This is a genomic window from Vibrio sp. 10N.286.52.C3 (genome assembly GCF_041468865.1).
Lineage (GTDB): Bacteria > Pseudomonadota > Gammaproteobacteria > Enterobacterales > Vibrionaceae > Vibrio > Vibrio crassostreae_C.
On sequence record NZ_JBFRJM010000050.1, the window covers coordinates 1 to 45120 of the forward strand.

Genomic DNA, 45120 nt, shown 5'->3' on the forward strand with positions numbered 1-45120 from the left:
GTTTCTTAAACTTAATCGCCCACCAAACAGTGTCTTTACACGGAACATAGCCGTCTCTGAAAGTGACCGTTTATGGTAACCGTACTTCTTTTTCCAATGTTTATTTGAGCCGTATAATTTCTGGCAAGCTACCGCCAGATTACGGGGGTGACCTCGTAACCAAAAAGCAGCACCTTCTCTCGGTGGAATAAGTGGAACAGCTTGTTTAATACGTATTGCTTCGTAGCATTGTCTTGTATCGTAAGCTCCATCACCAGATATCTCATTGATTCTACGACGAGTTTGATTCAGTAAATTAGGAAGAGCTTCACCGTCAGTGACATTCGATAAACTTAACTCAGCCGCAATGATTTCATGAGTGCCAGTGTCTACGGCTAAATGGAGCTTACGCCAAACTCGACGCTTCCCGTCAGTACCATGTTTTTTTACTTTCCATTCACCTTCACCGTAGACCTTTAGCCCTGTTGCATCAATGGCTAAATGCTGTATTGCGCCTCGGGTCTTTGTCTTGAATGACACATTAACCGTTTTGGCTCGTTTACTGATGCATGAATAATGAGGACATGACAACGGGAGTTGAGCGAGTTTGAAAACAGAATCGATGAATCCTTGTAACGCTCTCAACGGCATCGCGAATACTCGTTTAACCATGAGGGCGGTCGTAATGGCTAAGTCACTAAACAATCGAGGTCGACCTCGTTTACCTTGCTTGAGTTGCTTCCACTGTTGAATCGCTTCCTCATCAATCCAGAATGTCAGTGAACCACGATTGATTAGGGCTTGGTTATATTGTTTCCAGTTAGTTGTTCTGTAGCGAGGCTTTGGCATTGCTCTAAGTATGTGAGTGAACTTAGATGATCTGATCGTAGCTTTAAGCATTAGTTCCCTGATTTAGGAAACAAAGCCGAGCAAGATCCACACATAACAGGCAATAAAAAACCGAGCACTTAGGCTCGGTTTTTTCATTGGTAAGCTAAATTACTTAACGTAATCGAGATTACTCAGTGTCTTGCTCGCTATCACTTTCAGAGTCAGAAGCATCTGATGCTTGCTCTTCACTTGATTCAGAAACGACCGTTCCTTCTGCATTAACTGTTTCTGCGTTTACTGCTTCAGCGTTTGCTACTTCAGCTTCGCCTTCAACAACCTCAGCTTCTTCTACTTCGTCGATACGTTGTAGACCTACAACGTTCTCGTCGTCAGAAGTACGAATCAGTGTTACACCTTGAGTGTTACGACCAACTTGGCTCACTTCCGCAACGCGAGTACGTACTAGCGTACCTGCGTCGGTGATCATCATCATTTCGTCGCCTTCTTCAACTTGAACAGCGCCAACAACTGGGCCATTACGTTCAGAGACTTTGATAGAAACCACACCTTGCGTTGCACGGCCTTTCGTTGGGTATTCAGCTAGTTCAGTACGCTTACCGTAACCGTTTTGAGTCACAGTTAGGATATCGCCTTCGTTAGAAGGAACAATCAACGATACTACTTGATCGTCTTCTGGAAGCTTCATACCACGAACACCAGAGGCAGTACGGCCCATTGCACGTACTTTGTCCTCGTTAAAGCGAACAACTTTGCCCGATTTAGAGAACAGCATGATGTCGCTATCACCGTTAGTGATGTCAACGCCAATCAGTGAATCGTCGTCACGTAGGTTAACTGCGATTAGGCCGTTAGCACGTACGTTAGCGAATTGATCCAGTGATGTCTTCTTAACTGTACCGTCACCCGTTGCCATGAAGATGAATTTCTCGTTAGAGAACTCAGAAACTGGCAGGATAGCCGTAATACGTTCACCTTCTTCTAGAGGAAGAATGTTCACGATAGGCTTACCACGAGCAGTACGACTTGCTAATGGCAGTTGGTAAACTTTCAGACGGTATGTCTTACCACGAGTAGAGAAACATAGGATGTTATCGTGAGTATTAGCAACAAGCAGACGCTCAATGTAATCCTCATCTTTCATCTTAGTTGCACTCTTACCTTTACCACCACGACGTTGAGATTCGTAGTCGCTTAGGATTTGGTACTTAACGTAACCTGCGTTAGAAAGCGTTACTACAACGTCTTCTTGAGCAATCAGCTCTTCCATGTCGATGTCATGAACTGCCGCTGTGATTTCTGTACGACGCTCGTCGCCATAGATTTCACGTACCGCTTCAAGTTCTCCACGGATAACTTCCATCAAACGCTCAGTGCTTGCAAGAATGTGCATTAGCTCAGCGATTTCTTCTAGAAGTGCTTTGTACTCGTCTAGAATCTTCTCGTGCTCAAGGCCTGTTAGGCGGTGAAGACGAAGTTCTAGAATTGCTTGTGCTTGTGTTTCCGTTAGGAAGTATTGACCATCGCGGATGCCGTATTGGTCTTCTAACCAATCAGGACGAGCTGCGTCAGTACCTGCACGCTCAAGCATTGAAGCAACGTTACCAAGATCCCAACCACGAGACACTAAACCAACTTTAGCTTCTGCTGGTGTTGGCGCGCTCTTGATCAGTTCAATGATTTCATCAATGTTAGCAAGTGCTAGAGACAATGCTTCAAGGATGTGTGCACGGTCGCGTGCTTTCTTCAATTCGAAAATAGTACGACGAGTCACAACTTCGCGACGGTGGTCTACGAAGCACTTAAGCATGTCTTTGATGTTGAACAACTGTGGTTGACCGTTATTCAACGCAACCATGTTGATACCGAAAGTCGTTTGCAGTTGAGTTTGAGCGTATAGGTTGTTAAGAACCACTTCGCCTACTGCATCACGCTTACATTCAATAACAATACGCATACCATCTTTATCAGACTCGTCACGCAGTGCACTGATGCCTTCTACTTTCTTATCTTTAACCAGTTCAGCAATCTTCTCGATCAAACGAGCTTTGTTTACTTGGTAAGGGATCTCAGTAACGATAATGGTTTCTTTACCATTCTTCTCTACTTCGATATCCGCTTTTGAACGCATGTAAACCTTACCGCGGCCAGTCTTGTAAGCATCTACGATGCCTTTACGACCACTGATAAGTGCTGCTGTTGGGAAGTCAGGACCAGGGATATAGTCCATTAGCTCATCAATAGTGATATCTTCATTATTGATAAATGCTAAACAGCCATCAACAACTTCACCAAGGTTATGTGGTGGGATGTTGGTAGCCATACCTACTGCGATACCAGAAGCACCGTTTACCAATAGGTTAGGAATTTTTGTAGGAAGTACTGCTGGAATTTGTTCTGTACCATCGTAGTTCGGTACGTAATCCACAGTTTCCTTATCAAGGTCAGCCAGGAGCTCGTGAGCAATTTTCGCCATACGAACTTCGGTATAACGCATTGCAGCCGCGGAGTCGCCATCGATAGAACCAAAGTTACCTTGGCCATCAACTAGCATGTAACGCAGTGAGAACGGTTGCGCCATACGAACAATAGTATCGTATACAGCACTATCACCATGTGGGTGGTATTTACCGATTACATCACCTACTACACGAGCAGACTTTTTATATGGTTTGTTCCAATCATTACCTAGTACATTCATCGCGAATAAAACGCGGCGGTGTACAGGTTTTAGGCCATCACGCACATCTGGAAGGGCACGACCAACGATGACGGACATCGCGTAGTCTAGGTATGAACCTCTAAGCTCATCTTCAATATTTACGGGCGTGATCTCTTTCGCTAGATCGCTCATAGAGCCATTTTCCCTCTATAGTCAGATCGTATTTTTGAATACGTATAAGACCGAAAAATATAACACAAATTTACCTACGGAGGCATCACTTTCCCTCTCCTTTTACCATCTTGTGACCCTTGTAGCCAATCAATTGATGAGAAATTGCACCTCCGCATCATATCTTGCTGAAACATGGTCACTTTACATCCAATAAACTAGCAAAATTGTAGATCTTCTGGTCAGAGCGAAAAGGCAAGTTATAATGCCTGCAATTTCATGGATGCATTATTTAACTTGGAAATGCCGATTATGACTAAATCACAGAACGTAGACCCAGCAGAAATCAAAAAATTCGAAGACATGGCGTCGCGCTGGTGGGATCTGGAAGGCGAGTTTAAGCCTCTACATCAAATCAACCCACTGCGCCTAAATTACGTGCTAGAAAAGACCGAAGGTTTATTTGGTAAGAAAGTCCTCGATGTTGGCTGCGGTGGCGGCATTTTGGCTGAAAGCATGGCTGTTGAGGGCGCAGTAGTCACTGGCCTAGATATGGGTAAAGAACCGCTAGAAGTGGCACGTCTTCACGCATTGGAAACTGGCACCAAGCTCGATTACATCCAGAGCACCATCGAAGACCATGCAGAACAGAATCCACAAACTTACGATGTGGTGACATGTATGGAAATGCTAGAGCACGTTCCTGATCCACAATCTGTGATTAGTGCATGTTCAAAATTAGTGAAACCGGGTGGTCACGTGTTCTTCTCTACCTTGAACCGTAACTTCAAATCTTACCTGTTCGCTATTGTTGGTGCAGAAAAGCTACTTAAGATTGTTCCTGAGGGCACTCATGAACACGAGAAGTTCATTCGCCCTGCTGAACTTATCAAGATGGTCGATAACACTCCGCTGCAAGAACTAGGGATTACAGGGCTGCACTACAATCCTCTTACGGACACTTATCGTTTAGGCACAAATGTAGACGTAAACTACATCGTCCACACGCAAAACTTTGGCTAAAAAATATCGGTAGCCCTACCGTAAAACCTTTTGTAAAAAAGACGAATGAAAAGAGTTGCAATTACCATAACTTTGCGACTTTTTTCAGTCTAAATTTCGTGCGCTAGCTTCCATTTTGACCACCTCGATTTAAATTTAATCGCCTAAAATCAATCGCCCATTTTGGCCAAAGATCAAGGGATTTTTTTTTATGGGCGTGCAAAAATAAAGCATCATTAAAAGCCGACTTTTATACAATCAAGTCACATATAACCTCATCAGTTAGTGGTCACTTACAGTTTTTTTTCAATCCACCACTTATCCACAAGCAACCCCATTTCTTTACCTTGAAAAATATCAGTTGTAGCACTATCTTGTAACCCAACAAACAAATGACCCCTATATGTTGTGTTTGAACTACAATGTATGGGTAGACCAAGATCACAAAGCCGAAACGTAATTTACAAAAATTACACAGAAATACACAAAAACACGGCCTTGTTCAGTTTTGTTAGGGAAATTAAGCAGAATGAACCAACAACTTACTGTTACCAAGCGTAACGGGCGCAAAGAAACGATCGATCTAGAGAAGATCCATCGCGTGATTACATGGGCAGCTGAAGGCTTGCACAATGTTTCTGTATCACAAGTAGAATTGAAAGCTCACATTCAGTTTTACGATGGCATCACCACTACTGACATTCATGAAACTATCATCAAGTCAGCAGCGGATTTAATCTCTGAAGAGACTCCTGATTACCAATATCTAGCAGCACGTCTGTCTGTATTCCACCTACGTAAAAAAGCGTACGGCGAATACGAGCCGCCTGCACTGTATGACCACGTTGCAAAACTGGTTGATATGGGTAAATACGATAGCCACCTTATGGAAGATTACACGAAAGCTGAATTCGAAGAGCTTGACGAGTACATCGACCACAAACGTGACTTAGACTTCTCTTACGCAGCGGTTAAGCAGCTCGAAGGTAAATACTTCGTGCAAAACCGTGTAACGAAAGAAATCTACGAGAGTGCTCAGTTCCTTTACATTTTAGTTGCTGCGTGTCTATTCGCTAAATACCCGAAATCGACTCGTCTTGACTACATCAAACGTTTTTACGACGCATCGTCTACGTTTAAGATTTCTCTACCTACACCGATCATGTCTGGTGTACGTACGCCTACTCGTCAATTCAGTTCTTGTGTACTGATCGAGTGTGGTGACAGCCTTGATTCAATCAACGCGACAGCAAGCTCAATTGTTCGTTACGTATCTCAACGTGCTGGTATTGGTATCAACGCAGGTCGTATCCGTGCGCTTGGTTCTGAAATCCGTAATGGTGAAGCGTTCCACACAGGCTGTATCCCTTTCTACAAATACTTCCAAACAGCAGTAAAATGTTGTTCTCAAGGTGGTGTTCGTGGCGGTGCAGCAACGGTATTCTACCCACTATGGCACGGTGAAGTTCAGTCTCTATTAGTACTGAAAAACAACCGCGGCGTTGAAGAGAACCGAGTTCGTCACATGGATTACGGCGTACAGCTGAACAAGCTTATGTACTCTCGCCTAGTTCAGGGTGGCAACATCAGCCTGTTCTCACCTTCAGACGTACCTGGCCTTTACGATGCGTTCTTCGAAAACCAAGACCGTTTTGAAGAGCTATACGTTAAGTACGAAAACGATCCTTCAGTGAAGCGTGAAACGGTTAAAGCCGTTGAGCTTTTCTCTCTGCTAATGCAAGAGCGTGCTTCTACTGGTCGTATCTACATTCAGAACGTTGACCACTGTAATACACACAGCCCGTTTGATTCTGAAGTAGCACCTGTTCGTCAATCGAACCTATGTCTAGAAATCGCGCTTCCTACTAAGCCACTTTCTAACGTAGAAGATGACGAAGGCGAAATTGCACTATGTACGCTTTCAGCATTCAACCTTGGCGCAATCAATGAACTGGACGACCTAGCAGAGCTTTCTGAGCTGGTTGTTCGTGCTCTAGATGCACTGCTTGATTACCAAGACTACCCGCTTCCAGCTGCATACAAGTCGACAATGAACCGTCGTACTTTAGGTGTAGGTGTAATCAACTACGCATACTACCTAGCGAAGAATGGTGTTAAGTACTCTGATGGCAGCGCGAATGGCCTGACTCACCGTACTTTTGAAGCAATTCAATACCACTTGCTAAAAGCATCTGTTGAACTAGCGAAAGAGCAAGGCCGTTGCCCATCTTTCCACGAGACCAACTACGCGAAAGGCCTACTGCCAATCGATACTTACAAAAAAGATATCGACTTAGTATGTGAAGAGCCACTGCACTACGATTGGGATTCTCTACGTGAAGAGATCATGGAGCACGGTCTGCGTAACTCTACGCTAACAGCGCTTATGCCTTCTGAGACATCGTCTCAAATCTCGAACGCGACTAACGGTATCGAGCCACCACGTGGTTACGTATCAGTGAAAGCATCGAAAGACGGCATCCTTAAGCAAGTGGTTCCAGATTTCCTAAATCTTAAAGAGAACTACGAGCTACTTTGGAACATTGGTTCTAACGACGGTTACCTACACCTAGTGGGTATCATGCAAAAATTCGTTGACCAAGCTATCTCTGCAAACACTAACTATGACCCAAGTGTTTACGACAGCGGTAAAGTACCAATGAAGAAGCTGCTTCAAGACCTACTAACAGCGTACAAGTACGGTGTTAAGACGCTTTACTACCATAACACTCGTGATGGTGCTAAAGACGACCAAGGCGATGCAGTTCAAGTGCCGGAAGAAGATTGTGAAGGCGGCGGTTGTAAGATCTAAACCGCAATAAACATTAAGACCCCAGAGAAGAGTTATCTTCTCGGGGTTTAAAGCATTAACAGGGTCCGTTTTATTACGGGTCTTTAAAGGATTTGAGGCATTTATGGCTTACAGTACTTTTTCTCAGCAAAAAAATGACCAACTAAAAGAACCAATGTTCTTGGGTCAGTCGGTAAACGTTGCACGTTACGACCAACAAAAATTCGAAATCTTCGAAAAGCTTATCGAGAAGCAGCTTTCTTTCTTCTGGCGTCCAGAAGAAGTAGACGTGTCTAGCGACCGTATCGACTACAACAAGCTTCCTGAGCATGAAAAGCACATCTTCATCTCTAACTTGAAGTACCAAACGCTTCTAGATTCAATCCAAGGCCGCAGCCCTAACGTTGCCCTACTTCCATTGGTATCTCTACCAGAAGTTGAAACTTGGATTGAAACTTGGTCTTTCTCTGAAACGATTCACTCTCGTTCTTACACGCACATCATCCGTAACATCGTGAATGATCCAGGCGTAGTATTCGACGACATCGTTGAAAATGAAGAGATTCTGAAGCGTGCTAAAGACATCGCTTTCTACTACGACGACCTAATCAAGCTAACGGCTGACTACCACCGCTACGGTGAAGGCAACCACAGCATCAACGGCGAAGACGTCAAGATTTCACTTCACGATCTGAAGAAGAAACTTTACCTATGTCTAATGTCTGTAAACGCACTAGAAGCGATTCGTTTCTACGTAAGTTTCGCATGTTCATTTGCATTCGCTGAGCGTGAGCTAATGGAAGGTAACGCGAAGATAATCAAGCTAATCGCTCGTGATGAAGCCCTTCACCTTACTGGTACACAGCACATGATCAACTTGCTACGCAATGGTCAAGATGATTTTGAATTCATGCAGATCGCTGAAGAGTGTAAGCAAGAGTGTTTCGACCTATTCAAAGAAGCGGCTGAGCAAGAGAAAGAGTGGGCAGAATACCTATTCAAAGATGGCTCTATGATTGGTCTGAACAAAGACATTCTTTGCCAATACGTTGAGTACATTACCAACATCCGTATGCAGGCTGTTGGCCTAGGTACGGCTTACCCAGCAGCAACGTCGAACCCAATTCCATGGATCAACGCTTGGTTGTCTTCAGATAACGTTCAAGTTGCTCCACAAGAAGCAGAAATCAGTTCTTACCTAGTTGGCCAAATCGACAACGAAGTAAAAGCTGACGACTTTGAAGGATTTGAGCTGTAATGCCAACAATCAAAATCAACAAACTGACTTCAATTGAATCTAACCCTTCAAACACTCTGTTGGAAACAATGGAACAAGCTGGGTTAGAGCCAGAATACAACTGCCGAGATGGTCACTGTGGCGCTTGCCGCTGCACGTTGGATTCTGGTGAGGTCGAGTACGTTGGTTTTGCTATGGCTTACACGCAAGGTAATGAGATATTGCCTTGTATCTGTAAAGCAAAGACTGAGCTATCGCTGAGTAACGTTATTCATAGAAACAAGCAAAAACGCGCATAAGCCAGCTGGCTTTAGGTCACTTTGTTCGAATATCGTCAATAAGAATCAAAAAAGGGTCCGCTTCCTTTAGGAATGCGGACCCTTTTCTATTTATGTCTTTAGGTATCTAAAGCGACTCGTCTATCACTCAACCAAATCTTCCTGTTGGCTTGTGTCATACAAAGCCAAACGTTTATTGCTGAGTCAGGTTAAGAGTCACAGAGCCAATATAACAAGCGCTTCGGCACTCTCCACAGCCGTTACACTTATCTTTGTCCACTGTAGGCAACTCTCCTACTTCGATGTGTATTGCACCAGCTGAACACGCCGTTTGGCATGCTGAACAGTCCATTTGCATGTAATTATTGCAGCTATCCGCAAAGCTCGGCTTGAGGTCGATATAAGGTGTGACCGTTGGATGAAGTGCGCCGGTCGGACACACTTCAGTGCATTTGTTACACATAGAACAACTGTTGTAATCCAAATTCAGCAGCGCACTGCCCTCTAGCATCTCAATAACGCTATTTGGACACGATTGTTCACACAATCCACAACCGTCGCAAAGACGCTCAAACAGCACCTCATCGACCGCTCTTGGCGGTCTTGCATGCAAGCGCTGTGATATCTCTTCATAATTCGCGGCTGCTTTAACCGGTTTAGAAAGTCGAGTTAAGAAACCGCGTCTATTTGAATTTATTTGTTCAGACATTAGTCGATATATAACTTTTTAGTAGCAACGTTTAAATTATATTCAGATATTAAGTACTTAAACCAATCTATTACATCAACCGATAGCTTTTTATAAAAAGATAACTCTGATGCTTTATTTAGTTTTTCTAAATAAACAGAAGACCAAGTTAATAAGTGACCCTCAAGCAATTCACCGGCTGAATTAATATTATTATTTTCTAACAAATACGCATGAGCGAATAACATTAAACCAAATTGATCTTCCGGCTCTCTTAACCCAGTGTCTAATTCAATCTGATTCAATTCTAAAAACTGGCGATACTCAACCGTAGAAGCACCAAACACAACGCGGTCTTTATCTAGGTACACAGAACCCCAAGGCGGAGCTGGCATGTCTCCAACGCCTTCAAACAGGCGGCTGAACTCTGCTGCGAGCGCATCTTCGTCTTCGCTTCTTAATGCCTGCAAGCATTCTTCAGAGAGTACTTCGCTCTCAACCAAAGCTTCGACAATGGTGATTAACTGTTCTTTACTTGTCGCTTGATAAAATAGCGAACCCAACAATTTATGCGTATCGATAATCATTATTATTTATACCGTTATAGGTTTAAAGATAATTATATTAATTAACTCATTTCATTCTTTGATCTATTTTATACATTCAATTCATAAACTTTAAATTCCACACTTATTTGATGCCAATCAATCAATAATTCGAAATAAATACATAAAGAACAAACTACCTATAAAGTGCTAGCTATCAATAGCAAAAGGCATCTTAGAATGACGAATAAGAAAGAATCTGGGGTAATGAATCTTACTCGAAGAGGCTTCATGAAAGCTTCCTCTGCAGTAGGTAGTGCAGCTGCACTTGCGGGCGGTATTGCATTACCTTTCAAATCCAAACCAGTAGCGGCTGCAGTTGCTGAAAATGTGGATGAGAAAATCGTATGGAGTGCATGTACAGTAAACTGTGGCTCTCGCTGCCCACTGCGTATGCATGTACAAAACGGTGAAATCAAATACGTAGAAACAGACAACACAGGCACTGACGAATACGGTCATCACCAAGTTCGTGCGTGTCTACGTGGTCGCTCGATGCGCCGCCGTGTTTATAACCCAGATCGCCTAAAGTACCCAATGAAACGTGTGGGTAAACGTGGTGAAGGTAAGTTTAAGCGTATTAGCTGGGAAGAGGCTTATGATGAAGTCGCTGGCACCATGCAACGCCTTATCAAAGACTACGGTAACGACACTATCTACCTAAACTACGGTACAGGTACGCTGGGCGGCACGGTTACTAAATCTTGGCCACCAGCTCAAACGCTGATTGCTCGTCTAATGAACCTAAGTGGTGGTTACTTAAACCATTACGGTGACTACTCAACAGCGCAAATCACGAAAGGCTTGAGCTACACCTACGGCGGTTGGGCAAACAACAACTCTTTCTCTGATTTAGAGAACACTAAACTTAATATTCAGTTTGGTAACAACCCTGCTGAGACGCGTATGTCTGGTGGCGGCCAGATCCACCACTACGTTGAAAGCAAAAACAAATCAAACGCAAGAACGATCATCATCGACCCTCGCTACACCGATACTGCCGGTGGCCGTGAAGATCAATGGATCCCAATTCGTCCTTCTACAGATGCGGCATTGGTAGCGGGTCTTGCACACGTGATGATCACTGAAGACCTTGTCGACCAACCGTTCCTAGACAAATACTGCGTAGGTTACGATGAGAAGACCCTTCCTGCATCAGCGCCTAAAAACAGCGACTACAAATCTTACATCCTAGGTTTAGGTGAAGATGGCGTAGAGAAGACACCAGAATGGGCTTCTAAGATCACGGGTATTCCAGTTGACACCATCGTTAAGCTTGGCCGTGAAATGGGCACAGCGAAACCATGTGCGATTCACCAAGGTTGGGGCTTACAACGCACTGCGAACGGTGAACTAGCGTGTCGTGCAATCGCGATGCTGTCACTGCTCACTGGCTCTGTGGGCGTATCAGGCGGTTCAACAGGCGCTCGTGAAAGCGACATCAACATTCCATTTGTCCGCTTCCCTACTGTGCCAAACCCAGTTGAAACGTCTATTTCAATGTTCATGTGGACAGACGCGATTTACCGTCACCATGAAATGACCGACATCACTGATGGTGTTCGCGGTGCAGAGCGCCTTAAGAACCCAATCAAGATGATCTGGAACTACGCAGGTAACTGCATCATTAACCAACACTCAGACATCAACAAGACTCACGCGATTCTTCAAGATGAAAGTGCGTGTGAAATGATTGTCGTGGTTGATAACCATATGACGTCTTCAGCGAAGTACGCCGATATCATCCTGCCAGACTTAACAACGTCTGAGCAAGACGACTGGTGTATGGACGGTAAAGCGGCGAACATGCCTTACTTCATCTACGCGCAGAAAGCGATTGAGCCTCAGTTTGAAGCGAAATCTATCTACGAGATGTGTACTCAGCTTGCGAAACGAATGGGCGTAGAAAAAGAGTTCACCGAAGGCCGTACTCAAGAGCAATGGATTGAGCACCTTTACGCAGAAACTCGTAAGAACGATCCAACACTGCCAACCTTCGAAGAGATGAAAGAGCTGGGTATCTACAAACGTAGCTACGACCACCACTACATCGCTTATGAAGATTTCCGTAAAGATCCTGAAGCGAACCCACTGACCACACCAAGTGGCAAGATCGAGATCTACTCAGAGCAACTGGCTGATATCGCGAAGACTTGGAAGCTGAAAGAAGACGAAGTGATTCACCCACTTCCGATTTACGCGGACTCTTTCGAAGGTCATAACGACCCACTAGCAGAGAAGTACCCACTTCAGCTAACCGGTTTCCACTACAAGGCTCGTACTCACTCGACTTACGGCAACGTTGCAGAAATCAAAGCAGCAGCACCGCAAGAGTTGTGGATCAACCCAATCGATGCAAAAGAACGTGGTATTGAAAGCGGCGACATGGTGAGTATTTTCAACGACCGTGGCGAAGTACATATTCCAGCGAAAGTGACACCTAGGATTCTTCCTCGAGTTGTCGCACTAGGCGAAGGTGCATGGTACGCACCAGATGGTCAGAAGATCGACCATGCAGGCTCTATCAACGTGCTGACGACTCAGCGCCCGAGCCCACTTGCTAAGGGTAACCCTCAGCATACAAACCTAGTTCAAATCAAAGCGCTAAAGAAAGCATAAGGTAGGTTGGAATGAAACAATACGGCTTTTACATTGATTCAAGTAAATGCACGGGTTGTAAAACCTGTCAGCTTGCTTGTAAAGATTATAACGATCTAGACATCAAAACGAACTACCGTCGCGTATACGAATATGCCGGTGGTGGCTTCACTCAAGATGGTGATACCTGGGTTCAGAAAGATGTCTTTTCTTACTACCTATCTATCGCTTGTAACCACTGTACTAACCCAGCGTGTGTGAAAGTGTGTCCTTCGGGCGCAATGCACAAACGTGATGAAGACGGTTTGGTTGTGGTTGATGAGAGCGTATGTATTGGTTGTCAGCACTGTAGCAATGCGTGTCCTTACGGCGCACCACAATACAATGCTAAGAAAGGTCATATGACGAAATGCGATGGTTGTTACCAACGTGTTTCTGAAGGCAAACAGCCTATCTGTGTTGAGTCTTGCCCACTTCGTGCATTGGAGTTTGGTGAAATCAATACACTTCGCGAGAAGTACGGCTCTGGTGCGGATGTGGCTCCACTGCCATCTTCAACAGAAACGCTACCAAACATCGTGATTAAGCTGAACAAAAACGCGAAGCCGACTGGCGATACCAGCGGTCACCTAGCAAACCCGAAGGAGGTGTAAGATGATTTTTCATGAGTGGTCTTTAATCTTCTTTACGGTGCTGGCGCAAACTGCGGTTGGTGGTTACTTACTGATTGGCGCACGTGCACTGGTACTTGGTCATGACGAAGAGAAGCTGAACAGCTACAAGGTTCCAATGTTTATCCTATGGGTACTGATGGGTCTTGGCTTCATGTTCTCGACAACGCACCTTGGCTCTCCACTGCGCGCGTTTAACGCTTTTAATCAGCTAGGTTCGGCTTGGTTGTCTAACGAAGTGTTCTTCGGTGCGGCATTCTTCGCTGTCGGTGGCCTGCAATGGTTACTGTCGGTAGTCAAGAAAGGTGGCGTTGCTATCCAGAAAGCACTGATGGTTGGCGCGATGGTACTGGGTGTTATCTTCATGTACGCGATGATCAACGTATACATGATCAACACAGTACCGACGTGGGACAACATCTACACACCACTGAGCTTCATCATGACGATGGTTGTGGGTGGCTTGCTGTTATCTCAGTTCGTGATTGTATTCGCAAACGACAGCCGCTTTACGGTTGACCGTAACATCACCATGTTGGCTGTTATCGCTGTTGCTATCAGCTTGCTTGTGACAGTAGGAAAACTGAACCTAATCGGAGACATCCAAACTTCAGCGGCAAAAGCGTCTGAGTTAGTCGATGGTTTAGGTAGCTATGTGATTCTTCAAGTGGCACTGCTAATGGCAAGCTTGTTGATTTGGATTCTACCTATGCTGAACAAAGCAAAAGTGAACCCAGTTAACCTTGGCTTAGCACTAGTATTGTTCTTGGCTTCAGAGTTAATCGGCCGTGGTTTGTTCTACAGCCTACATATGACAAGCGGTTTGTAATCGAGTTATTACAGACATGAGTTGCGTGTAAACATCGCTGCTTGTTTGGTTATCTAGAAGGCTAGATAAACAAAAGGCCCAACACCTATTTAGATGTTGGGCCTTTTTATTTCGTTTTTTCTAGCGTTTTTAATACAGACTTAGCGAGTTCGCTTACATCGTTAGCTTACATAGCTACTTAATGATAGCCGCTGGAATAAACATGTCTTTTAATCGCTTAACCGAAGAATAAGTACCAAACATCGGTTTGTTATCTAAATGCCTTCTCAGCATATCGGCGGCAACGGTCTTAATCACGTTGCGTTGGTCTTCACGCGAGTACTGACGATAAAACTCAAGTACCTGCCCCCACTCGCCTGCTTCAGTCGACAATGCAACGCTGAATGTGTTGCCTTCCAGCTTACCAGTCACCAAAGCCAATTCAGTTCCGCACTTATCTCTTGTTGCTCCAGCCAGCGCAAAGGTCGCGGCTAATGGATCGCTCTTTTCAAGTTCGCTCTCTTTTGGCTCAGCCATCACCCATGAGTGTCCGAAGCAATCTTCTATCTGCTCATTCAATTGCAGCCACGCTGACAGTGAACCTTTGGTCGACACTTCAGACACAGATAACGTCTTCTTTTTTTCCGCCATGATGTGTCCAATATGGTCAATCATCGGCTCATCAACACTAACGACATTACTCTCTAGCAGCTTGTAAACCATCTGCAGCAGCTTAACGCGAGTTTCTAAGTCTGCCTTAGGACCAAACAGTTTGACCTCAATGAACGGCAGATAAGAGCGATAACCAAGTTCATAACCTTCTGGCAGCTTTAGTTGATCCAAAACATCAGAGATACCGGACTCAGACAAACCAAACGTAAACAGTCGACTGCATTCAGAGGCAACCACTTGAGGGTAGGTACACGACAAGTCAGGAAGAATCTCAAACGTCACCATGCGCTTGAATTCACTTGGTACACCCGGCGTGAAATAGAAAGTCGCATCGTTAATTTTCAGTTTGAAGCCACAAGCCGTCCCCACAGGGTTATCGACAATCTCTGAACTCGCAGGTAACAAAGCTTGTTTAAGGTTGCTGTCTGGCATTGGCATGCCACGTCCAGAGAACATCTCTTCCATACGAGCAAGCCATTCAGGGAACATGACGAGTTTCTGCTCGGAAGCAGCTGCAGCGGCGGCGGCACTCATATCATCGGTTGTCGGGCCTAAACCACCATTAACGATAACCACATCATAGTTAAAGCTCAGCATCAGCAGTTCTTCAACAAGAGCATTCATTTGATCACCCACAGTTGAGCGCTTAGCAAGCGCAAAACCATGCTGATAAAACTCAGCAGACATCCAAGCTGCGTTTGTATCTACAATGTCTCCATGAAGAACTTCTTCACCTGTGCTTAACATTGCGATTTTCGTCATATTTCTATCCCTTGTTGTCATAAAAAGACACTGCATTATTTACAAACTGGTCTATGGTTGAATTTGGAGCAATTCGCCTTTTCACTAATATTAATAATGTTAAACCTAAGGTTTTCTTAGGAAAAGCTATAAATTATTAGTTCCCTAAATCAGGCATTTAATAGATAATTGTGATCCTGATCAATTCCAAACTTTCTCATGGAGACCCTTGTGGCCAAATCACCGTTACTAGCAAAGGTTACTGCCGCATTTTCAATGCTAATGTCAGTTAACTCGGTTGCAAGCCAATACGACTTCGACCAGCCAATCAACCTTTCTTACTCGGATGAATGTGCTCAAGATTACTGTTTTAATGACAACTTGTACACCTACAAGCCTAGTACCAATTACGCACTGAGCGAATCGAGTGATGAGTACGACTTCTCAATCCAACAACCAAAACACATGTTGGTGAGTCAGGAGAAAGATTGGGATTACCTAATGGGTCAAACCTACACCATTCTTGGCTTGAGTGTCGCGACAGTGGGTCTAATGACTCTGCTCCCTGAAAGTATTACTAAGTGGGATGATGACCAACGTGATATCAGCTCATTAGGTAAAAAGTGGAAAGATAACGTTTCTGCTGGTCCAACATGGGACCGTGACGAACACTTCCTAAACTACGTAATGCACCCATATTTCGGTGGTGTTTACTACACCGCAGCTCGACACGCAGGTTACGACGAGTTTGAGTCATTCTTATACTCTTGGACTATGTCGACGTTCTTCTGGGAATACGGCGTAGAAGCGTTTGCAGAAGTACCTTCATGGCAAGATCTCTTCATCACACCTTTCTTCGGTGCGGTTGTCGGTGAAATGATGCTAGAAGCAGAGCAGGATATCATTGCTTCAGGTGGCGAAGTGATGGGCTCTCAAACCATGGGTGATGTGTCGCTATTCTTCCTTAACCCTGTTGGACACATTCACTACTGGGTAAGTGATGCATGGGGTGGTGATGCAGAAGTTAACCTGAATACTAACCCTTGGTGGGATAACCAAGACGCTGCACGTTTTGCTTACGATGCTGGCGCACCATACGACTCTCAGTTTGTTGGTATGAACTTCAAAGTAACGTTCTAATTCGTCTCTAGTACTACTCAATATAAGTTATTGAATATAAGTTGCTGAATCATCAATCACAGTGACAACTCTTCTAAAAAGCGGCTCTCTAGCCGCTTTTTTTGTGCCCTACTCTTCATTCTCTTTTTTTGCATCGAAGCTTAGTTTCAAAAATTGACCTAGGTCAAACATTGTTCGATGTAACCTTCTACACTGAAATTAAAGAACTTTATCGCGTGATATCAAACATTTAATTAGCAAAGAATAATTGAAACCTTGGGGGCTGATATGAACAGTACATTTATCGTAAACTTTATCGGAAAAGCATCACCAGCAACAATCAAACAGCTTGCTGCGGTTACTCACGAAAACGACGGCAAATGGCTCATCAGTAAAGTGAACTTTATTGAAGACCAAGTCGCAGGCGTACTAAAGGTTCAACTTCCAGCCATCAACGAATCGATTGTAAAAGAAGCGTTCAGCGCCAATCCAGATCTCATCGTGCAGTTTGTCGATTCCGATCATACACACAATGTTCAAGACACGGTCCATCACTTGAGACTCGACTCTAACGACCGAGCAGGTATCGTCAACGAAGTGACTCATGTATTGGATAGACAAGGAATCAGTATTCTCGATATGGATTGTCACCGCGTCTTTATCGCTGGTGGCGGCGGTGTTAGCTCAAGTCTATTCACATCAAAAATCGCCGTTAAGCTGCCAATCGAAGTACAGATCGACGACGTAGTTAATGAACTCGAAACGCTCAGTGAAGATACTCGTGTGATGATTGAAAGCTAAATAAACAAAATTAAAGAACAAAAAAGAGCAGCTCATTAGCTGCTCTTTGTATTGCTCTGAACTTGTGATTCAGTTACTTAACTGACCATTGTGATAATGAGCGTTTGAAGTCTTCATAGCCGAATTCATTTAGCTTCTGAACTTCACCACTGCTACGTTCACAGTAGATTGAAGGCATTTTAAGGCCATTGAACCAGTTCAATTTCACCATTGTGTAACCCGCGCTGTCTAACAGATGCAGCTTTTGACCAATCTTAAGTGGCTCATCAAAGCTCGCTTCGCAGAACTGATCGCCCGCAAGACATGAACACGAACCAATCACGTAGTCATGGCTGCCTGTTTCTGATGCTTCCAATACTGATGCGGGCTCATTGTAGATAAGCGTGTCAAGGCGGTGCGCCTCAGTCGCTGAATCCACAATCGCTGTTTTCTTCACGTTCTCAACAATATCGACCACTGTCAAAACTAGGTCGGTTGTTTTAGTGATGATCGCTTCACCCGGCTCAAGATACATCTGCACACCGTGCTTTTCAGAGAAGGCTTTCAGCGCAAGACCGAGTTTTTCGATGTCATAGCCAGGCCATGTGAAGAACACACCTCCGCCCATGCTCACCCAGTCCAACTTATCTAAGTGCTCACCAAACTGTTCTGAGATTGAGTCAAGCAGGCCGATAAACGCATCGACGTCTTTGTTCTCACAGTTCATGTGGAACATCACACCATTAATCTCATCGAAAATTTCTGGTTTGATGTGGTCAGCTTGCACGCCCAAACGCGAGAATTGACGTGCTGGATTCGCCAAGTCTTGCCCTGCGTAGCTCACGCCCGGATTTAAACGTAAACCCAGTGAAGCTTTACCTTCAACAATATGACGGTAAGCAGCAAGTTGGCTTTGAGAGTTGAAGATCATCTTGTCGCAGATGTCAGCAACCTCTCTCACGTCATCTTCACTGTAGCCCACACTGTAAGCATGAGTTTCACCGCCAAAAGTTTCGTGACCTAATTTCACTTCATAAGGGCCAGAACTAGTAGTACCGTCTAGGTACGGTTTGATGATGTCAAACACGCCCCAAGTCGAGAAGCACTTAAGCGCAAGTACCAATTTCACACCTGAAATCTCTTTCAGTTGCTTGGCTTTTTCTAAGTTCGCAATCAACTTGTCTTCGTTGATCATGAAATATGGGGTTTTTAGTTCTTCTTTCTTAAACGTCATTTTTGTAAACACTCAAGCAGCATCTATAGATGGAAAGGTAAATTAACAATTTTGGTGTAATTTATTTTGATTTTGTCCTGTCCGAGCACAGTGAGTTACAAAATCAAAATAAATGATACCAAAGCTTCAAGGCTATCATCATCGAAAAGGGAACAATCCATGTCCCCTTTAATTAGCAATCAAAACAAGAAATCAGTTCTTATTTTTTCAGCTCATGAATCACTGGAAGACCTTGGCCTGCTTCAAGCTCTTGAACATGCCAATCTAGACCAATTTCCGGCATAGTTGCTAGGAACGGATCTGGATTTAGCTGTTCCATGTTGAACACGCCTTTATCAGCCCATTCGCCACGGAAGAACTGAAGTGCAGCGGTAATCGCTGGAACACCAGTTGTGTAAGAGATCGCTTGGTGCTCTACGTCTTCGTAAGCCACTTCGTGGTCTGCGTTATTGTAGATGAATACGCTACGCTCTTTACCATCTTTCTTACCTTGAACCCAAGTACCGATACACGTTAAACCAGTGTAACCCGGAGCTAGAGATGTTGGATCCGGTAGTAGTGCTTTAAGAACATGCAGAGGCTGAACCACAGTACCATCGTGCAGTGTTAGCGGATCTGGGCTAAGAAGACCGATATCACGCATGCAGTTGAAGTAGTTCAAGTATGCATCACCAAAGCCCATCCAAAATTCGATACGCTTAGCTGGGATGAACTCTTTCATTGAACGAACTTCATCATGCGCCATTGAGTAAACTTTGTGAGAACCACAGTTCGGGAATTCAAACTCAAGCATACGAGAGTGACAAGGTACTTGTTTCCACTCTTCATTTTCCCAGTAGAAAGAATCGCCTTGGATCTCAAGCATGTTGGTTTCTGGGTCAAAGTTTGTCGCAAACTTCTTGCCGTGGTCACCAGCATTCACATCCATTACATCAATTGAGTCAATCTCATCGAACAAGTGCTTAACCGCGTATGCAGCAAAGATTGATACCACACCTGGATCGAAACCAGCACCAAGAATACCTGTGATGCCTGCTTCAGCGAACTTCTCACGGTAGCCCCACTGCCAATCGTAAGCTTGTGGTACTTGTTGGCCTTCAGAACATAGGTCAACCGCTACCGATGTATCTAAATAAGAAACTTTAGATTGGTAACATGCTTCCATGATTGCCATGTTTACCCAAGGAGGACCAGCGTTGATCACTAGATCCGGCTGAACTTCTTTAATCAAAGCAACAAGCGCATCAACATCATCAGCGTCTACTGAACGTGCTTCTAGTTTCTTAGTTGAATCTTTAAGGTTGTTTTTGCCCTTGATAGATTCGATGATTTTTTCACACTTCGCGATTGTGCGAGAAGCGATTGTGATATCACCCAGTACTTCGTTATTTTGTGCTGCTTTGTGTGCAACAACCCAACCAACGCCGCCTGCACCAATTTGTAGAATAGCCATAGTATTAATTACCCTTGTTGTTCTGCTAGCTCAGTGGCTAGAGTTTGAATTTTGTTAATTAGAGATTTGAAATCTGATGTCTTTAGGCACGGATTCAAGATAGTGAATTTAAGCGCACTCTTACCATCCACGACCGTTTCACCGAGTACTGCAACACCACGAGTCAGCGCTTCCAGTCTTAGCGTTTGATTCAATTTGTCTAAATCTAGCTCGCCGTTTGCTGACGGCTTAGATCGGAACAGCACTGTTGATAGTGACGGCTCTGCGAGTAGCTCTAAGTCAGCTTGGTTTTGAATCAGGTCTGCCACTTCTAGCGTTTGCTCAAGAAGATGGTCGTACATATCACCCAACTGCTTTGGTCCAACGCTTTGCATCGTCATGAAGACTTTCAATGCATCGAAACGCTTGGTGGTCGCAATAGACTTATCGACTAGATTTGGCAGTTCATCGTGTTCGCGGTTTAGGTAATCTGCGTGATGTAGAAGGTACTTAAAGTTCGCTTTGTCTTTCAACAATACCGCGCCGCAGCTGATTGTTTGATAGAACAATTTGTGGAAATCGACACTCACAGAGTCCGCTTTTTCGATGCCTTGTAAGCGAGCCTTGTGGCTACTCAAGATAAGCGCGCCACCGTAAGCACTGTCGACATGGAACCAAAGGCCTTGTTGGCTTGCGAGGTCTGCAATCGCATCAAGGTCGTCGATAGCACCGTGATCGGTTGTACCCGCCGTACCGACAACAGCAAAAGGAATCAACCCTTGTGCTTTAAGCGCTTTCACTTCTGCATCTAACAAATCAGGCTTGATAGTGCCGTTTGCATTGGTGTCAACACAGCACACTGCCGCTTCGCCTAGCCCTAGTAGAGAGGCTGACTTTTGAACCGTGAAGTGAGATTTCTTTGAACATAAGATACGCAGCTTGCTCGCGTATTCTGGTAAGCCAAGCTTTTGGATTGAGTGACCATTGTGCTTATCCGCAACCCAGTCTCTCGCAAGCAATAAACCCATTAGGTTACTTTGCGTGCCACCGCTAGTGAAAACACCGTCAGCTTGTGCGCCAAGTTGGTATTTGTCACACATCCAATCCACGACGCGCTGCTCAACATAAGTCGCAGCCGATGCTTGGTCCCATGAATCCATTGATTGATTCAATGCCGCGATAATCGATTCCGCTGCTACCGAAGCCATAAGAGGAGGAGTGTGAAGGTGTGCAATGCAATCTGGGTGTTGCACGAAGATGGAGTTTGCAGCGACAAGGTCTGCAGTACTATCTACAACATCAACCAAAGCGTGTTGATTGTTATCAAGGTCGACAGCATTGATAGCTGCTTCTAGCACTTTTGGATCTAAACCCGAATAAGGGGTTTCAACCTGTTCAAAAACCGCTTTCATCGCTTGAGTGGTTTGGTTCATCACGTTAGCAAATTCGTCGCTACCGCCTAAACCTGTATGGATGAAATGCTTGTTCCATTCTTGGTTTGCTTGTTCGCTTGAAGCTGGGTCTTGTTGTAAGCCACCACCAGCTGCGATGATCGCTTCTTCCATTACGCGGAGTACAAAGTCAATCTGCTCAAAAGAGATAATCATTGGCGGAAGGAAACGAATTACCGAGCCATCACGACCACCCTTTTCAACCATCAAGCCACGCTCTAACGCTGCTCGTTGAATCGCTAGGGTTAGTTCGCCGTCTGATTGTGGTTCGCCAAACTTGTTAAGCTCACCATTTGGTTGTTTGATCTCAGCACCGAGCATCAGGCCTTTACCACGAACTTCAGCAATACAGCTAACGCGTGATTGAATCTTCTCAAGCCCGTGACGTAAATATTGGCCTGCGATGTTCGCGTGCTCAACTAAGCCATCTCGTTCGATGATCTCCAACGCCTTAGCGCCAGAGACCATTGCTAATTGGTTACCACGGAATGTACCGGTGTGCTCACCCGCTTTCCATGTATCAATGCTCTTATCGAACACAAGCAGCGACATAGGCAGTCCGCCACCAATCGCTTTAGATAAACATAAGATATCTGGATTAACACCAGACTCTTCAAACGCAAATCGATGGCCAGTTTTGCCCACACCACACTGAATCTCATCAAAAATCAGTAGGATGCCGTGCTCATCACAGATGCGACGTAGGCCTTGTAACCAAGATGCTGGAGCAGGAATCACACCGCCCTCACCTTGCACAGGCTCAACGATCATCGCCGCCGGTTTCATGATGCCAGACTCGTCATCATTCAACATACGTTCGATGTAACGAATGCTCGCGTTAGCACCCGCTTCACCACCAATACCAAACGGGCAGCGTAGGTTGTATGGGAAAGGCATGAAGTGCACATCAGACATCAAGCCGCTACGACGCTCTTTAGTGCCGAGGTTACCCATCATACCCATGGTGCCGTTCGTCATACCATGGTAAGCACCACGGAAAGCAAACATGGTGTTGCGACCTGTGGTTTGCTTGGCGAGCTTGATCGCCGCTTCCACAGCGTCAGCGCCAGATGGGCCACAGAATTGAAGAACCGAGTTATTTGAAAAGTCTTGAGGAAGAAAAGCTTTAACTCGCTTGATAAACGTCTCTTTTGCTTGAGTCGTGATATCAAGTGTTTGGTATGGCAAACCAGAATCGAGTTGGTCTTTAAGTGCTTGGTTAATCTCAGGGTGGTTGTAACCCAGAGAAAGTGTACCTGCACCGGCTAAGCAATCGAGAAAGAGTTGGCCACGAGTATCTTCAACTAAAGCGCCACATGCTCGTTTAATAGCAATAGGCAGGCGTCTTGGGTAAGAGCGAACATCCGACTCATGCTGTTCTTGCTCTAGCAAAATAGCGTCAGGTGTTAGGTCGTACGTTCCCTCTAAGATAGGAACCATAGTTGAAAATGAATTTGCGATAGTATTGATATCGACTTCAAAGGCGGTAGTCATAAAAGTCCCCTTGAATGTGTTCATACTCACCTCCATCAGACGCAATTACCCACCAACTCTCGTTAAATTTGGAGAGAGTTCATAGTGAAGTACACGTATTGTCTAGAAATGAGATATAGCTGTACGCTCGCATAAGTCAAATGACGAATACGAAATTAAGCCGTCTTAAGACAGCGATAAATTGTTAGCGTGAGCTCAAGGTTCAGTAATGCTACTGTTTTGAAGAATTGGACATTTTTGCAGGATCGGGCAGCTATGAGGAGCTGGTCCCTTTGGAAATGCAGAGCTGATTAGCAATGTTGTAATTAGTGTGTTCAATGTTGGGTTTCCCATTAACATGACGAACTGCGCCATAAGTATCCCGTCTATCAGCTAAAGGACTAGCCAATACCTACCCTACGTAATGTCCCAATCAGCAAGAATGGTCACTACGCGTATCCCCCAGAAGCAATCGTTGCTCTTCTTGAACATTTTCATTCCGAGATTGCGCAGGAAAGTAACATAAAGTGAAATGAACGATCAATAGTTTTTAGTAATAGCTTGATAAATAGCAGCGGTGGCTAAGCAATTGCTGTAAATATCGTCACACTATCGTTTGGGAAAGAGCTCCCCGGTTCGCTCGTTCCTCACGCCCGAGGATGACGACGTGGATTTATAAACGTTACTAGAGAGACTTTGAGGTCATACCGTCATTCCCTAGCACGAGGAACGAGTTCATAGGGAATCTCGCTTTTAAAAACTAACTTGATTGCAAAATTTGAAACAGAGATAGAAATGAATGTTGAGTGCGGGTTCGAACAAGAAGAGTTCTTAAACGTAAAAGCTAAGCGTCAGAAACCAAAAAGCCCGAACATTTCTGTTCGGGCTTCTTAATTTGGAGCGATACATCGGGTTCGAACCGATGACCTCAACCTTGGCAAGGTTGCGCTCTACCAACTGAGCTAGTATCGCATTTGCTTTATCGAGATAAAGACTTTAATAGATGGTGCCCCGGGCCGGACTTGAACCGGCACAGCGCGAACGCCGAGGGATTTTAAATCCCTTGTGTCTACCAATTCCACCACCAGGGCACGCAATTCTTTATTGCGATGCCGATTACTGAAAAGTAAAACACCATCTTATGTTGACGCCAATCAACATACAAAATTTGGAGCGACACACGAGGTTCGAACTCGTGACCTCAACCTTGGCAAGGTTGCGCTCTACCAGCTGAGCTAGTGTCGCATATCATTATTCTTCTCTTAAACAAGAGAGAGAATGGAGGCGCCTCCCGGAGTCGAACCGAGGTCCACGGATTTGCAATCCGCTGCATAGCCACTCTGCCAAGGCGCCTTAGTAACTCCAATCGAATCGCTCATTGCCATCCTCTTGGGTACGGAATGCATTCTACGGATTCAGACGATTGAGTCAATATTATTTTTGTATTTTTAATTCGTTTGAATAGATTTCATACGAAACAGGCCAAATAGCTGACTTTATGTTCAAAACACACTGTGAGCGGGTTATTCAAAGGAGATCTATATCACATTAGATATCCACTATTGATAACTTAACCTTAGGTTAAAGATCAAAAAAGCGAGCCTCAGCTCGCTTCTTCATCAATGATGTTTTTCGTCTAACAAATCGTCTTTGGCAGCCATCAAGTATTGTGCCATTGACCAATAAGTAAGAACGGTGGCGACATACAGTGCAATGTAACCTACCCACACCATCCAGTCGTCGTATCTCCAGATAAGTACCCAAAGAGCGAACATCTGAGAAACCGTTTTGACTTTACCAACCCAAGATACCGCAACACTTGCGCGTTTACCGATTTCAGCCATCCATTCACGAAGCGCTGAAATGATGATCTCACGAGCAATCATGGTCACGGCTGGAATAGTTATCCAAATAGAGTGGTAATGCTCTGTAATCAGGATAAGAGCCGTAGCGACCAACACTTTGTCAGCCACAGGGTCAATGAAGGCACCGAAGCGAGACGTTTGCCCTAACTTACGAGCTAGCATGCCATCTAGCCAATCAGTGAAACCGGCTACCCAAAACACCATCGCAGCAGCGAAAGGAGCCCATTGATAAGGTAGATAGAAAACGACAACGAATACTGGGATCAAAAATAGTCTCAGTAAGGACAAAATGTTAGGTATATTCAAACGCATATTATTGGGCTCTTATTAATTGCGCTTTAATGGTGCGGGATTTTTACTATTGTTTCAATGCTTGATAAATGTTTTCTGCCAAAGAATGACTAATGCCCGGCACTTTGGCTATTTCTTCGACAGTTGCACGCTTAAGTTCTTGTAAGCCACCCATATATTTCAGCAAAGCTTGACGACGTTTAGGTCCTACCCCTTCAATTCCTTCCAAAGCACTGGTTCTGCGCGTTTTACCACGTTTCGCCCTGTGCCCTGCAATCGCATGATTATGGCTCTCATCACGAATGTGCTGGATAAGATGCAGCGCTGGTGCATCGCTAGGTAAATTAAACTCTTCACCTTCAAGGGTTACCAAAGTTTCTAAACCCGGTTTACGCGTCACGCCTTTCGCAATACCCATCATTCTTGGTCTAAACGGCCAATCACCCCAATATTGAGAAATGATCTCATGAGCGCGGTTTAGCTGACCTTTACCACCATCGATAAAGATGATGTCTGGGATCTTGTCGACATCGAGCTGCTTCGAATAACGTCTCTCAAGCGCCTGAGCCATCGCTGCGTAATCATCGCCACCTGTAATGCCGGTGATGTTGTAACGACGGTACTCTGGTTTAACCGGGCCTTCTTGATTGAACACCACACACGACGCAATCGTGCTTTCACCCATGGTATGACTGATATCAAAACATTCCATGCGCTTGATAGCATCCATCGACAGCACTTCTTGGAGCTCTTTGAAGCGCTGATTAATCGTCATCTTGTGATTAATCTTGGTGGTAATAGCCGTCAATGCATTGGTATTAGACAATTTAAGGTAACGACCTCGAGTACCTGAAGGGTTGGTATTGAAGTGAATCTTACGACCCGCTACTTCACACAAGGCTTCTTGAATCGGTGTGACATCTTCCATCAAATCGGCATTGAGAATCAAACGGGTTGGGATGGTTCTCGCTTCACTATGCGCAAGATAGTATTGGCTTAAAAAGCTCGAAAAGACCTCTTCTCGCACCGTATTGTTGGGAATTTTAGGGAAATGGCTTCTACTGCCTAAAACCTTGCCTTGGCGAATCATCAAGATATGAATACACGCTACGCCATTCTCTTGAGCAAATCCCAACACGTCCATATCTTCCATTGAATCGTCAGATACGTATTGTTGTTCTTGCACACGTCGAATCGCTTGGATTTGATCACGGAAAGCGGCAGCTTGTTCAAAACGAAGCTCACGGCTTGCCTTGTCCATTTTGTCGATGAGCGTCTCAAGGACTAATTTGTCTTTCCCTTGCAGGAACAGACGAACGTAGTCGATAAGTTCACTGTACTCTTCATCAGAGATGATTGAGCTAACACATGGCGCAGCACAACGACCAATCTGATACATCAAACACGGGCGCGTTCTATTGGCATAAACCGTATCTTCACACTGGCGGGCAGGGAAAATCTTTTGGATTAGGTGTAGCGTCTCACGCACAGCGCCGGAATCAGGGTAAGGACCAAAGTATTCGCCCTTTTTCTTCTTAGCACCACGGTGCATCGACAAACGAGGATGCTTGTGACCGCTAATAAAAATATAAGGGTACGACTTATCATCACGCAAAAGTACGTTGTATTTAGGCAAGTACTGCTTGATGTAGTTGTGCTCAAGAATGAGCGCTTCTGTTTCCGTGTGCGTTACAGTGACATCGATCTTGTCAATATTACTAACTAGAGCGCGTGTTTTTTCACTGTCGACTTTTTTACGGAAATAACTGGAAAGGCGTTTTTTGAGGTTCTTAGCTTTACCGACGTAAATAACGGCAGCCTCGGCGTTATACATTCGATAAACGCCGGGCTGCTCTGTTACTGTCTTGAGGAATGAGACTGAGTCAAACAAGTTGGTCACTATACGATCTCAGTGTTAAAGGGTCTCAGTGTCTAACATTCCATGTCTAATCGCTAAATGCGTCAGCTCTACATCGCCACTGATATCCAGCTTACTGAACAAGCGGTAGCGGTAACTGTTGACTGTTTTAGGACTTAGATTGAGTTGTTCTGAAATATCCGTCACTTTCTGACCTTTGGTAATCATCATCATGATTTGAAGTTCACGTTCAGATAAGTCTGCGAATGGATTTTCAGACGCAGGCGAGAATTGGCTCAAAGCCATCTGCTGCGCAATTTCTGGTGAAATGTATCGTTGGCCACTATTAACCACTCGAATTGCATTTACCATTTCATCCGGACCAGCCCCTTTAGTAAGGTAACCAGCAGCTCCAGCTTGCATCACTTTAGTTGGAAACGGATTTTCCGTATGAACAGTTAAAACGATGATTTTAACATCAGGGTTGAAACGCAAGATCTTCTTGGTTGCTTCTAAGCCACCAATACCAGGCATATTCATATCCATCAAAATAACGTCAGTATTGTTAGTACGACACCATTTTGCAGCATCTTCACCGCTTTCAGCTTCCCCTGCTACGTTCATTCCACGGACGTCTTCAATAATACGTCGTATCCCTGTGCGAACCAGCTCGTGATCATCTACAAGGAAAACATTTATCAAACTTGTATCTCCACACTATTAATTGGCTCTGCAACCACTGTGTCATTTCATCTGTTTGAAACAATTGAACAAAGGAACAGTGGATCGCAGCATTGAGTACATCTTAACTTAATTACTAAAAAAAAGCTCTGTTGAATATGTGCTGAAACACGAACTTTAGCAAGTACTTATTAACAAATAAGCTAACTAAAACAACAAGCTTTTTCTAAAAATCAAACAGTTAAAACAACACCCAATAAAATTACATAAGATAAAGATATTTTCAATACCATTGAATAACCATTCGCGACAATTTCACTTATTTGCTTATAGAGTCCCGTTATTTGCCTCTACTAACTAGAATTTAGTTAGTATTTTTACTGCCTTTTGTGCGCAGAAGGTCGCTAGATGGTAGTATTCGATTCCCCAATTCAATAGGTTACTACATTGGATATTCAGCAAGGCTTTGTACTCACAAGACAAGCAAGAGATTTTTCAGGGCGCACACAAATCGACTTGTGGTTAAGCACCCCTCAAGGCCCTACTCTGCTGACGATTCAAAATGAAAAACCGGTATTTTTTGTCGCTCAATCTGACGTTGAGGCATGTCAGGCAATCGCAGCGAAAGAGTCGATCGATTGCCAATTTAAGCCTCTAGAATTAGCCACATTCGAGCAAACACCTCTCGCCGCGTGTTACACCTCACTGTCGAGAAGCAGCTTTGGTTTAGCGCAAGCCTTTCACAACGAAGAAATCCAAACCTTTGAAAGCGATATTCGACTCGCCGATCGATTCTTGATGGAACGTTTTATCAAGGGAAGTATTGAGTTCACCGGATCTGCTGTGCAAAAAAATCAGCATCGTCGAGTCTCAAACGCAAAATGCCGAGCAGGTGATTACTTACCCAGTCTATCTGTGGTCTCGCTTGATATTGAGTGTTCGGAAAAAGGCGTGCTTTATTCAATTGGCCTAGACAGCCCGATGGACAGCCGAGTAATCATGGTCGGCGAAGCACAACAAGCTGAAACCAATATCCAATGGGTTGCCAACGAGAAAGCGCTACTTGAAGCCATGATAGCTTGGTTCTCTGAATTTGATCCTGACATCATCATTGGCTGGAATGTTATCGACTTCGATTTTAGGCTGCTGCACAAACGTTCAGAATGGAACGAAGTGAAGCTCAACATCGGCAGAGACAACCAACCGAGCTTTTTCCGCAGTTCTGCTCAAAATCAGCAAGGTTTTATCACGATTCCGGGGCGCGTTGTCTTGGATGGTATTGATATGCTCAAGACAGCGACCTACCACTTCCGTTCTTGGTCTCTTGAGTCGGTATCGCAAGAGCTGCTTGGGGAAGGCAAAGACATCCATAACGTTCATGACCGTATGGATGAGATAAACCGAATGTTTAAGTTCGATAAACCCTCACTCGCTAAGTACAACCTTCAAGACTGCGTACTGGTAAACAGCATCTTCGAGCACACTCACCTACTCGACTTCGCGATTGAGCGCTCTCGATTAACCGGTGTTGAGCTGGATCGCGTTGGTGGCTCTGTTGCGGCCTTTACTAACTTATATCTGCCTCAAATCCACAGAGCGGGTTATGTCGCACCGAACTTAGAGCCAGAGAATTGGATTGCGAGCCCCGGCGGTTATGTGATGGATTCAATTCCCAATCTGTACGACTCGGTTTTGGTACTCGATTTTAAGAGCCTGTATCCATCGATCATTCGCTCGTTTCTGATTGACCCTATGGGACTAATTGAAGGGTTGAAGCTTGAACTAGGCCCAGCAGAAAACCAAGCCGTTGATGGCTTTCGAGGTGGGCAATTCCACCGCTCTAAACACTTCTTGCCCGAGATGATCGAAAACCTTTGGGCTGCACGTGATGTGGCGAAGAAGAAGAACGAGAAAGCGTTCTCTCAGGCGATTAAGATCATCATGAACTCATTCTATGGTGTGTTAGGTTCGTCTGGTTGTCGTTTCTTCGATACCCGGTTAGCGTCTTCAATTACCATGCGTGGACATGAGATCATGAAGCAAACCAAGGTTCTGATCGAAGACAAAGGCTATCAAGTGATTTACGGCGATACCGATTCAACCTTCGTGTCTCTGAACGGCAGTTATGATCAGCAAAAAGCAGACGAGATCGGGAACACACTGGTCGCTTACATCAACGATTGGTGGACGAATCACTTAAAAGAGACCCACAACCTAACCTCAATACTCGAATTGGAATACGAGACTCACTATCGCAAGTTTCTAATGCCGACCATTAGAGGTTCAGAAACCGGCTCGAAGAAACGTTATGCCGGATTAATCACTCAAGGCGATAAAGAAAAGATCATATTTAAAGGGCTTGAGAGTGCACGCACCGATTGGACACCTCTCGCACAGCAATTCCAACAAACCTTGTATGAGATGGTGTTTCACGATCAAGATCCAACCGACTACGTCAGACAGTTTGTTGATGAAACCTCTGCTGGCAAACATGATGATTTATTGGTGTATCAAAAGCGCTTACGCCGCAAATTACATGAATACCAAAAGAACATTCCGCCGCAGGTTCGCGCAGCTCGTATGGCCGATGAGATCAATGCTCAGTTAGGGCGCCCTCTTCAATACCAAAATAAAGGACGCATTGAGTATTTGATTACTCTGAGTGGCCCTGAGCCCAAGGAGTATTTAAAGAGTGGTATCGATTATCAGCACTATATCGACAAGCAGATTAAACCGGTCGCAGAGGCAATACTGCCCTTCATCGGTTTAGACTTTGAAAGAGTTAGTGGGCAGCAGTTGGGTTTGTTCTAGCACTATATTCAATATGCTCTTAAAACGAAAAAAGCAGAGATATGTTCTTCAGCACACTCTGCTTTTTAGTATCAATGGATCGGTTATAAATCTCTATCCGATTCTGAACTCGGTTTTCTGATACTGCTTAATCAACCACTCACCAAAGCCATCAAGAATACCGATCACCGAACGTTTAGGGATTGGTCGACCAGAAAGTAAAATGCCCAACCTTTGGATTTCGACTTCTCGATCTGGGTGATACTTCAAGAACTGTTGGCCACATTCAACAGGATCATCGTACCAATATTTATCGCGGTACATCACCAGTGAGTAACTCGCCCGTAGAAGCTTCTTGGCAATAATCACCTGCGCAGCGACTTGTTGTTCTGGCGTTGTCGCTCGTGCGATCTTGTTGCGATACACCGCCAACCAGTTTTCCGCATCCATATTCCAGTGCTTAGCGATTTCCCAACTTGTTTCAAAATCACCATAGCAGTCTGATAAGTCTTCACCATGCACACACACGGCTAAATGCTTGAGCATAAAACCCCAAGTGAAGATATTGTCGAAATCGACTATCTCACTCACTAAGGTAGTTTTTATCGCCACTTGAGTTACCTGCGGGAAGCTCTTTTGGAAACGCCATTTGATGGTGTTCAACAAAGTGGTTCGTTGGTCAGGAAACGGTCGATGGGTCACCACAACCACATCTAGATTGGAGCGACCGAAGACGGCTTGCTTACGAGCCACACTGCCATAAATATAAATACTGTGCAGATTAGATCCTAACCCACCTTTTAGAAAGGTAATCAGATCGTTAACCACAGGTTGAAATTCAGGTTGAAAAGGCTGTGTTGGGTCAATAACGGGTAGCTGCATAGGTCGTTTCGGTAAATAAAATAATGATTTAACTATAACTCTATGATCGCCTAGGTGACTTTATGATTCAAGCTATTCCTATTTATAGCATCTCCGAGATATAATCAGCGGATAGACCCACTAAGGACAAACACAAAATGCCTAGAGCAAGTGAAATTAAAAAAGGTTTTGCTATCACAGTAGAAAGCAAAACAGTGATCGTTAAAGATATCGAAGTAACAACACCAGGCGGCCGTGGCGGCCAAAAGATTTACCGCTTCCGTGGTAACGATGTAGCAACTGGCGTTAAAACTGAAGTTCGCCACAAGGCTGACGAAATTGTTGAAACTATTGACGTAACTAAGCGTGCAGTAATGTTCTCTTACGTTGATGGCAACGAGTACATCTTCATGGACAACGAAGATTACACACAATTCATCTTCAACGGTGAGACTATCGAAGACGAACTACTGTTCATCAACGAAGAAACTCAAGGCATGTACGCGATCCTTATCGACGGCAACGCTGCAACGCTTGAGCTACCAACATCTGTTGAACTAGTTATCGAAGAGACTGATCCTTCAATCAAAGGTGCATCAGCGTCTGCTCGTACTAAGCCTGCTCGTCTTTCTACAGGTCTTACTATTCAAGTACCTGAATACATCGCGACTGGCGACAAAGTAGTAGTAAACACTGCTGAACGTAAATACATGAACCGCGCAAGCTAAGATACTTATTATGACCGAAGCTAACGACCTAATGTCTTATGACGACGCAATTGACACTGCATACGACATCTTCCTAGAGATGGCACCTGACAACCTAGAGCCTGCAGACGTGATTCTTTTCACTGCTCAGTTTGAAGATCGTGGCGCAGCAGAGCTTGTTGAAACTGGCGATGATTGGGTTGAACATGTTGGCTTTGAAGTCGACAAAGAGATCTACGCTGAAGTGCGCATTGGTCTTGTGAATGAAGCTGATGACGTTCTAGACGACGTATTTGCTCGCATGTTAATCAGCCGTGATCCAGAACATAAGTTCTGTCACATGCTGTGGAAACGCGACTAATACCGCTGTTGACGCTCATCTGCATGAGTAAACAAGTATTCATGTAAGCGAGTTAAAAGTTAGCCGAGCCCATTGCTCGGCTATTTTTATCACGCTATTTTCCATCGTGATTCATCACTTTCATCATCAACGTTAGATTCACTGATTATGACCAAAGCAAAAACAGACACACAATCAAAAGGCTATGCCTGCATTGGCCTAGTTAACCCAAAGACGCCAGAAAACGTAGGCTCAGTGATGCGAGCAGCTGGCTGCTACGGCGCCAACTCTGTGTTTTACACTGGCACACGCTACGACCATGCGCGAAAATTCCATACCGATACCAAAGAAAAGCACTTAGCCCTGCCTTTGATTGGTGTTGAAGAGCTGAAAGATATTATTCCAGTAGGCTGCGTGCCGGTTGCTGTTGATCTGATTGAAGGTGCTAAGCCTCTACCTGATTACAAGCACCCACCACGCGCGTTTTACATTTTTGGCCCAGAAGATGGCACGCTAAAGAAAGAGATCACAGATTTCTGTCGTGAGACGATTTACGTTCCGACCAACGGCTGCATGAACCTAGCAGCATCAGTGAATGTAGTGCTTTACGACCGATTAGCGAAAGGCGATAACTTCTCGAATCATAAGTAAATAGAACGAGATGCGAAAAGATTTATAGATACGTGTAAACGAGATAAGAGATGCGAAGAGCATGCTTACTGCCGATTATGGCAGTATGTTTTCGATACTCGATTACTCGCATCCCGAATCTTTTATTTCTTCTAGACGTAAAAAAACCTGCTCAATGAGCAGGTTTTTTAGTATTCAGTGCTTTTAGCTAATGAAGCTTTACGCGCAATAAATTACGTAATTACTGACGTGTTCTTGGCTTAGCTGGTTTAGCCGGACGACCGTTGTTCAGTTTAGGCTTACTTTTGTTAGCCTGAGGTTTGCCTTTGTTTGCAGCTGGAGCGCTACGACCTGAATCAGGTGTTGTAGTACCGCGAGTTGCAGGCTTCTTACGCTTAGTTTGGTTGCTACGGCCTTTTGGTGCGTTTGCACGCTCTTCGTGACGCTTAACAGCGCGACGAATTTTTTGGCTACGAGAACGCTCACGCTTACGAGAAGTGTTTGAAGGATCAAGATCCAACAGTGTCTCTTTCTCAGGCTTAAGCTCAACAAGCTCACGCAAGTAGTTAACTTCTTGAAGATCTAGCTCTTTCCAACCGCCACGAGGCAGTTTCTTATCAAGGTAGATATCACCGTAACGTACACGTTTCAGGCGGCTTACTGTTGTTTCTTGTGATTCCCAAAGACGACGAACTTCACGGTTACGACCTTCGTTAATCGCTACATAGAAAGTATGGTTCATACCTTCACCACCAGCGTAAACCACATCTTCAAAACGAGCCATGCCGTCTTCTAGTTGTACGCCACGAGTAACGTTTTTAACTTTCTGCTCAGTCACTTCACCGAATACACGTACTAGGTACTCACGCTCAACCTGACGGCTTGGGTGCATTAGACGGTTTGCAAGCTCACCATCAGTAGTGAAAAGCAAAAGGCCTGATGTGTTTGCATCAAGACGACCAACTGAAATCCAACGAGAACCACGGATCTTAGGTAGACGATCGAAAACAGTACGGCGGCCTTCAGGGTCGTGACGAGTACAAAGCTCACCTTCAGGTTTGTAGTAAGCAAGTACACGACAAACCACTTCTTCAGAAGCCTTGCCTGAAACAGTATGGCCATCGATACGGATCACTGAGTTCTCGTCTTCAAGACGCTCGCCCAGTTTCGCAACTTGACCGTTAACACTTACACGACCAGATTTGATTAAACCTTCTAGTTCACGACGAGAACCGTGACCAGCTCGCGCTAAAACCTTCTGTAATTTTTCGCTCATTTACTCTTTTCTACCTAATTGTCGTCTTCACAGACGTCGAATGAATTTTTCACGACCAAATCGCGGTCGCGTATTATCGCAAATAACCTGCCAAAAAGCACTTGTTATTTACTGTGGCAGGTTTGCTGTATCGTTACAGACTGTTAATCAGTAAAGCGATTATTCAAACGGCGCAGGATCGCCAGCACCACGACGTAGAACCACGGCATCATCGTCACTGAAGTCAATAACGGTCGTCGGTTGCTCACCTAAGTAACCGCCATTCAAAATCACATCAACCGCATGCTCTAGGCTGTCACGAATTTCTTCTGGATCCGACTCTGTAGTCTCGTTACCCGGAAGAATCAGAGACGTCGACATCAGTGGTTCGCCCATCGCTTCCAACAGGTCGAGTGCAATCTTGTTGTCTGGGACACGAATACCAATCGTTTTACGCTTGGCGTTCATCAAACGCTTTGGCACTTCTTTAGTTGCTTTAAAGATAAACGTGTAAGCACCTGGCGTGTGTGCTTTCAGCAGACGGAAAGCCACGTTATCAACGCGTGCATACAGTGATAACTCAGAAAGATCACGGCATAACAAGGTGAAATTGTGCTTGTCATCGATGCGACGAATTTTACAGATACGTTCAAGTGCTTGTTTGTTTTCAAGCTGACAGCCCAGCGCATAACCGGAATCTGTTGGATAAACCACAACGCCGCCATTGCGAATAATCGCAACCGCTTGAGTAATTAAGCGTGCTTGTGGGTTATCTGGGTGTACATAAAAAAACTGGCTCATTGTTGATCCTCGTTATCGAATCTCTCGACTCTATCATCAGAAGGAGCTGGCTCACCTAAAGACTATTCAGATGGTGAAACCGTTTGAAACTCCCAATCTTTCCATACTTCTTCGACCCCAGAAGGTAGCCAGAGATTGCGTCCAAGTTCCATCCACGGAGATGGGTAATGGAAATCACTGCCTTGGGAGGCTAATAGTTTGTATTGTATAGCATAATCCGCGAGTGTGCGTCTTTCTTGTTGCGCTTGCTGAGGTTGAGCTACTTCCATCGCATCCCCTTTCGCTTCAACAAATGCCGCTAGCAGGCGCTTAACCCACTTGGCTGTAAGTCCATATCGCCCAGGGTGAGCGAGTACGGCTTGTCCACCAGCAGCATGAATAGCCGTGACAGCATCACTCATTGAACACCAAGTTGGCGGCACATAACCTGGGTTATTACGAGTAAGAAACTTTTTAAACACCTGCTGCATAGTTTTCGCATAGCCATTGTCGACTAGCCACTTAGCAAAGTGAGCGCGAGTGATTGGTGCATCACCCGCAATCAATTTAACTTCTTCTAACACCCCTTCACGAGTCGCTTTCTCAAGACGGTGAGCGATCATCTCAGCACGCCCAATACGGTGTTGCTTCTGTTGTTCAATGAGCGCTTTGAGTTCTGGTGACTCAGGATCAACGTTTAACCCAACAATATGGATATCTTTGTTTTGCCAAACAGTCGAAATCTCAATGCCGTTTATCAACTGAATAGGAAGGTTGTTATCCGCAATGTAGCTGCGTGCTTCAGCAAGCCCATCAGTCGTGTCATGATCTGTAATCGCTAGCGCTTCGATGTTAAAGCCAAGCGCTCGGTCAATTAGCTCAGGTGGAGTAAGTCGGCCATCTGAGGCTGTTGTATGACTATGTAGATCAATTCTCATATATTCTTTTTCATTGTTTTCAATTTTTATCGTTATATTTGTGTCAACACACTTGACCCGCAAGCAGAAAACTAGTTAACTAGTACACAAATACGAAGTATCACATTTGATAGGTTCACCATGTTACAAGAATTTAACCAAAACCATAAAGATAAAGTTTTAGAACTTTCTTCAGTAGAAGCAAGTTCAGAGCTTAATTGGTGGCGCACTTGGACAAGTTCTTGGTGGGCTAACGTGTACTTCTAATTAAACAGTTTGTTTATAAAAAAGTTATCACTAAGCCCGCTTTAATAGCGGGCTTTTTAATTTGTCGAACATCTCACATTCAACTGACTAACAAATCATCGAATTGACCATATTCTAGATTGGGTGAAAGGTATCTTTATGCGACTATGTACGGCAGGAAATTTAAAGAATCATAAAGGAGGTCTTGTGAACAAGGCCATTGAAATCAAAAAGCTGGGAACCATTGAGGTCATCAATTCCTCAGTTCCTTACTCGCAAGATCCAACCAGCGTTTTTCATACTTTGTGTGAAAACAAAACTGATAGTCTTTTGTTGGAATCTGCCGAGATTGAATCTAAACAGAACCTGACAAGCCTACTCCTTATCGACTCTGCTGTTCGCATCGTATGTCGCGGACATGAAGTAACCTTTCAAGCATTGACTGAAAACGGTCAAGCGCTTATCGAACATCTCACTCAAAACGTGAAAGCAGAAATTAAATCTGACCTTACTGATAACGTTTTGACGCTGACTTTTATCGAACCAAGCAACGAATTAGACGAAGACTCACGTTTAAGAGAAGCCTCTTCATTCGATGCACTGCGTTTGGTTCAGCACAGCTTTGAGCAAGACGCGGATAACAAACACGCATTATTCATGGCGGGCTTATTCGCTTACGACATCGTGGCAAACTTTGAGCCATTAGGTGATGCTGAAGCAACCAACAATTGTCCTGACTTTGTCTTCTATGTAGCTGAAACACTATTGCGTTTCGATCACCAAGAGAACGAAGGCCTACTTCACGCGAGCTTATTTGCTCAAGATGACAACATCAAAGCGCAATTAACTGACCGTCTAGCCGACATTCAAACTCAGTGTCAGTCCCTGAAAGCCATCACTGAAGTAACGCCGTTAGACAACGTTGAAGCTGTACCTAGCGTTTCAGATGAAGACTTCTGCCAAACGGTTCGTGATTTAAAAGAGTACGTAGTTAAAGGCGATGTATTCCAAGTGGTACCTTCACGCCGCTTCACTCTACCTTGCCCTGCCCCACTGGCGGCTTATAAAGAACTCAAACAAAGCAACCCAAGCCCTTACATGTTCTACATGCAAGACGAGCTGTTTACTCTGTTCGGTGCATCTCCAGAAAGCGCGCTGAAATACGAGACAGAAACCAACCAAATCGAGATCTACCCGATTGCTGGTACTCGTCGTCGTGGTAAGCGCCCTGACGGTCAAATCGATTTCGACCTAGACAGCCGTATCGAGCTTGAACTGCGTACCGACAAGAAAGAAAACGCCGAGCACATGATGCTAGTTGACCTAGCGCGTAACGATGTGGCACGTATTGCCGAAGCTGGCACTCGCCACGTAGCAGACTTACTGAAAGTAGACCGCTACAGCCATGTAATGCACTTGGTTTCTCGTGTTGTTGGTCAGCTCCGTGAAGACTTAGATGCTCTGCACGCTTACCAAGCTTGTATGAACATGGGCACGCTAACGGGCGCACCAAAAATCCGCGCAATGCAGCTTATTCGAGACGTAGAAAAAACGCGTCGTGGTAGCTACGGTGGTGCAGTCGGTTATCTAACTGGTGAAGGGACTCTAGATACTTGTATCGTAATTCGCTCTGCTTACGTTGAAGATGGCGTGGCACAAGTACAAGCAGGCGCTGGGGTCGTATTTGACTCAGACCCACAAGCAGAAGCCGATGAAACTCGCGGCAAGGCACAAGCGGTTATCTCAGCGATTCAAGCAGCTCATACTAAGAACCTAACAAATAAGAAGGAGTCGTAATCATGGCTGATATTGTATTCATCGATAACTTCGACTCGTTCACTTACAACCTTGTAGACCAATTTCGTTCATTAGGTCACAGCGTAAAAATTTACCGTAACAACATTCCTGCAAAAGTAGTTGAAGCGGCGATCAACGAACTAGACAACCCTGTTGCACTGCTTTCACCAGGCCCTGGCGCTCCAGCAGATGCGGGCTGTATGCCAGAGCTGATTCAGCTTCTAAAAGGTAAAGTGCCAATGATTGGTATTTGCTTAGGCCACCAAGCGATTGTTGAAGCCTATGGCGGCACCGTTGCAGGCGCTGGCGAAATCATTCATGGTAAGGTGTCGATGATGGAACACCAAAACCATGCGACTTACCAAGGCTTACCTTCGCCATTGGCTATCGCTCGCTACCACTCTTTAGTGGCAACGCATGTATCTGATAGCCTAACGGTGACCGCTGAAGTAGATGATTTGGTGATGTCTGTGGTTCAAGAACAAGACAAGGTGTGTGGATTCCAATTCCACCCTGAATCAATTATGACGACCTACGGTGCAACGCTTCTAGCAAACGCTATCGAATGGGCTCTTGAGAAACCTCTTCGCCTTGAAAAGACTGGAAAATAGGAAACGATCATGGAACAGATTAATAAACTTTACGAACAGCAGTCTCTTACTCAAGAAGAAAGCCAACAGTTATTTGATGTGATCATCAAGGGTGAACTAGACCCAATCTTGATGGCTTCTGCGCTAACTGCACTGAAAATCAAAGGCGAAACGCCCGATGAAATTGCAGGCGCAGCAAAAGCACTACTTGCGAATGCAAACCCGTTCCCGCGCCCTGATTACGATTTCGCAGACATCGTAGGTACAGGTGGCGACGGTCACAACACCATCAATATCTCGACGACTTCTGCATTTGTTGCCGCAGCGTGTGGCTTAAAAGTCGCGAAGCACGGTAACCGCAGCGTATCGAGCAAATCAGGCTCTTCTGACTTACTGGATTCGTTCGGTATCAACCTAGCGATGACAGCTGAAGACACACGTACGGCTGTTGATGAACTTGGCGTAGCATTCCTATTTGCTCCGCAATATCACGTTGGTGTACGTCACGCGATGCCGGTTCGTCAAACAATGAAAACGCGCACTATCTTCAATATTCTTGGCCCACTGATTAACCCTGCTCGCCCTAACATCGAGCTAATGGGTGTTTACAGCAAAGAGCTGGTACGCCCTATCGCAGAAACCATGCTGCAAATGGGCATGAAGCGCGCGGCGGTTGTTCACGGTAGCGGCCTTGATGAAGTAGCGATTCACGGCGAAACCATGGTTGCTGAAATCAAAGATGGCACAATTCACGAATACACAGTGACACCAGCAGACTTTGGTTTGAACACTCACCCTCTTGAAGCAATCAAGGGCGGCGAGCCAGAAGAGAACAAAGCCATCACAACCGATATCCTGACGGGTAAAGGCACTGATGCTCAAGTTGGCGCAGTGGCAGTCAACGTTGCTCTACTGATGCGTCTGTTTGGTCACGAAGACCTAAAAGCCAACGCACAGCAAGCAATTGACGCGATGAACTCTGGCAAAGCATACGAGCTTGTACAAAAGCTTGCTGCACACGCCTAACGAACGACGAATCGAGACAAAGAACATGACACAGACTACCGATAAACTGTCGACCCACGTTTCAGTCAAAGAAGCTGAAATGGCGGAAGTATTAGCAAAAATCGTTCGTGATAAATACCAATGGGTTGAAGCACGTAAGCAGACTCAACCATTAGACGAGTTTAAAGCGTCACTAACTGCAACAGACCGCAGCTTTTATGACGCTCTGAGCGGAGAACAAACGGTTTTCATCACTGAATGTAAAAAGGCCTCTCCGTCAAAAGGTTTAATCCGTGACGAGTTTGACCTCGACTACATTGCTTCTGTTTACAACAACCACGCAAACGCGATTTCTGTGCTGACAGACGAGAAGTACTTCCAAGGTGACTTTGAGTTTTTACCGAAAGTTCGCAGCATTGCTAAGCAGCCTATCCTGTGTAAAGACTTCATGGTTGATACCTACCAAGTGTATCTAGCTCGTCATTACTCAGCTGATGCTATCTTGTTAATGCTATCGGTATTAGATGACGAAGAGTACAAAGCGCTGGCGGAAGTCGCTCACTCACTCAACATGGGTGTATTGACCGAAGTCAGCAACGAAGAAGAGCTTCACCGTGCAGTCGCTCTAAACGCTAAGGTGATCGGCATTAACAACCGTAATCTTCGTGACCTTTCGACTGATTTGAACCGTACTAAAGAGTTGGCGCCGCTGATTCGCGAACTGGCTCCAAACGCAGTTGTGATTTCAGAGTCTGGCATCTACACACATCAACAAGTTCGTGACCTTTCAACGTTTGCAGATGGCTTCCTAATCGGTAGCTCTCTAATGGCAGAGAAGAACCTCGAGCTTGCGGTACGCAAAGTAACACTGGGTGAAAACAAGGTGTGTGGTTTAACTCACTCTGACGATGCAGCAAAGGCTTATCAAGCTGGTGCGGTATTCGGTGGTCTGATATTCGTTGAAGCATCTAAGCGTCATGTGGATATCGAAGCGGCTCGTTTGACTATGAGCGGCGCACCTTTGAACTACGTGGGTGTGTTCCAAAACCACAGCGTTACTGACGTTGCGAAAACGGTTTCTGAGCTAGGCCTGTTCGCTGTGCAATTGCACGGTGATGAGTCTCAAGCGTTTGTCGATGAGCTAAAACAGTCACTACCTGAAAGCGTTGAGATTTGGAAAGCTTACGGTGTTTCTCCCGATGCTGAGAGCTCGCTACCAGAATTACTGGAAAGCAACGTGACTCGTCACCTGCTAGATACTAAAGTGGGTTCTCAAACCGGTGGCACAGGCCAAGTGTTCGATTGGAACCTAATCAACAACCAAAGCGCAATCATGTTGGCGGGTGGTCTAACCCCAGAAAATGCTAACCAAGCGGCTAAGTTGGGTTGCTTAGGATTAGACCTAAACTCTGGTGTTGAATCTGCTCCAGGCAAAAAAGACGCAGACAAACTGCAACGTGCTTTTGCTGCGATTCGTAATTACTAGTCCAAGCTCGGCGCTAGAAATTAGAAAGCAGAAACTAAAAACATATTTGTGAGCTTTGCCTTTTGCGAAGCTCAAACAAGATTAAATGACTTGGTGTGAATACACATCAGTAGAATTGAAGGAATAACACAATGGCTAAACTCGATGCCTACTTTGGTGAATACGGTGGTCAATACGTACCGCAGATTCTAGTGCCAGCACTAGACCAACTTGAACAAGCATTTATCGATGCACAAGCCGATCCTGAGTTCCGCAGCGAATTCATGACGCTTCTTCAAGAGTACGCTGGTCGTCCAACGGCACTAACGCTAGCACGCAACCTAACAAAAGGTACAAAAACAAAACTGTACCTAAAGCGTGAAGATCTACTTCACGGCGGTGCTCACAAGACAAACCAAGTTCTTGGTCAAGCATTGCTAGCAAAACGTATGGGTAAGCAGGAAATCATCGCTGAAACTGGCGCAGGCCAACACGGTGTGGCAACGGCTCTAGCGTGTGCTCTACTAGGTCTTAAGTGTCGTGTTTACATGGGTGCAAAAGACGTTGAACGTCAAAGCCCGAACGTGTTCCGTATGAAGCTAATGGGCGCAGAGGTTATCCCTGTTCATTCTGGCTCTTCAACGCTAAAAGATGCGTGTAACGAAGCACTACGTGACTGGTCTGCAACTTATGAAGACGCGCATTACCTATTGGGTACTGCAGCGGGTCCTCACCCATTCCCAACGATTGTTCGTGATTTCCAACGCATGATTGGTGAAGAAACGAAGAACCAAATTCTAGCTCGTGAAGGTCGCCTTCCTGATGCGGTTATCGCTTGTGTCGGCGGTGGTTCGAACGCTATCGGTATGTTTGCGGATTTCATTGAAGAAGAAACTGTTCGCCTAATCGGTGTAGAGCCGGCTGGTAAAGGTATTGATACCGACCAACACGGCGCGCCGCTTAAGCACGGTAAAACCGGTATCTTCTTCGGCATGAAAGCGCCACTGATGCAAGATGAGAACGGCCAAGTAGAAGAGTCTTACTCTGTATCTGCGGGTCTAGACTTCCCATCAGTTGGTCCTCAACACGCGCACCTAAATGCTATTGGCCGTGCTGAATACGACAACGTGACCGACGACGAAGCGCTAGAAGCGTTCCAATTGATTGCACGTAAAGAAGGTATTATCGCAGCGCTAGAGTCATCTCATGCTTTGGCTCATGCTGTTAAAATGGCTCACGATGACCCAGAGAAAGAACAGCTATTAGTGGTTAATCTATCTGGTCGTGGTGATAAAGACATCTTCTCTGTACACGACATTCTTAAAGAGAAAGGAGCATTATAATGGATCGCTATCAATCACTCTTCACTCGCTTAGCTGAAAAGAATCAGGGCGCATTTGTACCATTTGTAACGGTTGGCGATCCTAACCCTCAGCAGTCTCTTAAGATCATGGAAACACTCGTTGAAGCGGGTGCTGATGCACTTGAACTTGGTATTCCATTCTCAGATCCGCTTGCAGATGGCCCGACAATCCAAGGTGCAAACATTCGCGCGTTAGATTCAAAAGTAACGCCAGATGTGTGTTTTGATCTTATTGGTCAAATTCGTGCTAAATACCCAGATCTGCCAATCGGCCTACTGATGTACGCAAACTTGGTGTACGCACGTGGTATCGAGAACTTCTACGAGCGTTGTGCGAATGCAGGTATCGATTCAGTATTGATTGCTGATGTACCAACCAACGAGAGTGGCGAGTTTGTTGCTGCAGCTAAGAAGTTTGGTATTCACCCAATCTTTATTGCTCCACCAACAGCAAGTGATGAGACGCTTCAATCGGTTTCTGAGCTAGGTGGTGGTTACACTTACCTACTTTCTCGTGCTGGCGTAACGGGTGCAGAAACCAAAGCAAACATGCCTGTGACAGCCCTACTTGACCGTTTGAACAAGTTTGATGCGCCACCAGCACTGCTTGGTTTCGGTATCTCTACTCCTGAGCAAGTAAAAGAAGCCATCGAAGCTGGCGCTGCTGGTGCTATCTCTGGCTCTGCGGTTGTGAAAATCATTGAAAACAACGTTGAACAACCAGAAGCAATGCTTAAAGCACTTGCTGAGTTTGTTACGCCAATGAAAGCGGCAACGCAAAAATAATAAATAGGCTCCCACTAGTGCGATAATTTGCGCTGTGGGAGTTTTTCTCCGAGAACACGTCCAAACCCTCTCAATTGTTAAATTTCTGATAAAAACAACACCTCATACAAACCTGTAGCACACCTATAATACCCCACCAAAACATCACCACTATTTATAAAAATAATGACAAACCAAAAAGCAAACGTTTGCTTTAGTGTGAAAAATCATCAAATGACATTTGATTACTGCTTTTTGGTGTTCTTTCATCTCTGCTCATATTGATAAATGTAAAAGATACGTGTAAAACTTCTCGCGAAATATTAATCCAATGGTACATCGTACATTGGTGAGTAGTTCTGGGATTTTTATATTTAGTAGCACAGAGGTTATGGAAGTGTTAAAAGAAAAGAGTTTACTAAGCAACATCGGCGTTCAAGTCGTTATTGCAATGATCATCGGTACCCTAGTCGGTGCGATGATGGGTGACAGCGCAACTATGTTCGCTCCACTGGGTGCTATCTTCATCAATTTGATCAAGATGCTGGTTATCCCTCTAGTCGCGGTTGCCCTAATTTCAGGTGCTGCTGGTCTAGGCAACAGCTCATCAGCAGGTAAAGTGGGCGTGACCACTCTAGGTTACTTTGCACTAACGTCTGCACTTGCTGTAGCACTAGCGCTAGTAATGGGTGAAATATTCGAACCAGGTCGTGGTATCGATGTTTCTGGCGTTGAAGGCATGTTCTCTTCTGAATACGCTGCGAAAGGTGAACTTCCAACGTTCTGGGCAACCATCACAGGCATGATCCCGACCAACGTTTTCCAATCACTGAATGAAGCAAACATTCTGCAAATTCTAGTTTTCTGCTTATTCTTCGGTATTGCGATTTCTAAACAAGCGAAAGAGAAACGTGACCCTATCATCAATGGCGTAAACGCGATTGTTGACGCTATGGTTTGGATGATCAACAAGGTTATGATCATTGCACCACTTGGCGTATTCGGCCTAATGGCAGAAGCTGTGGGTACATTCGGCTTTGGCGCACTTATGGTTGTGTTCAAACTGTTCGTTGTCTACATCGCTGCGATTCTGATCTTCGGCTTTGTTGCTTACCCGCTAATGATTCAAATCTTCACTAAGACTTCTGCTAAGAAGTTCCTAGTGGCAATGAAGAAGCCTCAAGCGGTTGCACTATCAACAGCCTCTTCAATGGCGACACTGCCAGTAACAATGGAAACGGTAGAGAAAGAACTTGGCGTTCGTAACTCTACGGCTTCATTCGTTCTGCCACTTGGTGCGACGATCAACATGTCTGGTAACGCAATTTACTACGGCCTAGTTGCTATCTTCTTCGCACAGCTGTTCAACATCGACCTGTCTATGGGCGCTTACATTGCTATCATCGTAACGTCGACTCTAGGCGCAGTTGGTCAAGCAGGTGTTCCAGGTCCTTCTTTCCTAGTGGTTGCGGTTCTTCTAGCAGCTGGTATCCCTATTGAAGGTCTACCTCTGTTGTTCGCTCTAGACCGTATCTTCGACATGATCCGTACTGCTCTAAACATCACTGGTGATGCAGCATGTGCAGTCATCGTTGATTCTCTAATCGAAGACGAAGCGAAAGAAGCTGAGCTACAAAAACAGCAAGCGTAATATTAGGTTCATCGCGGATTAG

At 45.0% G+C, this 45120-nt stretch carries 36 protein-coding genes, 4 tRNA genes and 1 other annotated feature; of the genes, 21 read left to right on the forward strand and 19 right to left on the reverse strand.

The features are described from left to right. Both AB4138_RS16250 and gyrA read right to left on the reverse strand, forming a co-directional pair. A partial coding sequence (locus AB4138_RS16250) for an IS5 family transposase (RefSeq protein ID WP_372306833.1) occupies positions 1-828 on the reverse strand: 828 nt, incomplete at its 3' end. 169 nt (positions 829-997) lie between these two features. Continuing rightward, on the reverse strand, positions 998-3682 hold the full coding sequence (gene gyrA, locus AB4138_RS16255; protein ID WP_372306836.1) for a DNA topoisomerase (ATP-hydrolyzing) subunit A: 2685 nt from the start codon (positions 3680-3682) through the stop codon (positions 998-1000). Between the two features lie 258 nt (positions 3683-3940). Between gyrA and ubiG the strand changes: the two genes are divergently transcribed. From ubiG to yfaE, 4 genes are all read left to right on the forward strand, one after another. After that, a complete protein-coding gene (ubiG, locus tag AB4138_RS16260; RefSeq protein ID WP_017063556.1) occupies positions 3941-4684 on the forward strand; it encodes a bifunctional 2-polyprenyl-6-hydroxyphenol methylase/3-demethylubiquinol 3-O-methyltransferase UbiG in 744 nt (247 codons plus the stop codon). A gap of 508 nt (positions 4685-5192) precedes the next feature. Then, positions 5193-7475, forward strand: a complete 2283-nt coding sequence (gene nrdA / locus AB4138_RS16265; protein ID WP_017060992.1) for a class 1a ribonucleoside-diphosphate reductase subunit alpha — start codon at positions 5193-5195, stop codon at positions 7473-7475. Between the two features lie 103 nt (positions 7476-7578). After that, entirely contained in the window at positions 7579-8712 is a 1134-nt protein-coding gene (gene nrdB, locus AB4138_RS16270; RefSeq protein ID WP_017063554.1) for a class Ia ribonucleoside-diphosphate reductase subunit beta, read from the forward strand. Further along, positions 8712-8990 carry a class I ribonucleotide reductase maintenance protein YfaE gene (yfaE, locus tag AB4138_RS16275; RefSeq protein ID WP_010438115.1) on the forward strand — a complete coding sequence of 93 codons (279 nt, stop codon included), beginning with the start codon at positions 8712-8714 and terminating at the stop codon, positions 8988-8990. The genes nrdB and yfaE overlap by 1 nt, the downstream gene beginning before the upstream one ends. Before the next feature lie 172 nt (positions 8991-9162). Here the strand turns inward: yfaE and napF are convergent, their stop codons facing one another. Next, positions 9163-9678, reverse strand: a complete 516-nt coding sequence (gene napF, locus AB4138_RS16280) for a ferredoxin-type protein NapF (RefSeq protein ID WP_017060994.1) — start codon at positions 9676-9678, stop codon at positions 9163-9165. Beyond that, entirely contained in the window at positions 9678-10244 is a 567-nt protein-coding gene (locus tag AB4138_RS16285) for a molecular chaperone (protein WP_017060995.1), read from the reverse strand. The genes napF and AB4138_RS16285 overlap by 1 nt, the downstream gene beginning before the upstream one ends. Positions 10245-10442: 198 nt before the next feature. On the opposite strand from AB4138_RS16285, the gene AB4138_RS16290 reads away from it, so the two are divergent. From AB4138_RS16290 to AB4138_RS16300, 3 genes are read left to right on the forward strand one after another with little or no spacing between them, the layout of a single operon-like run. After that, entirely contained in the window at positions 10443-12881 is a 2439-nt protein-coding gene (locus tag AB4138_RS16290) for a DmsA/YnfE/YnfF family dimethyl sulfoxide reductase (protein ID WP_017060996.1), read from the forward strand. An 11-nt stretch (positions 12882-12892) separates the two neighbouring features. Further along, positions 12893-13513 carry a DMSO/selenate family reductase complex B subunit gene (locus AB4138_RS16295; protein WP_004733360.1) on the forward strand — a complete coding sequence of 207 codons (621 nt, stop codon included), beginning with the start codon at positions 12893-12895 and terminating at the stop codon, positions 13511-13513. 1 nt (position 13514) lies between these two features. After that, positions 13515-14360 carry a DmsC/YnfH family molybdoenzyme membrane anchor subunit gene (locus AB4138_RS16300; protein WP_017060997.1) on the forward strand — a complete coding sequence of 282 codons (846 nt, stop codon included), beginning with the start codon at positions 13515-13517 and terminating at the stop codon, positions 14358-14360. A 174-nt stretch (positions 14361-14534) separates the two neighbouring features. On the opposite strand, the gene AB4138_RS16305 is transcribed toward AB4138_RS16300, so the two are convergent. Beyond that, a complete protein-coding gene (locus tag AB4138_RS16305) occupies positions 14535-15773 on the reverse strand; it encodes a CinA family nicotinamide mononucleotide deamidase-related protein (protein ID WP_017069172.1) in 1239 nt (412 codons plus the stop codon). Positions 15774-15983: 210 nt separating this feature from the next. Between AB4138_RS16305 and AB4138_RS16310 the strand changes: the two genes are divergently transcribed. Further along, positions 15984-16892: a DUF3943 domain-containing protein gene (locus AB4138_RS16310; protein WP_017069173.1), complete on the forward strand. Its 909-nt coding sequence runs from the start codon at positions 15984-15986 to the stop codon at positions 16890-16892. 267 nt (positions 16893-17159) lie between these two features. Next, entirely contained in the window at positions 17160-17672 is a 513-nt protein-coding gene (locus tag AB4138_RS16315; protein ID WP_017061000.1) for a glycine cleavage system protein R, read from the forward strand. A 73-nt stretch (positions 17673-17745) separates the two neighbouring features. Here AB4138_RS16315 and nspC read toward each other — a convergent pair whose 3' ends face one another. The 10 genes from nspC to uvrY all read right to left on the reverse strand — a co-directional run bounded on the left by nspC (position 17746) and on the right by uvrY (position 27957). Continuing rightward, a complete protein-coding gene (gene nspC / locus AB4138_RS16320; RefSeq protein WP_372306839.1) occupies positions 17746-18885 on the reverse strand; it encodes a carboxynorspermidine decarboxylase in 1140 nt (379 codons plus the stop codon). A 199-nt stretch (positions 18886-19084) separates the two neighbouring features. After that, positions 19085-20338, reverse strand: a complete 1254-nt coding sequence (locus AB4138_RS16325; RefSeq protein ID WP_017061002.1) for a carboxynorspermidine synthase — start codon at positions 20336-20338, stop codon at positions 19085-19087. A gap of 8 nt (positions 20339-20346) precedes the next feature. Further along, positions 20347-23286 carry a pyridoxal phosphate-dependent class III aminotransferase gene (locus AB4138_RS16330; protein ID WP_372306842.1) on the reverse strand — a complete coding sequence of 980 codons (2940 nt, stop codon included), beginning with the start codon at positions 23284-23286 and terminating at the stop codon, positions 20347-20349. An 851-nt stretch (positions 23287-24137) separates the two neighbouring features. Continuing rightward, positions 24138-24213 (reverse strand) — tRNA-Gly (locus tag AB4138_RS16335). A 32-nt stretch (positions 24214-24245) separates the two neighbouring features. After that, positions 24246-24332: transfer RNA gene (locus AB4138_RS16340), tRNA-Leu, on the reverse strand. Positions 24333-24410: 78 nt separating this feature from the next. Continuing rightward, a tRNA-Gly gene (locus AB4138_RS16345) sits at positions 24411-24486 on the reverse strand. A 34-nt stretch (positions 24487-24520) separates the two neighbouring features. Continuing rightward, positions 24521-24594, reverse strand: a tRNA-Cys gene (locus AB4138_RS16350). Positions 24595-24860: 266 nt separating this feature from the next. Further along, positions 24861-25418 (reverse strand): CDP-diacylglycerol--glycerol-3-phosphate 3-phosphatidyltransferase, encoded by a 558-nt coding sequence (pgsA, locus tag AB4138_RS16355; RefSeq protein ID WP_017061490.1) that lies wholly within the window; start codon positions 25416-25418, stop codon positions 24861-24863. Positions 25419-25464: 46 nt separating this feature from the next. Further along, the gene (uvrC, locus tag AB4138_RS16360; RefSeq protein ID WP_029235668.1) at positions 25465-27297 is read right to left on the reverse strand and encodes an excinuclease ABC subunit UvrC; all 1833 of its coding nucleotides are present in this window, start codon (positions 27295-27297) and stop codon (positions 25465-25467) included. A gap of 15 nt (positions 27298-27312) precedes the next feature. Further along, entirely contained in the window at positions 27313-27957 is a 645-nt protein-coding gene (uvrY, locus tag AB4138_RS16365) for a UvrY/SirA/GacA family response regulator transcription factor (protein WP_004729778.1), read from the reverse strand. 426 nt (positions 27958-28383) lie between these two features. Here uvrY and AB4138_RS16370 point away from each other — a divergent pair, with 426 nt between their 5' ends. Further along, on the forward strand, positions 28384-30747 hold the full coding sequence (locus AB4138_RS16370; RefSeq protein ID WP_372306845.1) for a DNA polymerase II: 2364 nt from the start codon (positions 28384-28386) through the stop codon (positions 30745-30747). Positions 30748-30840: 93 nt separating this feature from the next. On the opposite strand, the gene AB4138_RS16375 is transcribed toward AB4138_RS16370, so the two are convergent. Continuing rightward, the gene (locus AB4138_RS16375) at positions 30841-31608 is read right to left on the reverse strand and encodes a hypothetical protein (RefSeq protein ID WP_017061494.1); all 768 of its coding nucleotides are present in this window, start codon (positions 31606-31608) and stop codon (positions 30841-30843) included. Positions 31609-31745: 137 nt separating this feature from the next. Here AB4138_RS16375 and yeiP point away from each other — a divergent pair, with 137 nt between their 5' ends. From yeiP to AB4138_RS16390, 3 genes are all read left to right on the forward strand, one after another. Continuing rightward, complete coding sequence (gene yeiP / locus AB4138_RS16380; RefSeq protein WP_017055115.1) at positions 31746-32315, forward strand: elongation factor P-like protein YeiP; 570 nt, start codon at positions 31746-31748, stop codon at positions 32313-32315. Between the two features lie 10 nt (positions 32316-32325). Beyond that, positions 32326-32655, forward strand: coding sequence for an HI1450 family dsDNA-mimic protein (locus AB4138_RS16385; protein WP_004741258.1), 330 nt, complete (start codon positions 32326-32328; stop codon positions 32653-32655). A gap of 147 nt (positions 32656-32802) precedes the next feature. Beyond that, positions 32803-33285, forward strand: a complete 483-nt coding sequence (locus AB4138_RS16390; protein ID WP_017061495.1) for an RNA methyltransferase — start codon at positions 32803-32805, stop codon at positions 33283-33285. Between the two features lie 220 nt (positions 33286-33505). Here AB4138_RS16390 and rluB read toward each other — a convergent pair whose 3' ends face one another. From rluB to rnm, 3 genes are all read right to left on the reverse strand, one after another. Further along, on the reverse strand, positions 33506-34540 hold the full coding sequence (rluB, locus tag AB4138_RS16395) for a 23S rRNA pseudouridine(2605) synthase RluB (RefSeq protein WP_017055112.1): 1035 nt from the start codon (positions 34538-34540) through the stop codon (positions 33506-33508). 159 nt (positions 34541-34699) lie between these two features. After that, entirely contained in the window at positions 34700-35320 is a 621-nt protein-coding gene (locus AB4138_RS16400) for an L-threonylcarbamoyladenylate synthase (RefSeq protein WP_009848751.1), read from the reverse strand. Between the two features lie 62 nt (positions 35321-35382). Continuing rightward, positions 35383-36237, reverse strand: coding sequence for an RNase RNM (gene rnm, locus AB4138_RS16405; RefSeq protein ID WP_017061496.1), 855 nt, complete (start codon positions 36235-36237; stop codon positions 35383-35385). A 120-nt stretch (positions 36238-36357) separates the two neighbouring features. On the opposite strand from rnm, the gene AB4138_RS16410 reads away from it, so the two are divergent. The 8 genes from AB4138_RS16410 (at position 36358) to AB4138_RS16445 (ending at position 45098) form a co-directional block, all read left to right on the forward strand. Further along, positions 36358-36483 (forward strand): trp operon leader peptide, encoded by a 126-nt coding sequence (locus AB4138_RS16410; protein WP_009848753.1) that lies wholly within the window; start codon positions 36358-36360, stop codon positions 36481-36483. Then, positions 36430-36544: a sequence feature (Trp leader region), on the forward strand. Its footprint overlaps the gene before it by 54 nt. A 125-nt stretch (positions 36545-36669) precedes the next feature. Continuing rightward, positions 36670-38259 carry an anthranilate synthase component 1 gene (locus AB4138_RS16415; protein WP_017063545.1) on the forward strand — a complete coding sequence of 530 codons (1590 nt, stop codon included), beginning with the start codon at positions 36670-36672 and terminating at the stop codon, positions 38257-38259. A gap of 2 nt (positions 38260-38261) precedes the next feature. Then, positions 38262-38870 carry an aminodeoxychorismate/anthranilate synthase component II gene (locus AB4138_RS16420; RefSeq protein ID WP_017063544.1) on the forward strand — a complete coding sequence of 203 codons (609 nt, stop codon included), beginning with the start codon at positions 38262-38264 and terminating at the stop codon, positions 38868-38870. Between the two features lie 9 nt (positions 38871-38879). Next, positions 38880-39875 (forward strand): anthranilate phosphoribosyltransferase, encoded by a 996-nt coding sequence (gene trpD / locus AB4138_RS16425; protein WP_229647081.1) that lies wholly within the window; start codon positions 38880-38882, stop codon positions 39873-39875. A 25-nt stretch (positions 39876-39900) separates the two neighbouring features. Further along, complete coding sequence (gene trpCF, locus AB4138_RS16430; protein WP_017063542.1) at positions 39901-41340, forward strand: bifunctional indole-3-glycerol-phosphate synthase TrpC/phosphoribosylanthranilate isomerase TrpF; 1440 nt, start codon at positions 39901-39903, stop codon at positions 41338-41340. A 131-nt stretch (positions 41341-41471) separates the two neighbouring features. Beyond that, the gene (trpB, locus tag AB4138_RS16435) at positions 41472-42662 is read left to right on the forward strand and encodes a tryptophan synthase subunit beta (protein WP_017063541.1); all 1191 of its coding nucleotides are present in this window, start codon (positions 41472-41474) and stop codon (positions 42660-42662) included. Further along, positions 42662-43468 carry a tryptophan synthase subunit alpha gene (gene trpA / locus AB4138_RS16440; protein WP_372306849.1) on the forward strand — a complete coding sequence of 269 codons (807 nt, stop codon included), beginning with the start codon at positions 42662-42664 and terminating at the stop codon, positions 43466-43468. Before trpB ends, trpA begins: the two co-directional genes overlap by 1 nt. A 310-nt stretch (positions 43469-43778) precedes the next feature. Then, entirely contained in the window at positions 43779-45098 is a 1320-nt protein-coding gene (locus AB4138_RS16445; protein ID WP_346393668.1) for a dicarboxylate/amino acid:cation symporter, read from the forward strand. Positions 45099-45120: the final 22 nt, after the last annotated feature.

Excerpts from the sequence above, each read along its gene's own strand:
- gyrA (WP_372306836.1), bottom strand. The coding sequence starts at position 3,682 with ATGAGCGATCTAGCGAAAGAGATCACGCCCGTAAATATTGAAGATGAG.
- ubiG (WP_017063556.1), top strand. The coding sequence starts at position 3,941 with ATGGATGCATTATTTAACTTGGAAATGCCGATTATGACTAAATCACAG.
- nrdA (WP_017060992.1), top strand. The coding sequence starts at position 5,193 with ATGAACCAACAACTTACTGTTACCAAGCGTAACGGGCGCAAAGAAACG.
- nrdB (WP_017063554.1), top strand. The coding sequence starts at position 7,579 with ATGGCTTACAGTACTTTTTCTCAGCAAAAAAATGACCAACTAAAAGAA.
- yfaE (WP_010438115.1), top strand. The coding sequence starts at position 8,712 with ATGCCAACAATCAAAATCAACAAACTGACTTCAATTGAATCTAACCCT.
- napF (WP_017060994.1), bottom strand. The coding sequence starts at position 9,678 with ATGTCTGAACAAATAAATTCAAATAGACGCGGTTTCTTAACTCGACTT.
- AB4138_RS16285 (WP_017060995.1), bottom strand. The coding sequence starts at position 10,244 with ATGATTATCGATACGCATAAATTGTTGGGTTCGCTATTTTATCAAGCG.
- AB4138_RS16290 (WP_017060996.1), top strand. The coding sequence starts at position 10,443 with ATGACGAATAAGAAAGAATCTGGGGTAATGAATCTTACTCGAAGAGGC.
- AB4138_RS16295 (WP_004733360.1), top strand. The coding sequence starts at position 12,893 with ATGAAACAATACGGCTTTTACATTGATTCAAGTAAATGCACGGGTTGT.
- AB4138_RS16300 (WP_017060997.1), top strand. The coding sequence starts at position 13,515 with ATGATTTTTCATGAGTGGTCTTTAATCTTCTTTACGGTGCTGGCGCAA.
- AB4138_RS16305 (WP_017069172.1), bottom strand. The coding sequence starts at position 15,773 with ATGACGAAAATCGCAATGTTAAGCACAGGTGAAGAAGTTCTTCATGGA.
- AB4138_RS16315 (WP_017061000.1), top strand. The coding sequence starts at position 17,160 with ATGAACAGTACATTTATCGTAAACTTTATCGGAAAAGCATCACCAGCA.
- nspC (WP_372306839.1), bottom strand. The coding sequence starts at position 18,885 with ATGACGTTTAAGAAAGAAGAACTAAAAACCCCATATTTCATGATCAAC.
- AB4138_RS16325 (WP_017061002.1), bottom strand. The coding sequence starts at position 20,338 with ATGGCTATTCTACAAATTGGTGCAGGCGGCGTTGGTTGGGTTGTTGCA.
- AB4138_RS16330 (WP_372306842.1), bottom strand. The coding sequence starts at position 23,286 with ATGAACACATTCAAGGGGACTTTTATGACTACCGCCTTTGAAGTCGAT.
- pgsA (WP_017061490.1), bottom strand. The coding sequence starts at position 25,418 with ATGCGTTTGAATATACCTAACATTTTGTCCTTACTGAGACTATTTTTG.
- AB4138_RS16375 (WP_017061494.1), bottom strand. The coding sequence starts at position 31,608 with ATGCAGCTACCCGTTATTGACCCAACACAGCCTTTTCAACCTGAATTT.
- yeiP (WP_017055115.1), top strand. The coding sequence starts at position 31,746 with ATGCCTAGAGCAAGTGAAATTAAAAAAGGTTTTGCTATCACAGTAGAA.
- AB4138_RS16385 (WP_004741258.1), top strand. The coding sequence starts at position 32,326 with ATGACCGAAGCTAACGACCTAATGTCTTATGACGACGCAATTGACACT.
- AB4138_RS16390 (WP_017061495.1), top strand. The coding sequence starts at position 32,803 with ATGACCAAAGCAAAAACAGACACACAATCAAAAGGCTATGCCTGCATT.
- rluB (WP_017055112.1), bottom strand. The coding sequence starts at position 34,540 with ATGAGCGAAAAATTACAGAAGGTTTTAGCGCGAGCTGGTCACGGTTCT.
- AB4138_RS16400 (WP_009848751.1), bottom strand. The coding sequence starts at position 35,320 with ATGAGCCAGTTTTTTTATGTACACCCAGATAACCCACAAGCACGCTTA.
- rnm (WP_017061496.1), bottom strand. The coding sequence starts at position 36,237 with ATGAGAATTGATCTACATAGTCATACAACAGCCTCAGATGGCCGACTT.
- AB4138_RS16410 (WP_009848753.1), top strand. The coding sequence starts at position 36,358 with ATGTTACAAGAATTTAACCAAAACCATAAAGATAAAGTTTTAGAACTT.
- AB4138_RS16420 (WP_017063544.1), top strand. The coding sequence starts at position 38,262 with ATGGCTGATATTGTATTCATCGATAACTTCGACTCGTTCACTTACAAC.
- trpD (WP_229647081.1), top strand. The coding sequence starts at position 38,880 with ATGGAACAGATTAATAAACTTTACGAACAGCAGTCTCTTACTCAAGAA.
- trpCF (WP_017063542.1), top strand. The coding sequence starts at position 39,901 with ATGACACAGACTACCGATAAACTGTCGACCCACGTTTCAGTCAAAGAA.
- trpB (WP_017063541.1), top strand. The coding sequence starts at position 41,472 with ATGGCTAAACTCGATGCCTACTTTGGTGAATACGGTGGTCAATACGTA.
- trpA (WP_372306849.1), top strand. The coding sequence starts at position 42,662 with ATGGATCGCTATCAATCACTCTTCACTCGCTTAGCTGAAAAGAATCAG.
- AB4138_RS16445 (WP_346393668.1), top strand. The coding sequence starts at position 43,779 with ATGGTACATCGTACATTGGTGAGTAGTTCTGGGATTTTTATATTTAGT.